We start from the raw sequence: 55,407 nt of genomic DNA, 5'->3' as shown, positions 1-55,407 counted from the left end.
CGTGATGTTCCACGCGATCCCGGCCCTATGGCGGCTGCACCGCATGCACCATGCCGATCTCGATTTCGACGGTGTTGTCACGTTAACCTGTCGGCAATCGGCGAAGGCATCGCGTTAGTGGGATCAAGCGATGTTCGCAGCCGTTTTCCAGACATCAAGTGCCTGCAACCGATGGAAGCGGATGGTTAAGGCTGTGCGGCGGCAGGATGGGACAAAGAAGCAGTTTCGGGTTGCTGAGTGAACAGACACGAAGCGCTGCAAGCCGCCGGGTGATCGGTGTCCTTGCATCACCCGTTCCCGCTTTCGAAACGGCAGGTGGCTGTTCTCTGCGCGATTATTCAGGCCCTTGTGCGACCAATGATCCAAACCGGGCGCTACGTCGCGCTTGGCAGCGCCATAGGATCGCAGCTTGTCCGTTATAATCCGTTTTGGCACGAAGCCATGACGCTTGAGAAGTCTGAGCATCAGACGTTTCGCAGCCGGCTTATTCCGACTGGACTGGAGGATTTCATCCAGCACAACCCCATGTTGATCGACCGCGCGCCAGAGCCAGAATGACCTGTCGGCAATCTTCACGACGACTTCGTCCATATGCCAAACATCACCCGGACGGGCTTGCCTCCGTCGCAGATTCTGGGCGATCTGAGGCCCGAATTTGACCGTCCAGCGCCTGATGGTTTCGTAGGACACATCAATTCCGCGCTCGAGCAACATCTCCTCAACCTCACGCAGGCTTAGGTTGAAGCGCATGTAGAGCCAGACCGCGTGAGCGATAATCTGGGATGGAAAGCGATGGCGCTTGTAGCTGATAGCCGATGTCTGCATTGCAGTCAGATAAGAAGAAATCGCGACGCGAACAACAATAGGGCAGTTAACGTGACATCACCGCCTCAAGGCGTGATGGAGCCGGTCACCGCATCCTCTAGCAATAAATCAAACTGAAATACCACCGTATTTTGCTCTTGAAGCTCTAGCTACTGTAGGGGCTATGTCATGGTAAAGCACCCGAATCCAGAGGTCCATTCATGCCGTCCGACACCCATCGTCACGACCATGATCACGCCGAAGATGCCCAGACAAGCGGCGGCAGCTGCTGCGGGAGCGCCGGAACGTGCGGCGACACCGTTCCGGCGACCCCCGCGCCAGCGGGCGGGCGCAGTTTTCAGGTGTCCGGCCTCGATTGCGCCGAGGAGGTAGCAATCCTGAACAAGGTGGTCGGCCCGAAGATCGGCGGGGCCGAACATCTTGCGTTCGACGTGATCAATGGACGGATGACTATTCTCGACAGCGCCAAGAGTGTATCGGACGGCGAAATTGCAGAACTGGTCGCAAGCACCGGCATGACCGCCAAGCCTTGGGATGCCGAAAACGCGTCGGTCGACCAGGCGGCCCATCTTGCACGCCAGCGGCTGTTTACGGCGCTCAGCGGCGGCTTCTGGGCCGCGGGATTTCTGTGGCACATCATCGAGACCGGCATGGGGGGGGCACTCGGCCTCTTCGCAGGGCACGGCGAAGCGCCGATGCCACTGGTCGAGGCAGGGTTATTCGCGGTTGCGATCCTGTTCGGTGTTTGGCTCGTGGCGCCCAAGGCATGGTCGTCCGCACGGCGGCTGTCGCCCGACATGAACCTGCTCATGGTCGTCGCAGTCGCGGGTGCAATTGGCCTCGGCGAATTTTTCGAGGCGGCGACGGTCGCGTTCTTCTTCTCGCTCTCGCTCTACCTCGAAAGCTGGAGCGTCGGGCGTGCGAGGAATGCGGTTTCAGCTCTGCTCGACCTGGCGCCGCCGACGGCAAGAGTTCTTAATGATGACGGCTCGGAAGCGGACGTTCCGGCTTCTGCGGTTGCTATCAACGCACGTTTCGTCGTGCGCGGCGGAGACCGCATCCCATTGGATGGTGAGGTTGTCGATGGGGCAGGGGCCGTCGATCAGGCGCCAATCACCGGAGAGAGTGCGCTGGTCCCAAAGGAACGGGGCGACGAAGTCTATGCCGGTACGATCAACGGCGAAGGCACACTGATGGTGCGCGCCACGAAGGCCGCCTCGGATACCGTGTTGGCCAAGATCATCCGCATGGTCGGTGACGCCCATGCCCGCCGCGCGCCGGTGGAGCAGTGGGTGGCGAAGTTCGCCCGCATCTACACGCCTATCGTCATGGCGCTCGCCATTGCAATTGCCTTGCTGCCGCCGCTCCTTTTCGGTGGGGTCTGGGATTATTGGTTTTACAACGCACTCGTGCTGCTGGTGATCGCCTGCCCATGTGCTCTGGTTATCTCGACCCCTGTCTCCATCGTCGCCGCACTCACCACTTCGGCACGGGCGGGTGTACTCATCAAGGGTGGTGCCTATGTAGAGGCACCGGGCAAGACCACTGCATTGGCCATGGACAAGACCGGCACGATCACCATGGGCGAGCCCGAGGTGGCGGCGGTGCATCCGCTGGGCAAAGCATCGGCGCAAGATCTGATGACCCTCGCCGCTGGGCTGGAGGCACGTTCCTCGCATCCCTTGGCGCGTGCCATTCTCGCGCGGGCCGAAGCCGACGGCATCAAGGTGTCCGCCGCGGAAGATACCCGAACCGTTCCCGGCAGGGGACTTGAAGGACGCACAGACGGCCGTTCGATCTGGCTGGGGTCGGACCGGTTTGCCGAGGAGAAGGGTTTCGGCGACGCCATTCCGAAGGATTTGCGCGACCGCATCGAAGGGGCTGGCAGCACCCTTGTTGCCGTGGGCGACGACACCGGCGTGACCGGCATCCTGGAATTGCGCGACCGTATCCGCCCCGACGCCAAGGGCATCGTGGCACAGCTCCACGCGCAAGGCGTGAAGACCATCGTCATGTTGACGGGCGACAACGAGCGGACAGCGCGCGCCGTTGCAGCCGAGGTCGGCATCAACGAGGTCCGTGCCGAGCTTCTGCCCGAAGACAAGGTGACTGCCATCGAAGAACTGGTCGAAACGCATGACATGGTGGCCATGATCGGCGACGGGGTGAACGACGCCCCCGCCATGGCGCGTGCGCATTACGCCATCGCGATGGGTGCTGTTGGTTCGGACGCGGCAATCGAGACGGCGGATATTGCCCTTATGACCGACGACCTCGGCAAGGTGCCTTGGCTGATCGGTCATTCGCGCCGGACAATGTCGATTATCCATCAGAACATCGGTATTTCCTTGGCGACCAAGGGCGTTTTCGTCGTCGCTACTGCGTTCGGAGTGGCATCGATGTGGGGCGCTATTGCAGCCGACGTAGGAGTGTCATTGCTGGTGGTGGCCAACGCCCTGCGCCTGCTGAACAGCCGAGAGGCCAAGGCGCCGCCGTCCGGCGGTGAACAGGTTGGTCCACAGATGACAAAAGCCGCGCTTGCCCACGGACATTGATCAGGCAGCATTTGCAAGGTAACGTAATGTCCATATCAGACCTCACGAAAGAGGCATCGAGCAGTGAAAACCATCCGATTTCCCCGCCGCGCCGTCCTGTTGGGCGGGGTGGCACCGTTTTTGTCCGGCTGTGCCAGCAAGTTCCGCAGCTATGGCGGACCCGAGGTGACCCGTGTTCGGCTCTACAAGGGGCAGCGCTTGCTTGTTCTGGACGGAGTTGATCCCGTATTGCAAACCTATCCGGTCGGACTGGGTTTCGCGCCCGAGGGTCACAAGCAATTCGAGGGAGACGGTCGGACTCCGGAGGGCACCTACATAGTCGATAAGCGAAACCCCAACAGCACCTACCATCTTTCGATTGGCATCTCTTATCCGAATGAGGCCGACATCGCTTTTGCCGAGGCGCAGGGCCGATCCCCCGGGGGCGACATCTTCATCCATGGTGGTCCACGACCCGGCATCGACCCAACGGACGTCCGCGACTGGACAGCTGGCTGCATCGCGGTCACAGATCGGCAGATCGAGGACATCTATGCAATGGTGAAGGACGGAACACCTATCCACATCTTTGCATGACGGTGTTTCTCATGCGGCGATAGCGCGCCGTCGCATTGGTCGCCATTGCCCAGCTCCACGAAGCCAAGATGAGCGCCAGCAGCATCCAGTCCCCGAAGCTCGCGTAGAGTGTCGGCGGCCGCGCGGAGGGCAGACTAGCGTCGATGATGCCCGTTTCGCCGGTCTCGAGCCGCGCAACGATCTCTCCGTTCGCGTCGATGACCGCAGAGATGCCTGTATTCGCGGCTCGAATGACAGGAAGGCCTTCCTCTATGGCGCGCATGCGTGCGGAAGCCAGATGCTGCTCAGGTCCGATGCTGCTGCCAAACCAGGCATCGTTTGTCGCGTTGAAGATCCAGTCGGGTCGGAACAGGTCGTCGACTACATGACCTGGGAAGATGATCTCATAGCAGATCGCCACGGCGACCAGCGGCACACCCGGAAGCGCAAGCGTTCGCGGGCCCGGTCCGGGCGTAAAATCGCCCAGACCCGCCGTGAGCCGCTCGATGGGCAACCAGCCACGGAATGGCACATATTCGCCGAAGGGTACGAGATGGTGTTTCGCGTATCCGGTCAGGATTCTGCCGGTCGCGCCAAAAGCCTGGACCGTGTTGAAATATCGGGTGCCATCTTCGCTCGGTACACGGTCCGGCACACCGGTGAGCAGCACCCTGCCGTCTGGTAGCGCAGCGGCAATGCGATCCCGTGCCTCCGTATCCTCATCGAGGAAACCCGGAAAGGCGGTTTCCGGCCAAAGAAGAACGTCGAAATCGCCGGGCTGGGTTGAAAGCTCAAGATAGCGCGCGAAGGTCGCCTCGCGGTTCTCGGGCGCCCATTTCTCCTCTTGTGGAATGTTGCCCTGGACGATGCGCAGGTCGACACCGGGTGGCTGTTGTGCATCCGACTGGAGGCGAAGCGTGCCGACAGCCCACATCGTCGCGATGCCGGCCAGCGCCATGAGCGAAACGGTCAATCGTTGCCGCCCGGACGTCATGACAGCCGCGCCGGGAAGTGCCGCGACGAACACGGTGAGAAAGCTTAGCCCATAGCTTCCGACCCAGGCGGCGGTCTGGCGAAGGGCGGCGTAGTCTACAAGTGCGTAGCCGGCGAGGTTCCAGGGAAACCCCGTCAGAACGTGACCACGCAACCACTCTGCCACGGTCCAGGAGGTCGCGAACACGAGGCAGGCCAAGAGACTGCCCATGGCTCCGCGCCGCGCGATTTCGGCGAAGAGCGCTGCGGCAATGGCTGGGAAAATTGCGAGACCTGCGGACAATCCCGCGACGGCCGGGATCGCCATCGCCCCGAACCGCTCGCCCTCGACGTAGAAACTCTCTGCAATCCACGAAATCCCGAAACCGAACTGGCCAAGACCAAACGCCCAGCCGACGAGGAAAGCGCGCCCGAAGGAGAGACCGCGAAGACCGACAAACAACGCGGAATAGGCAACGGGAACAAGCAGGAGAAGCGAGAAAGGCGGGAAAGTCAGAACGGTCAGCGCCCCGGCGACGAAACCAAGCGTCATCCGCGAAAGCAAACGGTGGAGCAGTGCTATGCGGTTCAGAATTTCCGGCTTCACGATTTGATCGGACGCCGCACGCTGATCCATGGCGCAGCGAGCAAGAGCCCCACGCCACTGACGACAAATACATCGGCCATGTTGAAGGCAGGCCAATGTGTTGTGCCAATATAGAAATCGAGAAAGTCTGTTACGGCCCGATACCGCACACGATCGATGACATTACCCAAAGCTCCGCCAATGATCGCGCCATAGGCAAGTGTTTCGACCACATTGTCGGCGCGAAACAGCATAACCCCTAGCCAAACACAGATGGCAAGAGCGAGAGCGATGAGGCTCCACCACGGCGCGCCGCCCAGCATCCCGAAAGTCACGCCGTCATTACGATAAAAGACGAGGTTGAATCCCGGAAACACCGGGACCCCGGCGCTTAGAGTGGCGGCATTCGCAATGACAATGGCTTTTATGATCTGATCAATCGCGAACGCTGCAAGCGCCGCAAAGACGCCGATCACCGGAGATACTTTGTTTGTTGGCATTGGCTCACCCCAACCAGACATCGAGGAACAGCATCAGAACGAGCCCGACTGCGAGACCGAGCGTTGCCCTGTTCTGATGGCCGCTGCGATGGGTTTCGGGGATGATTTCGTGGCTGATAACGTAGAGCATTGCGCCCGCGGCAAAGGCCAGACCCCATGGAAGCAGCGGTTCCGACAGTGTGATGATCCCGGCCCCGAGCAGGCCGCCAATCGGCTCGACCATGCCCGTCAGCGCCGCGATGCCCCAGGCGCGCAGCTTCAGATATCCCTCGCCCAGCAGAGATACAGCGACGGCCAATCCTTCGGGCGCATTCTGAAGCCCGATTCCGACAGCAAGCGGCAGACCGCCCTCCATACCTCCGGATCCGAAGCCGACCCCAACCGCAAGGCCTTCGGGGAAGTTGTGGATCGTGATCGCGATGATGAACAGCCAGACCCGCCGCAAAGGCGCCGCTTCGGGCCCTTCGCGTCCTGTCTTGAAGTGCTCGTGCGGCAGCTTTTCGTTCATCAGGGCGACAGCCCCCATGCCCAGAAGGATCGAGACGCACACGATGGCCGCAGGCATCGCGCCGTTCTCGAACATTGGCTCTGCCGCATCCAATGCCGGGATGATCAGCGAAAAGAACGAGGCTGACAGCATGACACCGGCAGCGAAGCCGAGCGACAGATCGCGCGTGGCCCGGGACGGGATGCGCCCAAACAGCACGGGAGCTGCTCCGACTGCCGTGAGCGAACCGGCAGCGAGACTTCCGAGAAAGCCGAGCATTATCGGAGACAGATTATCCATGGGCGGGCCAGATTATCCTTCGGCGTAGCTCGAAAAGACTTCCGTCGACCCGTCCTTGCGGATGAGGAAGACATCATAGGCCTCGCGGTCGTCTTCTGGCCCCATGCCGGGCGAGCCATAGGGCATCCCCGGAACGGCGAGGCCGACGGCGTCCGGGCGCTCCTCGAGAATGCGGCGGATGTCAGCGGCCGGGACATGGCCTTCGATCACGTAGCCATCAATGAGCGAGGTGTGGCAGGAGACCATGCGCTGCGGCACGCCGTTGTCGAGCTTGAAGCGAACCAGCGACCCACCGAACATGTTCTCGCCCGTCGGCGCAAACCCGTTTTCTTCGAGATGGTTCATCCAAGACAGGCAACAGCCGCAACCGTTCGTCTTGCGGACCTCGATCGCCGTTGCCTCTGCGAGGACCTGGGCCGCTGGTAACAGGGCGAGGGTGATTGCCAGAGCTTGGGTCATGCGTTTCATGGGTCAGAGCCTTTCGGTTGTCGTTTCGGCAATCTCGCTGCCGAGGTTTTGATTCAGAAGCGCGCGCGCCTCGGCCAGACGCGAGAGCGCGGCGGTATCATCTGCTTCGCTCTCGGCTGCTTCGGCGAGCCGGTCGTCAGAGAGGGGGTCAGTCGGGCGCCCATCCACGAGGACTTCGTAGTGTAGGTTCGGACCTGTCGCCGTGCCAGTCGCGCCGACGCGGCCGATCACATCTCCCGCCGCAACGCGTTGGCCTTGTGCCAGGCCATCCGGCACGGCGCTCAGATGCGCATAGCGCGTCATGGTGTCGGAGCCGTGGGCGATTTCGACCACTCGACCATAGCCGCCTCGCCAGCCGATGAAACTGACCCGCCCCGGTGCCGTCGATTGAACCGGTGTCCCACGTGCCGCTGCGAAATCGACGCCGGTGTGCATCCGGACGTTGCCAAAGACCGGATGCGTGCGGCGTCCGAACACCGAGCTGAGGCGCGCACCCTCGACCGGCTGTGCGAAGACGCGCAGCACCTCGCCATCGACGTAGATCGTCGCCTGACCGCTGCCGTCGTCTGGCCATACGATCTCGTAAAGCGAACCGCCGATCTCCAGTGCGGCGAAGGCGAGATCGGGCTGTCCGATCCTGTCCTCGCCGACCCGCGCCTCGCGCCAGAGAAGCCTTAGTGTTTCGCCGCCGGCCATCTCGCGGCGGAAATCCACGGTCCCACCCAGCATCTGCGCAAGGTCCACGGAAAAACGGGCGGGTATGCCGGCTTCGTCGAGTGCCGCGAAGATCGAGCTGTCGATCACGGCTTCGCCGGCAAGGGTTACGATCTCCGGATCCGGAGCCACGACCTGCGCAGACAACTGCTCGCCGAAAACCACCTCGATCCGCACACCGTCCTCGACGGCGAGTGAGACGGTGCGGGGGCTGCCGTCCACGGTCGAAGCAACAGTGACCGAGTGCCCCGGCCGCAGCCGTCGCAGATCGTATTCCGCGCCAAGCGCGAGGGCAACTTCGGCTCTGTCAGGTGCTGCAAGACCAGCTTCAGACAGCAAGAAATCGAGCGTCTCGCCAGGTGCAATGTCGCGCGACCATGTCGACAGGGGTGGCTCGATCGCCTGCACGGGCCTGTCGGCAAACGCGACCTGCAGAAGGGGCAGGGGGCCGAGGTCGGGTGCATCTTCTGCCCATGCCGTCGCGGGCAGCGTCACGAGGATGTCAACGTTTTGGGGAGCTTCAGGACCTTGGGGCATCCATTTACCTGCCGAGGCAAGTTCCGGCGGCACGGGTTCTTTCGACATGAAATCAGAGAGGGCGATAGCCGCTCCCGAAACCATCCCCGCAATTGCGACACAAGCCGCCATAGTTCTGAGCCTCATGTCGCCCCCTCCGTTTCTTCTTCCAGCGCGCGGCGAATTTTCGGCACCGCGAATTCTCTGGGTTCGTGATAGTCGATCATGATGACAAACCGCCCAGAGGCTGCGAACAGGAAGACGCTCGCGCTGTGGTTCATCGTGTAATCGCCGCTCTCCGTCGGCACCCTTTCGTAGGTGGCGTGGAAGCCGTCCGCGACGCGCGCTATCTGCTCCTCCGGCCCCGTCCAGCCGCGAATCGCCGGATGGAAGTAGCCGACATATTCGGCCATCGTTTCGACAGTGTCGCGCTCGGGATCGACCGTGATGAAAACCACGTTCATCTCGTCGGCCTCGTCTCCCAGATCGTCGAGCCATCCCGAAATGTCCGAGAGCGTGGTCGGGCAGACATCGGGACAGTAGGTGAAGCCGAAGAACGCCATCGTCGGTCGCCCGATCAGGGTTTCCGGCCCGACCGCGTTGCCCTCATGATCCGTCAGACGGAAATCCATCGCGGTCAGAGCCACTGGCCGCTGCCCGATAGGCTCAGGTCCACCGGGGCCATCGACCTGCCACCAACCGACGAAGAGCATCAGGGCGACCGCCCCGACACCAGGCGCACCATACCCCAGGATCGCCCGTCGCCGCATCAGTCCTCTGGCCCCCGCGCGGCGATGCCGAGGATCGGCACCTCGACCGTCACCTCGCCTCCGTCGTCGAAAAGCAGGGTCAGCGGAAAGGTGTCCCCTTCCGTCATCGGTTCTTGTAGCCGCATCAGCATTGCGTGCAGGCCCCCCGATTCGAGCGCGACGCTCTCGCCCGGGGCGATCGCGATCTCCCCCGCCGGGCTCATGGAACTCACACCTTCGGCATTTGTCTTCGTCTCGTGGATTTCGGGCATCATCGCGAGCGGTGTTGTAAGGCCGATCAGCGTCACTGGCTCGTCGCCAGTGTTGCGAATCGTCATGTAAGCGGCCCCGGGACGGTTCATCCCGATGGAGGCGCGGGACCACGCGTTCTCGACGACCACATCCTCGGGTCCGGCCAGCGCGGGCACCGAGAGCCCTCCAAGGGTCAAAAGCGCCGCCAGTGTGCTGGTCAAAATATACTTTTTCATAGTTCTGATCCTGCCCTTTCCATTCAGCTTTGCGCGGCAGCGACTTCGGCGGCCACTAGGCGACGCAATTCTGCCTCTCCGAATGGATCGAGCGGCGTGCCGTTCACGAAGAATGTGGGCGTCTGGCGAATTCCCACGGTCTCGACGTCGGCACGATCCTGGTTCAGAATTGCTACGACATCCGGTGCCAGCATTTGCGTGCGCGCGGCGTCTGCATCGAGCCCGGCCGTGGCGGCGATCTGAAGGATCAGGCCGGGTTCCGGGGCACCGTGCGACGCCCATCTCGGCTGCTCCCGCAGAACGGCCTCAAGCACCGGCTCGTAAACGTCCTGCATGCGCGCCGCCTCGAGCACACGGATGGCTTCCTCGGATGCCGCGCCGTGGAAGGGCGTGTAGCGGATCACGACGCGGACAGCATCCCCATGCTCGGCCATGATGTCCTTCACGATGGGATGAAAGGCGCGACAGGCCTCGCAGGCCGGATCGAAGAATTCGACGATCGTGACGGGCGCATCCGCAGGCCCGAGGATGGGCGAGTAGGGGCGGATCACCGCGTCCGCAAGTTCCGGAGCAACGGGCTCCGCTTCGGCCACCGGGCCGGGGCGGGTTGCAAACCAGGTGGCTCCGCCGAAACCGGCGACGCCGACAGCGAGAACGGACAGGATCAGGCCGCGTCGGTTCATGTTCGTGTGTCCTTCAATGAAAGGGCCGACAGCGCCCCGATCAGCGCGAAGGTGGCGAGCGCCATCAGCGGGATCGGGATGCCGAAGACCAGTTGGTTGTCATCGGTGCAAGAGGGGCCGGTGGCCGTGCAGGGCTGGATGCGTTCGGGAACAAGACCGACGTACAGCCCCATGTGCCAGAGGGCGATTGCGCCGCCGCCAAGCGCCAATGCGATGCCGTAGCGCCCCACGCGGCCGTCCCGCCACCAAAGGCCGAGCCCGAGGACAATGGCCAAGGGGAACATGAAGGCGCGCTGGAACCAGCACAGCACACAGGGCGTCTGCCCCAGCACCTCGCCGATGAAAAGCACGGCAAGCGAGGCGACGAGCGCGATGATCCACGCCAGCCCGAGGGCTGTTTCTCCGGAGATACGGTTCATTTCGGTCAGATCCTCTCTTCCAGGTCGACGAGGATCTCTTCGGCGGAGGTGCCGTAGGGCCACGAGTCGGCGAAGCCTGCCTCGGGGTCGAAGAGGAACAGATGCGACGTGTGGCCCATCGTGTAACCATCCGGCGCTGCGGCCTCTTCGACGCGCTCAAAGAAGATTGGAAACGTCTCGGACGTCGCGGCGATCTGTTCCGGCGTGCCCGTCAGCCCGATGATGCCCGCATCGAACAGCGGGACGTATTCGGCGAGTGCTGGGGGCGTGTCTCGTTCAGGGTCGATTGTTATGAAAATCGGCTGGACCTTGGCGGCATCGTCGCCCAGACCGTCCATCACCGCCGCGACCTCAGATAGGGTCGTCGGGCAGACGTCGGGGCAGTTGGTAAAGCCGAAAAAAACCAGCATCCAGCGCCCCGCAAAGTCCTCCTCGGTTTGAACCATACCCTGGTGGTCCGTCAGTTCGAACTCAGCGAAAAAAGGCGGCTCGGCGTCATTTCGGGCGCTATCGGCACGATAATCGGACCAAAGCAAAAGCCATACGAAGGCAAGCGCTGCCACGCCTGCCAAAACCCAAAGAAACTTCTGTGCCGATGTAAGGGACAATCCTGTTCGCCTGATTTTTATTCTTATTGCCTGTGCGGATACATCCTCTAGCCGCTAGAGGTTCAAGCACGAAATCATGGTATAGCTTGAACTCACGCGTCTGTGAATCCGACACTTGTTTATTCCGACGGCAAAACCTACACAAACTGTATCTTTTTCATGGAGGCGAAAATGCTCACGATCGGTACTCTGTCAAAGAAGACTGGCACAAAAGTGCAGACCATCCGGTACTACGAACAGATCGGACTCATGCCCGAACCTGGCAGGACCGAAGGCGGACAGAGGCGCTACGACAATGCACAGCTTGATCGACTGTCCTTCATCCGCCACTCGCGACAACTCGGTTTCTCGCTTGATGCGATCCGCGAGCTGCTCGACCTCAGCGACCATCCCAACCGGCCCTGTGATGAGGCTGATGCCATCGCGCGTCGCCAGCTCAAACAGGTGGAGCAGCGCATGGCCCGCCTGAAGGCGCTGCGCACGGAACTGAAACGCATGGTTCACGAATGCAGCGGCGGGCGGACGGGAGATTGCAAGGTGCTTGAGGTGTTGCGGGACCATTCGGAATGCTTGACCGAACACGAGGAAATCGGGGCCTGAAGGAGTTCAGCCAACATTCCGGCTGGAACGCAGATCAGCCGCAGAAGTTAATGTGTCGTACAACACAAGCTGGAACCACAAAATGGCCGCTAGACAAGATTTAATGGAGAGACGGACGCTTTGGATCGTTCTGGCGCTCAATATCGGTTTGGCCGTGGCCTTTTTCGCAACAGGCGCCTTCGGCGACTCAAGTGCCCTGATCGCCAACGGGCTCGATAACCTCTCCGACAGCTTCGTCTACGCGATCAGCCTTTTCGCTTTGTCCCGATCCGCCAAATGGAAACGCGGGGCGGCGAACGTTTCCGGCGGGCTGCTGATCCTGTTCGCTGCAGGCATCTTCTACGATGCGTGGCGCCGCTACATCGGTGGGTCAGATCCGCTCGGGACGATCATGATTGCAATGGCCCTGATCGCGGCGGCTATCAACGCAGTCTGCGTTTGGCTGCTCGCTAAGCTCAAAAATCCGGACGTCAACATCCGCGCGGCCAACACCTTCAGTTACAACGATTTCGCCGCGAACCTCGGGATCGTCGTGGCCGGTGGCCTCGTCGCCTGGCTAGGAACCAACTGGCCGGACCTTGTCGTCGGTGTGATCGTCGCCGGGATCGCGGCCTGGGGCGGTATCGACATCCTGCGCGACGCACACGGCGAACACTACAAAGCGGTTCACACGGACAAATAGTTGCGGGAGATTCTTTCTGAAAGAAAGGGTTGAAGCTATAGTGACTATAGCAATTAGTCTTGTTCCAAGACGATTCGAGGAGCGACCCGTTGCAGATGACCGACCCCCTACTTGTACCCACCAAACTACTGGATTTTGATGCCGCGCCTCTTGCGCATCTAATTGAGAACCGCAGCTGGCGCGGCTTATCCGAATACGATCGGATCGGAGCTGCCCATGATTTCGTTCGGAATGAAATCGCGTTCGGATACAATCGTGCTGACGACATCCCCGCATTCGAAGTGCTTTCCGACGGCTACGGGCAGTGCAATACCAAAGGCACGCTCTTGATGGCGCTGCTGCGTGGTGTCGGCATTCGTTGCCGGTTGCATGGGTTTACGATCCACAAAGGCTTGCAGCGCGGTGTTGTCCCTGAGCTGGTGTATCCGCTTGCTCCGCAGGAAATTCTCCACTCATGGGTCGAGATCGAATTTCAAGGTGCCTGGATCAACCTTGAAGGCTTCATCCTGGATGACGCTTTCCTCAAAGTCCTGCAAACGTCTTTCTCGGACACGGACAGTCTCTGCGGTTATGGCGCGGGCACGGATTGCCTTGGCGCGCCTCCCGTCGCCTGGAACGGAGAAGATACCTACATTCAGAAAACCGGCATCGTGCAGGATTTCGGCGTGTTTGATACGCCGGACGCCTTCTATTTGTCCCATGAGCAATCCTTTGGATGGCTGCGTGGTGCCCTTTACCGTCATATCATACGCCACTGGATGAATGCGCGCGTTCGTGGTTTCCGCAGCGACCGCCTCAAGACTGACCGACGCGCGACACACGCGCATGAGGAGCCTGCCAATGCCACATGACCACGGGCACGCGCATATCGATCCGGATTCTGGCGATCGGCGGGTTGCCATCGCGATCTGGGCGAACGGGCTTCTTACCGTTGCGCAAATCGTCGGGGGCATATTGTCGGGCAGCCTGGCACTGATCGCCGATGCGCTGCACAACTTTTCCGATATGGCCTCGCTTGTCATTGCCTTCGCCGCACGCAAGATCGCGCGCCGCCCAGCCGATGAGCGCATGACCTTCGGCTATGGTCGGGTCGAAATCGTCGCAGCCCTGGTTAACTACACCACCCTGATTTTGATCGGCTTCTACCTGATCTACGAAGGTGGCATGCGCATGATTGATCCACCCGAAGTCATGGGTTGGACCGTCGTCATTCTCGGTGGAATTGCGCTTGTGGTCGACACGCTGACCGCAATGCTGACCTATTCGATGCAGAAGGGCAGCGTGAACATCCGCGCGCTTTTCCTGCATAACCTGTCGGACGCGCTTGCTTCGGTCGCGGTTATCGTCGCTGGGTCGCTGATCATCCTTTACGACATGCGTTGGGTCGATCCTGCCATCACCATCGGCATCGCCATCTACATCCTGTATCTGTCTTTCACTGAAATAGGCGGCCCAATCCGAACCCTGATGCTCGGGAGCCCGCCGGACATCGACAACGAGGCCGTCGTCGAAGCGATGCGGAAAGTCGAAGGCGTCGCCGACGTCCACCACGTCCATCTCTGGCAAATGCAAGAGCACGAGGCTGCGCTCGACTGCCATGTCGTCGTGGCAGCCGAGGGGTGGTCGAAGATTGAAGAGATCAAGAGCGCGATCAAGAAGCGGCTGAAGGGAGAATTCGGCATCAGCCATTCCAGCCTCGAATTCGAGCACGAGGATCGCGCTCATCAGAACGCCGATCTCTATGGTCACGGTAATTCGAGAGATGGGGAGGAAACTCATACTCACGAAAAAAGCTGACCGAGCATGAGGATATCATTTCCTCATTTGCGACGGCAAGTTGACGTCGACCAACGTCAAGTGGACTGATGAACCTTTGCATGAGCAACTGGCTGCGAAGGGCAGTAGCGAAGGTCTGAGGCGGATACACTACAGGGGTATCACGTCCAAGTTACAGAATGTCACTTGACCTCCCCTTGCTGGAAGGTTGTAGCAGTAACTGTATGACCTGCGTTTTTCGCCTTGTTTTGATTCTCATGCTGACCTTCGGTGCAGTGACTGCGCCGGATATGTCGTCGGCCAGTATGTCAATCACGGCTATGGCGCAGATGGAACCCACCGAAAGCGCGGATGGCCGTTGCGGCGGGTGCGATCCCACCGGATTTGCTGAGGGCACTGCCTGTGAAGGTGGGTGTCCTGTTCCTTGCGGCTCCAGCGGTACTTCTGGCCTCCTTGCCAAGATGCCGTCAGCGCGGCTCACGAGGCCTTTTGGTACTGCCGTCCGGGGTGCCGAACCTCTGATCTCACTCGGCACGAATCCGTCGCTTGATCCATTCCCTCCCAAACTGCCTGTCTGAACCTGAAACCGGCCTCGCCTGCTGCGAGGCCTGATTCTTGCCTTGGCCGAAGCTGGCTGAGTGCGACCCTTTCAAATCAAGGCAGTTGCGATGATCCTCCACAGACCGATTTCACGAAGGCACGTGCTTCGCACAGGTGCCGCATTCACAGCCCTATCCGCTCTGTCACCTGCACGAATGGCGATGGCCGATCCAACTGGGGACCCATTTGTCCTACGCGCGGCATCCGGACAGGCCGCCCTGCGCCCGTCACCATACGGCCCGACTAATGTCTGGAGCTATGACGGATCCGTCCCCGGTCCTGAAATCAGGGTCCGGCAGGGCGACCGCGTGCGAGTTGTGGCTCAAAATGGGTTGGATGAAGGGACCACAATCCACTGGCATGGCATCCGCACGCCCAATGCGATGGACGGGGTGCCGTTCCTCACGCAGGACCCGATCCCCTTCGATGGCGAATTCCTGTACGAATTCGATGCGCTGGATGCGGGCACGTTCTGGTATCACCCGCACCAGCGCAGTTCGGAACAGGTCGGACGCGGGCTTTACGGGCCGCTGATCGTCGAGGAGGCGGACCCGATCCGCGTCGATCGCGACATGACCTGGATGTTGGACGACTGGCGCATGACCCGGGACGGACAGATTGCGGATGACTTCGGCAACCGCCATGACGCGATGCACGGCGGTCGTATTGGCAATTCCGTGACCATCAACGGTCAGATCCCCGAACGCATCTCGGTGCAATCCGGTGAGCGCATCCGCTTGCGGCTAGTCAACGCGGCGAACGCGCGGATATTCGGGCTGGATTTCGGGGGTCTTGCCCCCGTCGTGGTCGCGCTGGACGGTCAACCCGTGACGCCCCATGCCCCTGACGGCGGGGTCGTGGTGATCGGCCCGGCGATGCGTGTCGATCTGGTCATCGACTTGACCGGCAAGCCCGGAGATGCCGTGACCGTCATCGATGCCTTCTACGAGGGACTTGAATACCGTCTGGTCGATCTTGCCTACGCGCCGGACAGGCTGCGGGACACGGTGCCGGATTGGTCGATGGAGCTGCCGCCCAACCCGCTGGCCGAACCCGATATGCAAGCGGCCACGCGGCACCGGATCGTCTTCAACGGCGGAATGATGGGGCAGATGATGATGGGCGGCGGCATGGGGTCGATGATGGACCAGATGCGCGAGGGCAACATGTGGTTCATCAATGGAGAAGCCGCGACGGGTCATATGATGGACCCCTTGCTGGTCCTGCCGCAGGGCACGTCGCACATGTTCGAGATGGATAATCGCACCGCCTGGCACCATCCGATCCATTTTCATGGGCATTCGTTCCGTGTGATCGCCCGCAACGGACAACCGACTCGGTATCGCGAATGGCAGGACACCGTCCTGATGGCACCCGAAGAACGGGTCGAGATCGCCTTCGCCGCGGACAATCCCGGTGACTGGATGTTCCATTGCCACATTCTGGAACACCAGGCGGCGGGCATGATGGGCGTCATCCGTGTCGAACCCGGCACGATCAAAACCTGAAACTCACACACTTAGAACCATGAAAATGAATGAACCGATGAAGAAGATACTTGGATTTGCCAGCCTCGGCACGGCAGGTACCGTCGCCGTCCTTGCGATGAGCCTGAATGCCGCGCCTGCCGCGGCGCAGGAGGTCACGCTCTACAAGAACCCACAATGCGGATGTTGCGAGAGTTACGCGGACTATCTGCGCGAGAACGGTTTCACGGTGGAGGTGAAGCCGACCCACGATCTGGCGCAGATTAGCCGCGATGCGGGCATCCCGGATGACTTCCAAGGCTGCCATGCAGCCTCTTTGGACGAATACGTTGTCAGCGGCCACGTGCCGATCAATGTCGTCAACAGGCTGCTGGAAGAGCGCCCGGAAATTGCCGGTGTGACTCTTCCCAACATGCCATTGGGGTCGCCGGGTATGGGCGGCGCGAAACAGGAGCCCTTCAAGATTTACACCGTCGAGGAAGGTGTGAGCCCGACCGTATATGCGGTCGAATGATCAATCGCGCGGTCTAGTGCGAACCCGTGTCAGACCGGCTTCAAGGGAAAGCAAAGGATGGAATGCATGATGATGGACGGTGGAATGATGGGCGGCGGCATGATGATTGCGATGGGCCTCGTCTGGTTGCTGATCGTGGGTGTGCTGGTGCTCGCGGCGATCGCCTTGGTCAAATACATCCGCTCGGACAGCGGGAAATAGAAATGTGCCAGAATGCGGACTGAGGGTGCCAGCAGCGGCGACAGCCTGTTGTCGATGGGATTGGCCTGGGCGCTTTGCGTCCTACTTGTCCTGTCGTTGCTCGCGGCACTTTTCATTCTCTGTAGGTGGCTCGCAATAAGAAGGCGGAAACTTAGTGAAAAACACGATTAGGCTCTCGGCTGTCCTGCTCGCCACAACAGTTTTGCCCGTTGCGGCGCAGAGCGACGTGCGCATGGGTGAGCGCCTCTATCAAGAAAATTGTGCCAGTTGCCATGGGGCAAACCTGGAGGGGCAATCAGATTGGCGCACACGATTGCCGAACGGCAGGTTGCCTGCCCCGCCGCACGACGCCTCCGGCCATACCTGGCATCACCCCGACCGCGTATTGCTCGACATCGTGAAACGCGGACCGGCGGCGATTGTCGGGAACGGGTACGAAAGCGACATGCCCGGATATGAGGATGTGCTGACAGACGATGAGATCACGGCGATCATTGACTACATCAAGAGCACATGGCCCAACCGGATCCGCGCGTCGCAGGAAAGCCGATCCCTTGCCGATGAGCAGGCGCAGCCATGACGGAAGAGGTCGAGGGAAATGCCGACCCTGTGTCGCGACGCAGTATCTCCGGGTTCGTGCTGGTGCCGCTGATAGCTTTTGCCCTCATGGTCCTGTTCGGTTGGGGGCTTTTCAGGGGTGGCGACGACTTGCCGTCGGCACTTCTCGGCAATCCCGTGCCCGACTTCGCGCTGCCCCCGGTGCTCGGCCGCGAGGAAGGTCTTTCGACGCAGGACCTGATCGGACACGTGTCACTGGTGAACGCCTTTGCCTCGTGGTGTGTGCCCTGCCGTGCCGAACATCCGCTGTTCATGGAGTTGAACGCAACCGGTGAGGTGCCGCTCTACGGAATCAACTACAAGGACCCGCCCGATCAGGCGCGCGCCTGGCTCGACGAATTGGGCGATCCCTACGCGCGCATCGGGGCCGATATCAACGGACGTGCTGGCATCGAATGGGGCGTTTATGGCGTGCCCGAAACCTACGTCATCGCCGATGGCACCATCGCCTACCGCCATGTCGGTCCGATTACGCGGTCAATCCTGGAAGAAACCCTATTGCCGATCGTCCGTGATCTGAACACCCAATCCGCCAAGGAGACAACGCCATGAAACATCTGAAACCGGCGCTGATCGCTTGGGCACTGTCCGTCGGCACGGCGTTTGCCGGACCGCAGGGGTTCGCCCTGCACGATACCCCGCAGCCCGTCGCCAATGTGCGCTACGAGAAAGAAGACGGCAGCCGTGGGGACATGGAGGACTTTCGCGGCAAGGTGATCCTCGTGAACGTCTGGGCAACCTGGTGCGTCCCCTGCCGCGAAGAGATGCCGACGCTGGATGCGCTTCAGGCGGAACTTGGCGGCGACGACTTCGAAGTGGTTGCCCTTTCCATCGACCGGGCCGGATCACAAATCGTTCGGCGTTTCTACGACGAGATCGGTGTCACCAATCTCAATATGTATGTCGACCAGACCATGCTTTCGATGACCGCGCTGCGCACCGTTGGCCTGCCGACGACGATCCTGATCGACGCGCAGGGGCGGGAGCTCGGGCGACTGGTCGGACCAGCCGAATGGGACGACCCCGAAATGGTGTCCTTTCTGCGCGGATTTATCGAATGAGTTCCCCAGAAGACGTTCCCTCACCCTTGACCTTCCAGTTGCCGGAATGACTATCTCACCAACATCGAAAGGATTTTTCGGATGACCGACGTAATACCGTCCAGCGACGCAGCCACTTCAGGCATTTCCAGTGCTGGCAACAGGCCCCCGTGGTTGGCGCGCAGGCGATTGCTTTTCGTCGGTGCGGCAACGGTCATGGGGGGTGGCATGGCGCTGAACTGGGGATGGCTCACCGCGATCGGGCTCGCGCCTGTTCTGGTCTCGCTGGCCCCCTGCGCTGCGATGTGCGGTCTCGGTTTGTGCATGAAGGGCGGGTCCGGCGGACAATGTAAGGATGCGAAAACAGCCAATCCCATTCAAACTGAAAGAGGCGACACTTGAACAGTTTTCTGACCCGTCGCGCAGCCTTGGCGATACTTGCGACCACGATTTCGTCTCCGGCCTTCGCCAATCATCCGGGTGAAAACCTGGATGCACGTATGTTCGAGATGGAACCCTACTTCCAAGCCATCGATGCAGCGCAGGCTTCGGATTTCGAGTTGCGGGATTCCGAGGGGAATACTGTGCGCTTGTCAGACTTCGGCGACAAGGTGGTCATCCTGCACTTCATCTACGCCAATTGCCCGGATATCTGCCCGCTCCACTCCCAAAAGATCGGGGCCATTCAGGCCTCGATCAACGACGGGCCGATGAAAGATTTGGTACAGTTCATCTCGATCACGACCGATCCGGTGAATGACACGCCGGACCTGCTGCGCGATTACGCGGATCGGCATGGACTCGACACGAGCAACTGGGTCATTTTGACCAAGCAGCCTCATCAATCTGATGACGTAACGCGCCTTCTCGCGCGGGAATATGGGATGGAGTTCACGATGACTGCCGACAGCGACATGATGATGCACGGAGCGGTCACCCATGTCGTGGACATCGGCGGACGGTTCGCCGCAAAATTCCATGGCATGGACTTCAAGAACGTGAACCTGATCCTCTACGTCAGCGAGTTGATCAACAACGACCAACATCGACGCCGGGAGCCCAGCTGGTGGGACCAGCTGACAGGTGTGTTTCAATGAGTGTCGTCGCGACTGGCGTCAGGCTGTCCTCGACAGACGGAATCTCCCTGACAGCTCTGCGTCGGTATTTTTCGGTAATAATCCCGGCCAATCTGATCTGGGAGTTCGCACATATGCCGCTCTACACGATCTGGAAAGAGGGCACTTGGGGGGAGATTGTCTTCGCAGCCGTCCATTGCACGGGTGGCGATATCCTGATCGCCATGAGCACGCTGATGCTTGCGCTCATGCTGTCGGGTCGGGGCTGGCCCCTGGTTGCCTCCACGCGGCGGTCTGTGACTGTCCTTACGGTGGTATTCGGGCTGGGATACACGCTGTTCAGTGAATGGCTCAACATCGTGATCCGCGCGGCCTGGGCCTATTCGGACCTGATGCCGATCATTCCGATCCTTGATGCGGGCCTGTCACCTGTGCTGCAATGGATCGTGATCCCGCTGACCGCGTTCTGGTGGGCCTTGCGGCCCTTCAACGCCGATCGTGAAAAATGACGGATATCTCCGGCATCGGCATTTTCGCGGCCTTTCTGGCGGGGGCCATTTCGTTCCTGTCGCCCTGCGTCCTGCCGCTGGTGCCGGGCTATGTCTCCTATATTGCGGGCCAGCCGGATTTGCGCACGACGCGTTCGGTCGGCCTGCGGGCGCGCGCCGGGGCGCTCGGGTTGAGCGCCTGCTTTGTCTTGGGCTTTTCGACAGTCTTCGTCGCACTCGGGGCTGGGGCCAGTGCGCTTGGATCCCTGCTGCTGACATGGCGCACCGAACTGAACTATCTCGGCGGCGCGATCATCATTCTGTTCGGACTGGTCATGCTGGGTGTCTTTCGTCTCAATGCGTTCTCGCGCGATACCCGTTTCAATCTCGACATTCCCGGCGGTCGCCCGCTCGGGGCCTACGTGCTGGGACTGGCCTTCGCCTTTGGCTGGACACCTTGCATCGGACCGATCCTCGGCGCGATCCTGACACTCAGTTCGACCTCCGGCGGCATGTCGGACGGCATCTGGCTGCTGTCGATCTATTCCGCTGGTCTAGGGGTGCCCTTCCTGCTGGCGGCGCTCTTCACCGACGCCATCGCCGCGCGGGTTAGGCAGATCGGCAAGGCCGGCCGCTGGCTCTACAAGGGCGCGGGTATTGCCATGATCATCATGGGAGTTGCCATCATGACCGGGCAATTGTCACGGTTTGCCTATTGGCTGCTGGGGACGTTTCCTTTTCTCGCGACAATCGGCTGACGAACCTCGAACCAGCTCTTGGCGTGATGGTTGGTAAGTGGGGATCATCTCCACCACTCAAATAGGTCGTACACGCCGCGCCCCTGTAGAGGTCGCGGGGCCGTCAGCCGATCAGGTAGACCCGGATCGGCATCCAGATCCCCATCACCACCATCATGACGTTTTCGGTGAGCGAGACGAACCCCAGCGGCACGTTGCTGTCACCGCCGACGCAGGCGCATTTCAACTCGCGCTTGTCGATGTAGACCGCCTTGAAGACCGATACCGCACCTACGGTGCCGATGAACAAGGCCAGGGGTGCCGAAAGCCAGGTGAGCGCTCCGGCGACCATGAGGATACCCGCGAAGGCCTCTCCGAAGCGATAGATCTTGCCGTAACCTGCGGATTCTCCAAATGGTTGGAGGGGAGTCGGGGCTCAGGCCACAGTTTTCAAAGGATGGAAACGTTGACAGAATGCTTTCCATGATACATTTAACTTACTATGAGGATCGCACTCACCATTTCAAGATTGCGTCAGATGATGCTTGGTATCATCTGTGTGCTTGCTTTGGCTACAGTTCCGTCGTCTGCTCTACATGCTCAGATGGGCGGACATGGCGAGCCGGTTGGCACAGATCATAGCGCCGAAACGATGTCTGAATTAAACGATAGTGGTCACGGCCATTCCGCTGCAACTCATTGCGGGGAAAGCGAACGCGTTGCAAACGCGGATGGCGAACATGACGGCATTCAATGCTGCAACGGCTTCTGCTTTTCGGTTGTTCTCGATGAAAGAAACGTGATCCGGTCGCGCGACGAGCCAAGCGCGCGTCACGTGGCTGTCGACCGCCTGATCGTATCGTTCGAACCGGACAGCCCACAACGCCCACCACGAGTCTGACTTAGCCGCCGATCCGGTATGCGGATCTTCTGAGTGCGCCTGCAAAGCGTTCTCGAGTTTCTCAATAAGTCAGGTCTAAACTAATGAAAATTGCTATACTTCTGGGCGCATCTGCGCTCGTGCTTGGGGCGTGCACGTCAGAGCCCACGCCGCTTCCGAGCGTTGCCAGCCAAGAGGCTACGTTCAATGGTACGGTTTCATCCCCCTTGTCCTACAAAAACCCCCTGGCCGGGTACACGTATCGTGGCCCAACTGGCCCGCGCGACTGGCGCGAGGTCAACGAAGAGCAATCGGAGGCAAACTGATGATTTTGACGAGACCTTTACTTGCGCTTGGTCTGCCAATGACACTGGCAGCATGCGCGACGGCGGTTCCAGATGCCTACACGGACCAGAAAGCCGGGTTTTCGATTGTGTCAACCCAGACCGCGGCGGCCATCGGCAAAAGAACAGCTTTTGCGCAGACCCAAGCCGAGAACGCGGAATTGAAAAAACAAGTTCACGCAATGGTCCATCAACGAACGATCTCGGCAGACACGGCGGTGCAGGTCGCGCTCTTGAACAACAAGGGGCTGCAAGCCTCCTATGCCAATGTCGGACTTTCGGCTGCAGAGGCTTGGCAGGAATCAACGCCGGAGAATCCGATCGTTGCAATCGGAGTGCTTGGCATCGGAGCTGCGGAATTGGGCGCTTACCGGGCGATAGAAGGGTTGTTTCGAGCGAACATCCTTGACGCGCAAACGCGGAAGCAACGTGTTCTGCTGGCAGATGCGAATTTTCGGGCCGCACAGATGAATGCGGTGAATGACACGCTTGCGCTTGCCAACCAGACGCGAATGGCGTGGATCAACGCCGTGGCTGCGTTTGAAACTGTAACGTATCTCAAGCGTGCCAAGGCCACTTCCGACGCCGGGTCAGAACTTGCGGCCCGGCTGGGCGAGACCGGCGCGCTGAACAAGGCCGGTCAGGCGCGGGAACAAGCGTTCAATGCCGAGCTGGCTGGACAGCTGGCACAGGCCCGACTGAATGCAACCCAAGCCAAAGAAGATCTGACGCGGTTAATGGGGCTGTGGGGCACCGAAGTGAATTACTACGTGCCCGATGCTTTGCCAGCGCTCCCGAGGTCGGTTGGGCCAATCACTAACCTGGAAGCTAAAGCCCTTCGAAACCGGTTCGACCTGCGGGTCGCTAAACTCGGGCTTGAAGCGCAGGCGGCTGCATTCGGGCTGACCGATCAAACGCGGCTTGTGACCGATCTCGAGCTCATCGCTGGTTTCGAAGCAGAGCGGGAAAGAGAGGACGGTAACCTTGAAACTGAAACTACCCCGCAGATTGAGCTGGAGTTCGCCATCCCGATTTATGACACCGGCAAGGCGCGGATGCGCAAAGCGGAGCTGATGTATCTTCAGGCAGCAAATGTTCTGGCTGAGCGCGCGGTCAATGTGCGGTCCGAAGCACGTTCTGCTGAGACCGCTTATCACGCATCTTACAAGATTGCGCGTCACTACCGCGACGTTCTTGTGCCGCTGCGCAAGACCATCGAGGAAGAAGGCCTGCTGTCCTACAACGGCATGATTACCAACACCTTCGAATTGCTCACGGATGTGCGCGAAAAACTTGGTTCCTCGCTCGAGGCGGCCAATGCCAAGCGTGACTTCTACTTGGCCCAGGCGAACTTGACTGCCGCCATATACGGCGGTGGCGCAGGCGGAATGGGCGATGGAGAGGGCGTATCACTTGCCGCCGGTGGCGGCGCAGGACACTGAAAGGAATATGACATGCTGAATAGACGTCAATTACTCGGAGCCGGCGCCGCAGGTGCAACGCTGGTCTCTTCAAAAGCCTGGGGTCAAACCCTGAACATGGGGTTGCCAGAGGCTGCGCAGATGGACAGTGCGGCAACGGCGATCACGGCGCGTCCCAATTCTGGGCCGGACTACACGCCTGTGGTCACGCTGAACGGGTGGACCCTGCCGCACCGGATGAACAACGGGGTGAAGGAATTCCACCTCGTCGCCGAACCGGTCGAGCGCGAACTCGCTGATGGAATGATCGCGCATTTGTGGGGCTATAACGGCCAGTCCACGGGTCCAACGATCGAAGCGGTCGAAGGTGACCGGGTCCGCATCTACGTCACCAACAAGCTCCCCGAGGCGACGACGATTCATTGGCACGGGATGATCCTGCCTTCCGGCATGGACGGGGTCAGCGGACTGAGCCATCCCGGCATCCCGGCGGGCAAGACCTACGTCTACGAGTTTGACCTGATCAAATCCGGCACCTTCATGTATCACCCGCATGGCGATGAAATGGTGCAGATGGCGATGGGGATGATGGGCATGTTCGTGGTCCATCCCAAGGACCCAACGTTCATGCCGGTGGATCGTGACTTCCTGATCATGCTCAACGCCTTTGACATTGATCCCGGCACCTACGTGCCGCGCATCATGACCATGACCGACTTCAACTTGTGGACCTGGAACAGCCGGATCTTCCCCGACATCGATCCTCTGGTAGTCAACAAGGGAGACCGGGTGCGTGTGCGCGTCGGCAACCTGACGATGACAAACCATCCCATCCACATGCACGGCTATGACTTTAAGGTCACCTGCACGGATGGCGGCTGGGTGTCGCCTGAAGCGCAATGGCCAGAGGTGAGCATCGACATCCCCGTGGGCGCGATGCGCGCCTATGAGTTCGTCGCGGACCATCTGGGTGACTGGGCGATCCACTGTCACAAGTCACACCACACGATGAACGCCATGGGCCATGACGTGCCGACGTTCATCGGGGTCAACAAGAAGCCGCTGACGCAGAAGATCCGTCAGTTCCAGCCGGAATACATGCCTATGGGCACGAACGGGATGGGCGAGATGGCGAAAATGGAAATGCCGCTGCCCGACAATACCATCCCGATGATGACGGGTTGGGGCCCTTACGGCCCCATCGAGATGGGCGGCATGTTTTCGGTCGTAAAGGTGCGGGACGGCATCGACGCGGACGATTACTCCGATCCCGGCTGGTACGAGAACCCCCCGGGCGAGATGGCCTACGAATGGACCGGCGAGTTGCCTGAATTCGCCTCCAACAACAGCCCCAGGACCATTCTCACACAGAAACCAGCCTCGAAGGGCTGAGCAGCCCGTCGTCATCTCTAACCAAACCAACCTACAGGAAAATGAAATGAAAAACCTTCTTCTGACAACAAGCCTCGCGATCGCGCTTTCCACACAGGCCTATGCTACAGGCACGCACGGCGGTGGACATGATGAAAACCAGCCTACCGAACAGACAGAAATGATGGTCGGCATGCCGGGTGACCCCGCCAAGGTGGATCGCACAATCGACGTCACTTTGCTCGAAAACGATGAGGGCCAGATGCTGATCGAGAGCGAGCCGATGGATATCAAGGAGGGCGAAACCATTCGCTTCAACATCACCAACAAGGGTGAGTTGGAGCATGAGTTCGTACTCGACACGGTCGAGCGCAATGCCGAGCACAAGATCGAAATGGCCAAGATGGACATGGAACACGACGATCCGAACCGTATCCGTCTCGATGCGGGCGCGTCGGGTGAGGTTGTCTGGACTTTCGCGAATTCCGGTACGTTCGAAGCAGCATGCCTGATCCCGGGCCACTACGAAGCCGGCATGCACCGTGAGGTCGCGGTCGGTGACCAGATAGCTCAGGCTGACGTGGAGTACACGAGCGGGACCATCAAGAAAATCGACGCGGAGGCCGGCAAAGTCACAATCATTCACGGCCCTCTCGTCAACCTTGATATGCCCGCGATGACCATGGTGTTCCGCGCTGACGAAGCAATGATGGCCAAGATGGCGGAGGGTCAGGAAATCGAGTTCGTTGCCGACCGGGTTGAGGGAAAGCTTACTGTCACGCAGATGAAATAATCACTTAGATGTTCGGGTGGCGCGGTTGCCACCCGAACACTACTACCATCCGAGCGCGAACACTTTAATTGGCATCCAGATGCCCATGAGCATCATCATCAGGTTTTCAGTCAGAGAGATGAAACCCAGTGGCACATTGCTGTCACCGCCCACACAGGCACATTTAAGCTCGCGTTTATCGACATAGACCGCCTTAAAAACGCTTATAGCTCCCACCGTTCCAATGAACAGCGCAACCGGCGCCGACAGCCAAGTGAGAGCGCCAGTAACCATAAGGATACCAGCGAAAGCTTCCCCAAATGGATAGAGGTAGCCGTATCGGACCCAACGGCGAGCCAGTAGATCGTAATTCAGGAACATTGTAGAGAAGCTCTCGACATCCTGCAGCTTCTGCACGGCGAGAAAGCACATGGAAATGGCGATGAACCATTCCGCCGCGCGCAGCGTGAAGATGCTACCGAAGCTTGCCCAGCTGAGGCCGAGCGCTAAGAAAAACGCGACCGAGAAGATCGCAATGACTGGCCGATAACTGGTTTCGTCGCCTTCCGTATTGTCGTTGCCGAAGTGCACTCGCAAAGCCTCGTAACCACCGATCCGCTCACCGTCGATGAAAGTCTGTGGCGTGGTCTCGACGCTGTGCTGTTCCATGAAGGCATCGGTGTCCTCCCGGGTGGTGAGATGGTGGTCCTCGACCTCATACCCCTCCCTTTCAAGAAGATCCTTCGACTTCAGGCCATAGGGACAGAGATGACCCGGCATCACCATGCGATAGAGCTTCGCCGTGCTCGGAGTTGCCTGCTGGTCCATGTCAGCCCCCGCAGCTGTAGAAGCCGCGGTAGCCGGCGTAGAGACCGGCGTCGAGCTCCAGCGTCATCGTCGCCTCGACCGGCTTGCTGCCCACCGAGTCAAGCGCCGCTCCGTCCTCGGCGGCGGTGAGAAGGATCGCCAGACCCTCGGTGCCTAGTTCCCCGGCCGCACCTTGGTCGATCCGCACGAGGTCGCCGCTCAGCTTGACCAGCCCGACGGCCTCACCATTCACTTCGCCAAGTGCCAGAGAAGCCGGACTGCCAGTGGTGTAGTTGAAGGTGCAGGCCGCGCCATTGGGCAGAAGCTGAGCGATCTCCTCCTCGGTCAGGAAACCGGGATCGAGCACGGCTATGTTCGCGGTAGAAAGGGCTTCGTCGAGGTTCACGATGCGAGGGCTCACGGGTTTCTCAGGCTCGGATACGTCACCCGAGGCCTCCATCTCGTTGATGAGATAGCGCATTTCAGCGATTTCCTTGTCCTGCGCATAGATAATCTCGTCCGCCAGCTTGCGCACCCGGGGATCGGAGATGTTGGCCCTGCTCGACGTCATGATCGCGATCGAATGGTGCGGGATCATCGCGCGCATGAAACTGGTATCGCCAACCGTCGCCTGGCTGCGCACGAGCCAGAGCGACCCGGCGAAAGCGATGGCAGCTCCCGCGAAAATCGCCGTATTGATCGCCTTGCGTGAATACATCGAGAGCATGAAGGCCAGCATAATGAACGCCATCGTCGCGCCCATCAGCAGTGCCATGTAAGCCCGGGTTTCGGACCAGAAAACGTGGGAAATGAGGTAAGTATTCAAATACATAAGTCCGAACATTACAACCGTGGAGGTCGCAATCATGGCTGCAAATCTCCAATATGACATGTTGTACTCCTTCTGCTTTCACTGTCGTCGCGGACATAGCAACAACAACCATCCAGCGCTGGAGGGTTCCAGATTTTCCGGGCATTAAAGCGTTTCGAGATTAGTTTGAGACATATCCGGCGGCCTTGAAGTAGTTCCAGCACTCTTCTGGGTCGTAGAGATCGCAGATTTCTCGGATCGCCTCGAAGAGTTCGGTGAAGGTTCTTGCTCCGATCCGTCGCAAGTGGGCTTTCAGTTTCAAGAAGGCTTGTTCTATGGGATTCAAGTCGGGCGAGTATGGCGGCAGGTATAGAAACCAGCAGCCATGGTCGCGCAGGGCTTGTGCCGCCTCTTTGTTGCGATGTGTGGCCAGGTTGTCGAGGATGACCACGGTGCCGGGTGCGATTTCCTTGACGAGGACTTCTCGGATGTAGGCAGCGAAGGCCGGACCGTCCATTGCGCCCCTGATGACCCATGGCGCGATCAGCGCGTCGCTGGTCAGCCCCGCGATCAATGTTTGTGTTCCCCAATTTCCAAAAGGCGCGTCCATGGTCAGGCGTTCCCCTTGGGGTGCCCAGCCTCGGAGCCGGGTGAGGTTCGTCTTCACCGCTGTTTCGTCAATGAAAACCACGTGGTCTGGCATACGGGTGATGGCCGGAGAACGATAGGCGGCCCAGTCGTCGCGCCGGCGTCTTACCTTGGCGCGGCGGCGTTCGGTGGCCACCAGCGACTTTTTTTGTGCGTGAAGCCAAGGCGCTTCAGCAAACTGGCAACGGCTGAATGATGAACCGTGATCCCCTCGGCATCGGCAAGCGCATCGCGCAGCTCGAACAGGGTTATGTCAGGGTCTTGCGCCACCAACTCTCGGAAGAACTCAACATGGGGCGCCAACTTTCCGCCGCCACGTGGACGCCCCATCCGCGCAATGTGGACCGCGCCGGAGGCATGTATTTGCCGCCTCCAGCGTGCGCCAGTTGCCGCAGAAACCTGAAGACGGCGTGACGCCTCCCTGCCTGACAGCCCTTCTTCGATCAATCGCAAGAAACGATCTCGGAGTTCCTTTGGCAACGGTGCTGGCATGGTCCTGATCCTCCCACAAAGGGTGAATCACAAATCCGACCTCAGGGGAATCCCTCCGATTCAAACTTTGATCGAAAAGCTTTAAGTCATCTGAGGCTTCTAGTCCTTCCCTCTCGTAACCACGAGAAAGATGGTGGAGGCCGAGCAACTAATTAGGAGAAAGCCATTCAGGGCCTCGGCACCGGCCAGAAAACGCAGATGGTCCGTGGGATAGATATCGCCGAGGCCGAGGGACGAATAGTTGACCAGGGAAAAGTAGAAAACGTCCATAAACGTGTCGATGTTCTCCTGTTCAAAGCCGCCGATACCGATGAGTTCACCGAAACTGAAGCCGAGGGCATAAAGTCCGGCTTCAATGATGTGGGCAAGCGCAAGCGTATAAAGAGCAAAAAGGAGACGTGCGGACTGTGTGGACGGCGTCCCACGCGCCCGGTTCATCACAAGGGTCATCGCACGGACGTGCACCAGCCCGCTCGACCCGAATAGAACGACAACCAGAAGGATGGCCCAAACCACGTCTTCGGACCCAACTAAGTTGATTTGCGCCGGTCGTCCTCGTCGCGCCGTTTCATGGCCAGATCGGCCAGGATCGGGCAGTCCGGGCGATGATCTCCGGCACACTCCTCGACGAGATGCGCGAGTGTCGCTCGCATTTCCTTTAACTCGGCGATCTTGCCGTCGATTCGCTCAAGATGTTGCTTGGCGATCTCCTTCACCTCGGCGCTGGCACGTTTTTCGTCTTCGTAGAGCGCAAGAAGATTACGGCAATCTTCAATTGTGAAACCGAGCGCACGGGCGCGTCCCAGAAACGCCAGCTTGTGCGCGTCACTTTCACGGAACGTGCGATAACCGTTCGAACTGCGCAAGGGCTTGACCAGTCCGATATCTTCGTAATAGCGGATCGTCTTGGCGGGCAGCCCGGAAAGGTCGGCGACATCTCCGATATTCATTCCATGATCCTCCTTATTGAGCGGCGACAGGGGCAGGGGAAAGAGAATTCGCCCCTTCAGATTTCAAGCTGCTGGCTTCATCCATGGCCGGGCGGATCCGGCGCAAGCGCAGCGCGTTCGTCAGTACGAAGACCGAGCTCAGCGCCATTGCCCCGGCGGCCAGCACCGGCGACAGCAAAAGCCCGAAGGCCGGGTAGAGCACACCTGCCGCCACCGGGATCAGCGCGACATTGTAGCCGAAGGCCCAGAACAGGTTCTGGCGGATGTTGCGCATGGTCCGCCCGGACACATTGAGCGCGTTCACTACGCCGCGCAAATCACCCGACATCAGCACGACATCGGCAGATTCGATGGCAACATCGGTGCCGGTGCCAATGGCGATGCCTACATCCGCATGCGCCAGCGCGGGCGCGTCGTTGATGCCGTCCCCAACGAAGGCGATCTGTTGGCCGCCTTGCCGCAGTTCATCCAGCGCCGCCACCTTGCCATCGGGCAGGACGCCCGCGATCACGTGGTCGATGTCGATCTCCCGCGCGATGGCCTCGGCCGTTTCGCGCTTGTCGCCGGTGATCATCGCGACCTTCAGCCCGAGACCATGCAGCGCCTCGATGGCGGCGGCGCTGGCGGGCTTCACCGGGTCGGCCACGCCGATGACCGCCGCGACCTTTCCATCCACGGCCGCGAAAAGGGCCGTCCGGCCCTGCTCCGCGAGCCGGCGCTCGGTATCGGCCAGCGCCTCGATGCTCAGTTCCTCGCGGGTCATCAGGCGATCCGCGCCGACAAGCACGTCGTGCCCCGCGACCTTGGCGCGCACGCCGTAGCCGGTGATCGAGTCGCAGCTTTCGACGTCACGCCGTGCCGCGCCCTCGGCCTGAGCCGCGCGCATGATCGCCTCGGCAATGGGATGTTCGGACTGCGCCTCGACAGCCGCGACTAGCGCCAGAACCTCGGCCCGCTCAAATCCGTCGGCCAGAACGAGGTCGGTTAGTTCGGGGCGGCCCTCGGTCACGGTGCCGGTCTTGTCGAGCGCGACCATGTCCACGCCAGTCAGCTGTTGCAAAGCGTCGCCCTTGCGGAAGAGCACGCCCATTTCTGCGGCGCGCCCGGTGCCGACCATGATCGAAGTGGGCGTGGCCAGCCCCATCGCGCAGGGGCAGGCGATGATCAGCACCGACACGCCCGCCACCAGAGCGTAAGACAGCGCAGGCGACGGCCCCAACAGCAGCCAGACCAGCACAGCCAAGGCCGCCAAAGCCATGACCGCCGGCACGAACCAGAGCGTGATCCGGTCCACCATGCCCTGGATCGGCAGCTTGGCGCCCTGGGCTTGCTCGACCATGCGGATGATCTGCGCCAGCGTTGTGTCCGCCCCCACGCGGGTCGCGCGGAACCGGAAACTGCCCGTACCGTTGACGGTGCCGCCGGTCACCGGATCGCCCTCAGCCTTGACCACGGGGACCGGCTCACCGGTGATCATGCTCTCGTCGACATGCGCGCGGCCTTGCGTCACTTCGCCATCCACCGCGATGCGCTCACCCGGCCGCACGACGAGGGTGTCGCCCACGCGGATGCGCTCAATGGCCACGTCCTGCGCCTCGCCGTCCACCAGAACCCGCGCCGTGCGGGCCTGAAGGCCCAACAGCTTCTGGATCGCGGCCCCTGTACGCCCCTTGGCGCGCGCTTCCATCCAGCGGCCCAGCAGGATCAGCACCACAATGACCGCAGCAGCCTCGAAGTAAACGGCGCGAGCCGCCTCGGGCAGCACGGACGGCGCGAAAAGCGCGGTGATAGAATAGACATACGCGGCCCCGGTCCCCACCGCGACAAGGCTGTTCATGTCGGGCGCGCCTTTCACCAGAGCGGGGAACCCCTTGGTGTAAAATTGGAGACCGGGCCAGAAAAGCACGATGGTCGTCAGCACGAACTGGATCATCCAGCTGGCCTGATGGCCGATCGTGCGGCCGATCATCTCGTGCATGCCCGGCACGAGATGCGCCCCCATCTCAAGCAGGAACACGGGCAAGGCCAGCGCCGCTGCGAAAGCGGTCCGGCGGGCGAGCGCACGGGCCTCGCCTTCCTTGCGCGCGCCGCGATCCTCCGCAGTGCCGTCGTCGGCCAATTCGGCCGAATAGCCCGCCGCCTCGGCGGCCTTCAGAAGTTCGACCGGGTCGGTCGCGCCCTCGACATAGGTGACGGTCGCGGTTTCTGACGCGAGGTTGACATTGACCCCGCTCACCCCTGCCACTGCCGCGAGCGCCTTGTCGACGCGACCAACGCAGGAGGCGCAGGACATGGAAGAGACGTTCAGGCGCGCCGTTTGCGTTCGGGCGGGATAGCCGGCATGCTCCAGCGCCCCGATCACCTCGGGGATCCGGGCATCCGAGTTGATCCGGGCCTGCGCCGTTTCGGCGGCGAGGTTCACGTTCACCTCGTCGACCCCGGGTAATGCTAAAAGCGCACGCTCGACCCGACCGACGCAGGACGCGCAAGACATGTTTTGAACAGAAAAACGCAAATCTCTTGAGCCCGGCATGAACGTCTCCTTCATCTACTGAAAGATATCTAAGGCTTCCCCCCGCTGGAAGGTCAACAATGTCGGGATATTTTTTCGCCCTTGACCTTCCCATGCAGGAAGCAGGCATCTAATGCCGAGAACTGGAGAAAACAGATATGCGCAGCTTCAAGGTTCCGGATATGAGTTGCGGCCATTGCACCGCAACGATCGAAAAGGCGATCAAGGCGATAGACCCAACATCGTCCGTGACCTGCGATACGGGTACGCGGCAAGTCGAGGTTGATAGCGTGCTGAACGAGCACGTCCTGACGGAGGCGATCCGAAATGCCGGTTACGGTGTCACGGCTGCTTCGACGACCTGAAGATCACCGGTGCCGGGCAATTCTGGCGCCAGTTCTCCATCGTCGCATGAGGTTCATTCCCTTTCGCGGGCCTCATCGACCAAGGCTTCCAGTTGGTCTTGTTCGATCAAACCGGGAACCAGGTTGTCGCCGATCACGAAGGACGGTGTGCCGTTGAAACCCAACGCCTGCGCCAGCCGCATCGATTCGTCGATGTGCGCCTGGACTTCCGGCGCCTCCATGTCCGAACGCAGCTGGTCCACGTCAAGGCCGATTTCTTCGGCGATCCGCAGGACAGACGCCTCTTGCGCACGTTCCGCCATGCCCATCAACGCCCAGTGGAATTCCTCATACTTGTTCTGATTGCGTGCCGCCAAGGCCGCCTTCGCCGCAAAGACCGACCCGTCGCCGAGTATCGGCCATTCGCGAAAGACGAACCGCACATTCAGGTCCGCCTCGATCAAACCTTCAACCTCCGACATGGCCCTGCGGCAATAGGGACAGTTGTAGTCGAAAAACTCCACAACAGTGACGTCCCCGTCAGGATTGCCCAGCACCGGTGCGTTCGGATCCTGTTCCAAGAGCTGGCGTTGTTCCTTGAGCACGTCGGTCGTGGCCTCTGCCTGCGCGGTCGCTTCCTGCTGTTCGAGAAGCTGCACCGCTTCCATGATGATCTGGGGGTTTTCCAGAATCGCTTCCAAGGCCAGTTCCTTGACGCGTTCCTCGCTCAGCTCCTGTGCGAACGCGGAAAGCGGCAACAGGATGCTAATGGCGAGCACTGCCAGTCGAAGCGATTTCATTTTCAGTCTCCTCTTTTTTGCTGTTCCGCTTCGCTGCGGGCGGCCTGGACCTCCCGCTGACGGTCGGGCCATGTGGATTTGATGAAGGCGAGGATGTTCCAGATCTGCGCATCGGTCAGCTCATTGCCAAAACCGGGCATGCCGCTTTGGAAATCCACACCCTGCTTCGCGAGGGTCTTCTTTCCGCCGAGCTTGGTATAGTCGAACAGAATACTATCAGGATGATGCCAGGTGTGACCGGTTTCGTCATGCGGGGGTGCGGGCAGGATGCCATCCTCTCCGGCCGAGCGCCATCCGGCCTGTCCCTCGAGATCGGCGCCGTGGCAAGAGGCGCAATACTCCTGATAGAATTCTGCGCCCTCGGCGAGATCGACAGACTGCGGCGGTTCCGGCGTGGCGGAGGTGCCGGATGTCCCTCCCGCCATCATCCAGGCGCCGACTCCAGCCGCGCCGGCCATGAGCAGAAAGAGGATCAGCCAACGTCGCATCATGTCACCTTCATCCAGGTCATCATGCCCGAGGCCGCGTGGCTGAGCATGTGGCAGTGAAACAGCCAGTCGCCGGGATTGTCGGCCACGAAACCGATCGTGTGGGTCTGGCCGCCGAACATCAGGATCGTGTCGCGCAAGGGACCGAGCCCGCCATCCTCGCCGATCTCGCGGAAATGCAGCCCATGCAGGTGCATCGCGTGGGGAAAGGACGTGTCGTTGTAGATCTGCAGCTTGACCGTTTCGCCCTTCGCGACATCTACGAGCGGCGCATCGGTCATGCCGATCGTTCCATTGAACGACCAGAACTGGTTGGCGACCACCAACTCGCGAAAGCTTTTCTTCTCGCCATTCAGAAACGCGCTGTCGAGCGTGCCCATTGCGCCGCCCTGCATGTCGAGCCGCACGGTCCTGGCGTCATCGAGGCCGATCACCTCCATCCCCGGATTGGGTCGCAGCGCGTCCGGTGCATCCCGGGAGCGTGGTCGAGGCCTTTCCAGTCACGGTGAAAGCCACCTGCGAGGCCGCCTCCTGATCGTCGAGGCGAACGAGATGGGCGGTTTCCTCGGGCGCGGCGGTCACGTCGACGATCAGATCGGCCCGCTGACCGGGGCCGAGGATCAGCGCCTCAGCGAGCGGCTCGGGCCGGGGCAGTGGCATGCCGTCCAGTGCAACCGTCCAGCCCTCCATGCCATGAAGCGACAGCACGAAAATCCTGGCGTTGGCCGCGTTGACGAGGCGCAGGCGCAGACGTTCGTGTTGGCGCACCTCCAGGGAAAGGTCGTGCCGGCCGTTGGTGGCGATGAAATTGCCGCGCCGCCCGGCATGGCCGCGGTCATGGCGCGAGGTGAAGTCCGGGACGATCTGCGCCATTTCGGGGTCGAGCAGCCAGTCATCAAGGATCAGTACCTCTTCCCGATCCAGGTCCGGCGGCTCGGATTCCTCGACGATCAACGCGCCATAGAGCCCGCGCGCCACCTGTTCGGTCGAGCGGTTATGAGCGTGATACCAGTAGGTTCCGGCATCCGGCGCGATGAAATCATAATCAAAGCTCTGCCCCGGCTCGACCGCGGGCTGGGTCAGCCCGGCAACACCATCCATCGCATTGTCTATGCGAACCCCGTGCCAATGCACCGTGCTTGCCTGGGGCAGTGCGTTCATGAAGCGGCGTTGCAGCCGCGCACCCTGCTGAAGACGCATTTGAGGGCCGGGCATCGCGCCGCCATAGCCCCAGATTTCGGTCTTGGGATAGCCTTCCGGCGCCAATTGAACGCTGGCCGTGCGGGCGTCCAGGGATTGAAACTCTGACGTTGCGGCATAAAGCCGCTTTGGAAGGGCAAGCGCCGCGGTGATAGCCGCCCCCTGCATGAGAAAATCGCGTCGCGTCGGCATGGAGAATCCTGTGTTTCAATCGCGGCAATTATGGCGCCGGCAATCAGATCTGAAAATCGGAAGATCAGGCCGGATAGTGAGAGTGGGCACCCGGAACCTGCCCAAGGCTCAGTTGATCCCGTTCTCCCTTTGCAATTCACGTACATAGCGTGCGATCAACTTGACGTCGCCATCGGTCAAACCTTCGACCGGTGGCATGTTTCCGAATTTCCAGTGATGCGCGCGCACACCGTTTTTCGCGGCCATCACGAACGCCATGTCGGAATGGTGGTTCGGTTCGTAGATCTTGTGCACGAGTGGTGGTGCGACCCCGTTCTGGCCTGCGGCGTTCTTGCCGTGACATTCCGCACATGTCGCCTCGTAGGCCCGCTTGCCCATCTGCGCCTGGTCCGAAAGCTCCGCCGGCAGCGAAACTTCGACCATGGGGGCGCCCGATTCCAGATCACTGGTGTCGGGAGGTACCATCGAATGGCCCATCCCCTGCTGGGGTTGCTGCGCGATTTTCCAGTAGACTACCGCGCCGCCCAACACGAAGAAGGCCAGAATGGCTAGAACTGTCTTGTTCATTTGATCCTTACTTCAGATAAGTTTGACTTGGGTGCCGATTGGAGTCCTGTCGAACACTTCGATGATATCTTCGTTGTGGAGACCGATGCAGCCGCTGGAGGATTTGCGACCGATCTTGCGCGTGTCGCCGGTCCCATGGATGCGGTAGTACTGCCAGGTCAGATGCATGGCGCGCACGCCCAGCGGGTTCTCGGGGCCGGGGGCGACATATGCCGGCAAAGACGGATCGCGCTCGCGCATCGACGGGGTGGGCACCAAATCCGGCGCATCGTCCTTGTAGACGATTCGCTATAGCCACGCCGCGTGAGTTCGTCGCCCTTAGGAACCGATGTGGGGTAGATGCGCATCTCCCCATCCGCGGTCCAGTGCTGAAGAACTCTGGTGTTGGTATCGGAAAGCAGAATTCCTTTGCCGAGCGCGTCAAAGTGATCCTGCCAGCGATGCAACCGGAATGACGAAATATTCCGGCGAACTGAGTCCGAACTCTTGGGCACGCAACACCGATGGTGCCGCAAGAGCAACGAGCCCTCCAACCGAAAAGAATAGAAAGCCTCGGCGTCTTATTGCCCTGGGGGTCTTGTCTTCCATCGTCCGTCTCCGCGCATTCGATCCTTGAATGGGACTCTTGAACCGCCTTCCCGCACTGGAAGATCAAGAATGGTCGGGATGAAAACTCCGTGAAATACGTAACGGTTTGTATCGCTCACCTCCCTGCAGGATAAGCCTTTAGCAGGGTTTCGAATTACGGGGTCTCGACATTATGAAAATGGCCAAATCACGAGTAGAGCTTTCCAATTCAAGTAACATGATGAACTTTGGGATATGAGTCTGCTGTGCGGTCACACTTGCGCCGGTTTTGTTTTATGCTGTGGCAGGTCGCGTATCTGTTGGTTTCTCGAGCAACACGTTCATACTCGCGCCTTTGGCATGATGTCTGGGAGGTCATTTCGGCGAAGCGGGAAAGGGCATGATGGCTTAGCCTTGGAGTTCTTGCTTGCGGCGCCGAAACTCATCTTGGACCTGTCCCGGAATTGTTCCGCTCCTTTGACTTGGTAATTTGCCACAAAGGAGAGACATCATGGCACAAAAAACCAACCCCGGAATTCCGCGCCGAGGCAGTGGGGATAGCTTTGACCAGCGGACTGCCGCGTAAACAAGTGGCCGCCGATTTTGGCGTAGGCTTCTCCACGTTGAGCCGCTGGATTCAGAAGGATCGGCGCAATCCAGAGAAACCAACGGTCCAGTCTGATCTCGAACGCGAGATCACGGAGCTGCGGAAAGAGAACCGCATGCTCCGGGAGGAGAGGGAGGTGTTAAAAAAGGCCACGGTGTTCTTTGCGGAGAGAAGCAAATGAGGTTTGCCTTCGTTGAAGAACACCGAAACGACATCCCGGTGAACCGCTTGTGTGAGATTATGGACGTCAGCCCGCGAGGCTACCGCGCCTGGCTGTCCCGCCCTGCCAGTCGGCAGCAACGCACCGACATGGTGTTGCTCGCCCACATCCGCGAACAGTTCCGCTTGTCTCTGGGCAGCTACGGCAGGCCCCGCATGACCGAAGAGCTGAAGGAGCTGGGGTTTGATGTCGGGCATCGCCGCATTGGCCGTTTGATGCGACAGAACCGCATTACGGTGAAGAGGAACAAGAAGTTCAAGGCTACGACCGACAGCAATCACAGCTTCAACATCACGCCGAACCTGCTGAACCGGGACTTCTATGCGGATCGCCCCAACCAGAAATGGGCGGGCGACATCAGCTATGTCTGGACGCAGGAGGGGTGGCTCTATCTGGCTGTCATCCTCGACCTGCATTCTCGACGTGTCATTGGTAGGGCCGTCAGCAGCCGGATGAAACGCGATCTGGCGATCCGGGCACTGAACATGGCGATTGCGATGCGGCGGCCACACAAGGGCTGCATCCACCATACGGATCGCGGCTGCCAATACTGCTCTCACGACTACCAGAAAATCCTGCGCCAGGACGGCTTCAAGGCATCTATGAGTGGGACCGGGAACTGCTACGACAACGCTGCCGTCGAAACCTTTTTCAAGACCATCAAGGCGGAACTGCTGTGGCAGCGGTCTTGGCGGACACGTCGCGATGCTGAGATGGCCATCTTCGAATACATCAACGGCTTCTACAATCCGCCTCGAAGGCACTCAGCATTGGGCTGGAAAAGCCCCTTGGCCTTCGAAGCAAAGGCTGCATAAGTGAGCAATCGGAGCGGCACGAAAGCGTGACAGGTCCATCTTCGTCGATCTCACCGCGTGCATAGCGTTCCTTGAGGATCTCCATCGCATCGCGAGTTTCGCCCAAACGGTTGCTGGTGAGCATACGGAAGAAGAATACGGTAACCGCGATAATCACCCCCCAGAAAAGGATCATGCCGAAACCTCCCAACCAACCATGACCATCTCCCCACATCATGTGTCCAAAAGTGTTATCAGCAATGCCGCCTGGATCCGCGAGGGCCGAGACTGTGCCCGCAAACAGAGCGATTACGCTGGATTTGACCGTCAAATAGGCATTCATGATATTGTCTTTTCTTGCTGGTTGGAACTTTGTGAAAACGGCAAATCGAGTCGCGCAAGAAGCCCGCCGTCCGGGTGGTTCTGCAAAATTATATCGCCGCCATGCGAGCGCAGGATGGTGCGTGCGATTGACAGGCCGAGACCGGTGCCACCCGTCTCGCGTGAGCGTGACGTCTCGACCCGAAAAAATGGTTCGAAAACCTCTTCTAGCTGCGTCTCCGGGATGCCGGGACCATGATCACGAACCCAGATCGATGCCCTGTCATACTCGCGGCTATACGTGACCTCGACATCGTCGCCGTAACGTACTGCATTTTCTATGACGTTCCGCAAAGCTCGGCGCATGGATTGAGGCCGAAGCCTCACCCGAAGCGGTGTGTCCGTTTCGAGTCGGAATGCGTTGAGCATGTCACACTTCAGCTCAGTGAGAAATTCCCCCAATTCTATTGTTTCAGGAGGTTCACTTATTGCCATGCCTCGAGCAAAAGCCAGTGTGCGCTCGACCATATCCTGCATTTCCTCGATGGATTTCACCAAGGCGTCACGCGTCTCTTCCTCATCCACCATCTCTGCGTGAACCCGCAAAGCGGTCAGTGGCGAACGCAAATCGTGACCCAGAGCGGCCATTATACGCGTCTTGTCAGCGACCGTGCGCACCAGTCTCTCCTGCATGTGATTGAAGGTATCCGTCAGTTCTCTGACTTCGCTTGGTCCCGCGACTGGGAGTGGCTTGTTTTCCTCTCCCCTGCCAAGCCTGTCTGCGGCTTGCGCCAAGCGCCTTAACGGCCAGGTCAGGCGAGCAAGCAAGTACCAAAAAGCAACACCAATCAGGAACGCCGCCGTGAAACCAAAGCTCACCGCAGAAAAGATTGGCCACTGTAGCGGCGGTCGCTGAAAGCGCGTATCGACATTCAGCCATGTGCCATCTTCAAGCGCGATAGACAGTGTCAATTCAAGCCCCGAGATCTTGTCATGCATCATCTGCTTGTGCTCTGCGGCCATCTCCGGCGGCACTGACCTCATTGGCGGGAATGCGCGCTCAACCTCATGCAATTCTACTCGGATTTCGCGACTGTCTTCAGCGCCGAACAATGACCTGACGCGCGCTTCGACAGCTCCTCCCGCGCGGTGATCAAGATGATCCACAGCCGCCTGCGGGTCGGTCCGAAACCGTGCCAGCGGCGAATCTGCGGCGCGAAGAATCGAGGCTCGCAAGTCCGTTGGGGCCTGTTCTAGTAGCATGGCCACATTCGCCGCGCGCCCAGCCGCCTCGGCTCCTATTGCAGCACGTATCGCGAGACTGCGCTCGTCCACAAACAGCCAAATGCTAATCGCCTGAGCCACGGCGAGGCTACCAATGATGAGCAACAGAAGCTGGACGCGTAAACTATCCAGACGCTTGCGGATCACTGCTGCACCTCGACATCCGTTGCAAGGCAATAGCCCCCGTTTCGAACCGTTGTGATGATCTTCGGACGACCCGGGTTGTACTCGATCTTCCGCCTGAGGCGGCTGATCTGGTTGTCAATTGTCCGGTCGAAAGCGGCCGGTGTTCGTCCGACTGCCAGGTCTAAAAGCTGTTCTCGGCTAATCACGATACGCGGGCGTTCGAGCAGGATCGTAAGAAGTTTGAACTCTGATGTCGTCAGTACGTCCTCGCGGCCGTCCTCTGCGAAAAGGCGGCGCGTATCGGTTTCGAGCGTCCAGTCCGCGAACCTAACCCTGCTCCCCGTAAGACTCCCGGCAAGTGCTTCCGGTTTCTGCGCGCGGCGCAGAATTGCCTTTATCCGCGCCAGTAGCTCGCGAGGATTGAAGGGCTTGGGCAAATAGTCATCCGCACCGACTTCGAGGCCGATGATGCGGTCCATTTCCTCGCCAAGCGCTGTCAACATGAGGATGGGGGCCAGCCCTTTGGTGGACAGACGACGACAGACCGATATCCCGTCTTCGCCCGGCATCATCACGTCAAGGACAATAAGGTCATAGCGGCCAATCTTGAGTAGACTATCCATCTGGGAAGCGTCGACCGCCGTCGTCACGCGCATGTCATTCTTTTCCAGGTATCGCGCAACCGCTTTGCGAATTTCGGCGCTGTCGTCGACCAGAAGTATGTGCGGAGAGTTTGTCATCTTTTGTAACTAAGCGATGAAAGGATCGCTGCCGAGAAAATTTGTCGCGAAACGTAACAAAGCCGCACTTTGCGACAGATTGATACACACGTGCCGTCAGCAGCGTTCCAAAACCAAGTCATACTTCATCGGCAAACAATGCATGTAGGACAAAAGGAAAAAGTGAATGGGACGTAAACTGGCACTGATTTTTTGTACAACTGTCGCGGTGTCTGCTGGTGGTATTGTCTTGGCAGACAACGGCTACGGTACCGGGCATCACGAACTGCCCAAGCGAGGTGATGCCACCCATTCGGGAGATACAATGAAAGGCCACTTTCGGCACATAGACCGCAATCAGGACGGCATGGTGTCGCGCGAGGAGGTTGAAGCCCACGATGAACGTGACAAATGGTTCAAGCGAAACGCCCTGCTCGGGGAGTTTGCTGATCCAGGATTTTAGTTGTGAAGAACTCTCACAAAAGGGCAGGGTGGCTTGCTGAACAAGAGCGTGATCGAATTCTGCTCTCGCAGGCTTAGCTTTTGATTGAAGGAAGCTATCTCAAGCAGCTGAGCCGCTACAAGTTTTTCAGAGTTGACTAAATTGGCCACGTCGTGACGGCCCTTATTTCCGGAGCGGCGTGGTGATTTGCTTCAGCCTAGACTGCCAGCAGGGCCGTTGTACATACCGCAGCGTTGCTTATGCTGATTTGGCACTAACTAATCAGCTCAACTGCTTTGTCAGTAATCTTGCATAGCGGTGGACCTAAAACTGCAGTGTCCGATTGGGCTGAAATCGCCAGAACCTATGGTATTTGAACGAATTGATTCCCACGCGCCCACCTGTTGCGCGGTCAATGCGTACCACAAGGTTACGCTCGCGTGCACTCGACCAGATTGCATCTTTATCCGCTGCAACGCCGTGCAGGTTTCCTCCAAGTTCAAACGAATCAAGAGTTTCACCACTGTCGGCATTTTCAATTGAAACCTTGCCGACGTCAGACTCGCTGATAATCAATTGACGGGCCTCGGCATCCAGCATCATGTGCTTGGGTGGACCTTGCAGTTTGAAGTTGCGCGTAACTATCCCGTCTTCAGGATCGAGTTCGCTGATCGCGTCATTCCCGGCGTTGGAAACGAAGAAATAGCCCTTCTTTGGCTAGGCGATTACATATTCCGGGATCGGACCCGTGGCGACGATCGCAGTAACCTCACCGTGTTCCAGGTCGATCAGCGAAACAGCATCGAGTCCAGGATGCGTCACCGCGGCGAAGCGTTCATCCGACGAAACCCCGACATGGTGTATTATGCCGGGAACTTCGACGCGACGCAGGATTTCATGACTGTCCGCGTCGACCAAGGTGATCAGGCTCGAAGTGGTCGGGCCGGCATCTTCTCTGCCTCCATGGTGAGCTACGTGATCCTCCTCAGAAACTTCGGAAGGCTTGGGCACCATGCCGACTTCGGTTTCCGTAAGACTACCGGCAACCAGGATGCCGCGGTTTGTTGCGCCTGCCAGTTCGTGAACGTTGTCGAGACCCTCGATGCGGCCAACAGCCTCAAAGGCTTCATTCAGATGAAGTACTGTTCCGAGTTCTCCTTCCGGAATTTACACATCGGCTATTGCAGCGCTGCTAGTGAGTACTGTTGCACCGATTGCCAGTAACGGCATTCTCATAGGGTCGCTCCTTGTTTGCGCATAGCTTTCCGTGTTGATTTCCGAAGCTACCCGAAACGGGAATCGATGAACTGCGTCGACTGTGCGTTCTCTACCGCGAGGCGAAGCACGGATGAAAGGAAAGCCATAGCCGTTGACGAAACTTAAGCTGACTGCGGCGCATATTGAGCGCCACAGTCGTGATCAAGCTACAGAGAATTTGACTTTCCTTTGTCAGCAACAGCGCCTGCTGTATAGCCTCATTGGCCTCGCTGCGGATTGTCAAAGCGCTCTTCGAACATGCTCTTGAATTCTGATGCAGCCTGCATATGGGCCTCCATCTCCGCGCGCGTGACCTTGCCGTCCTTGTTTTGATCGGCGTGATCGAAATGGCCGCGCATCGTATCGTTCATGTGGATATTGTTATCGCGGTCGGGCAGATCATGATGCCCGGTTATATATCCCGTGTCCGCGAGCGCTGCGCCGCCGAGAGCCGTAGCAAATGCGGTTGCGAGAATGAGCGTGGTGTTACGTTTCATTGAAAGCCTCCATTTTGGCGTGTTGCAGGACCAAAGTGGCAAATGCGACGTGTCTTGCAACAGGCTCCGGGCGCTGTCGTGTAACGGTCTGTCGCAAAAGCCGACCTGGTTACATTTGGTGACAGATTCCCTCGGTATCTGACGCTTGATCCTGTCGATCCTAGACAGGATGAACGTGAGCCGGTTCGATGAAAGGACTGCCTATGACACCAGTAGCGGCCCTGAAGGTTGTGCTTGCGATGGTGCTCTGGGTCTTGTGCTTTCCGGTCATCGTGGTCGGGCTCAAATACTCGCCTCATCTCACTTTTGCCGCCATGAGGGCGCTCCTCGCAGGCGGCGTGCTTACAGTTTTGGCGCTGATGTTAGGGCGACCATTTCCGCGAGGGCACCGGGTTTGGTTGACGCTAGCGGGAGCTGGCTTCGGTGCGACGAGTCTTGGCTTTCTTGGGATGTTTCATGCGGCAGAGTTTGCCTCACCGGGCTTTGCGACAGTAATAGCGAATACGCAACCTCTTCTGGCCGCTGTCCTCGCGGCGTTCTGGCTCGGGGAAAAGCTGTCCTTGATTGGTAGCATAGGCTTGTTTGCCGGATTTGCAGGGATCGTGCTAATTGCTCTGCCCGATTTTCTGGCTGATGGAAACGAGAGTTATGTTATAGGCGTTCTGTAAATCATTCTTGCAGCCGCTGGCGTTATGCTTAGCAACGTCCTGATAAAATCCATTGCAGGAAAGGTGGACACCCTTTCGGCAATGGGCGTGCAGATGCTGTTAGGTAGCGTACCACTCGTCATTGCGGCGATATCCATGGAGGAGCCAACTACAATTAACTGGGCGCCCGCATTCATCGCGTCGCTTCTCGTCCTGGCGATGGCAGGATCGGCACTTGTCTATTGGCTGTGGTTCTCAGCGCTTGAAACAGTTCCATTGAATCGGGCCATTGCCTTCAGTTTTCTCATTCCGGTTTTTGGACTGACCTTGGGTATCGTTGTCTATGGCGAGTGACTCTCTGTCTTACAAATTGTAGGCATCGTTATGATATTTTTGGGAATAGGGATGGTTCAGCGCGGAAAGGAAAGGACACTCAATGAGGTTTGAATACGCATTCTTCCGAAACAACCGAGAACCGGTCGTTCATCCGTCACCTTCGATGAACGAACTTGAGTGCCACGTTATGTTGAACTTAATGCAATTTGCTCGCATCTAAATGAAATGGAGGGATGAGATATGACGGAGCCAGACACAAAAACACGGGAACCTGCCCACGACCGCGACCCGGCCGAGATCGCGCTTGCAGAGGGTCGGCAAGCCTTTCTGGGATTTCTGGTGCGCCGTTTGGGCAACAAGGCGGATGCGGACGATGTTTTGCAGGAATTCTGCGTTCGGGTGCTGACGCGCAAAGACCAGCTGCGAGACGTGGAGCGAATGGATTCCTGGCTCTATGCCATCTTGCGATCGACGATGAACGATCATTTCCGTAAGTTGGCTCGCCGGGGGCGCCTCGCCGAAGCGTATGGCAGCGAACCCGAGGCATTGGCTGATGATGCCCCCGCACAGATGGCGCAATTTTGCCGTTGCCTGGATGGTCTGGTTCCGGCGCAGCGGGCAGCAGATGCAGAATTGATTCGTCGGGTCGACTTCGGAGAGGAGGACCGTGCCGCGGTCGCCTTCGACATGGGCCTGACCCGCAACGCGCTTGGCGTGCGTCTGCATCGTGCCCGCGCGGCCTTGCGCGATGCGCTGACGGGTCAATGTGGCAAGTGCTGCAAGACAGGTTGGGATGACTGCTACTGCACTCCGATCGGCTGCGAAAACCCCGAAGATGAGACCCACTGTGCTCCCAAGGACGCATCGAACTGATGCTAGGTGAATAGGCCCAGCTTGTAATGGATTCCGCCAGGAAGCGTCGACTTACGGGAAAGCCCAGGTCCGGGCGTCATGGCAGGGACACCAAAATGATCAGCGGAAAAAAATATATCGGATCAGGCAATCCATGAGCGCCTCGCCTCCTCAACGGAGTTGTTTAGTCTCGTTCACCGGATAGGCTGCGCTTGCGCGTCGCATTCGCACCATGCCGATGCTCCGGTTTCCCAAGAACTCTTTCGGAGGATCGAAAGTGACGGCCAGAGTCTGGTTGAAGCGGCCAGAATTTTGGGTCTCGGACCCAAGGACTGCGCCTACCTCCTTGCCGGATTACGTCGCGATATGGCGACCGAACTCGTGGTTCTGCTGCTAGATACCGAAAGACCGTCTCCTGTTGTCTCAAATGAGACCAACAATTCAAAGCTACGGAAGTAGCGGCCTGATAGCAGCAAAAACCAAACGAACAGTGCTGCGGCTAATGGCCGTCGTGAACTCGACCAACAGCAAGCGACGGGGAGCAAGATGTCCGATTTAAAAACAGGCAATTGATGTCCCAGACGCAAACGCTCGCGAGACTTTCTCTACTGTGCCACTGGCGCCACCGGAGTAGTGGCAACGGGCCCCGCCGTCTGGCATTGATCAATTCCGTGAATTCTTCGGCCGATATCATCAGCCAATCGACTAGTGTCGTCGATTTAACGGACGCTACTACAAGACCCGGGAGCGCGTTTGACTGGGCGGGAGATCCTGTCTTTATATAGCGGCGTTAGCCCGCGATGATCGCTAAGGCGCGAGCGGCAGTTTTGGATCAGCTCGTTGACCCGATTGACGACGTGAAGGACCCCCCACCGTCGACTAGGAGTTGACAGCGATTGATCAGAACAGATCGGCTCTGGAGGGCGGTCAAGGGTTAATCGTGGTTCGAACGTGCACCACCTATTTGGGGGTCTGCCGGTGGGTCAGCGTTGGAGAGTTCGGCGAGTGGTTTTGCGCGTGCCACTGATAGCAGTGCGATCAGTCGGGCTGAATTGGAAAAGGTCCCGTACCCCGAAATCTCGGCATTACGCCCTATAGCCTCGAGTCCGATTTGTTGCTGTTGATCGGAGCGACGTGACTGGCGGATGGGTCGCGGAATTCACCGAATTTCCTGTAATGGAATGTAGTAGTGGGCGTCTCCAATATGAAACCATGATTGAAGGAGACCAAGATGGCTCAGAAATCCATCCAAAACGATGAATCTCAAACCAAAACCGCAAAGTCCGGTGGGTGCTGTGGCGGCAGTTCCGTCAACACAGCTACCGAAGTCCAACCCAAGGCCAGATCGTCTGCTGCACCGTTGGGGAAATGCTGCTGCAGCAAAAATTGAGATCAGTTGCGACACGGCCTCGCTTAGCGAGAAGGACAGATCAGTAGCTGTTCAACATACGTCAAGAGAAAGGTTTCATAGCCATGATTATAATAAGCGTTTTTGCGGGTTCCTGTGCCCTGCTTTTCGTCCATTCGTACTACTCATGGCGAAATCGCGCGGTAGCTATCCCGGTTGTCCTCGAACGAGATCACACATCGGACGCCATTTTTGGGCGCACATTGTGACAAAACGATACAGGAAGCTTCGTGACAGCCCTTCGGCTGTGGGTGCAGTCATCGCCACAACGAGGCAGCTCTGAAAGGTTTGGAAGGAGAAATCATGTCAGATTTTAAATCGGTTCGTATCTATCCCCTAGGGATGGCCCTTGGGACTCTGCTGGCGATCAGCTTCGTGCTGTGCGTTATCTCCGGCCTGACATTCCCGACCGCCACCATGTATCAGGCCTGGCTACCACTTCTGCCCGGCGTGACTTGGATCAGCTGGCCAAGCGTCTTTCTGGGGCTGATCGAGAGCTTCGCCTATGGCTGGTAAATTGCCGTGATTTTCGTACCGGCGTTCAACTTCTTTTCGCGCAAGGCGAAGGCATGACAAACCAACAAGAGTACCCCCAAAAACCACCTTGTGGCCATCGTCCCTGCGCGTTGGGGGCGTCGGTTACATCGATCCAATAGTGACGAGCCAATTGCGAACAGGAAAGGAAGCAGGATGAACGTGACGAAATGCCGGGGCGGCAGGCAAAGAGAGGGTGACGAGAGCTATGACATGGTACCAGACGGCTATACCGGCACGGTCTATACCTGCTCGATGCACCCCGAAGTGCGTAGCGCCGAGGAAGGGAAATGTCCCAAATGCGGCATGTTCCTAGTGCCCGAAGGTGACGTTGGGCAGCAATGGCATCATGACCATTCTGGGCACGCCCATGCGCATGGCGCTGCAACTGTCGGGGTGAAGAACGGCGACTATGACACCGTGCCGGAGGGCTTCAACGGCACTGTCTATACGTGCCCGATGCATGCGCAGGTACGCCATCCTGGCCCCGGATCCTGTCCGATCTGCGGCATGGGGTTGGAGCCTGAAACAGTCAGCCTTGAGGATGATGGTCCGAATCCCGAGCTGGTCGACTTTACCCGTCGATTCTGGGCTGGTGTCGTGCTGACAATGCCCGTTCTCGTTTTAGCGATGGGTCCTTTCGTAGGTTTCACATATTTCATGGAGCAACTGGGCGAACGCCCTTCGCTCTGGCTGGAGTTGGCGCTCTCGACGCCCGTGATCCTTTGGTCGGGTTGGCCATTCTTTGTGCGCGGCTATCAGTCGTTCCGGACGATGAATCTCAACATGTTCAGCCTGATTTCGATGGGTGTAGGTGCGGCGTATATCTTCAGTATCGTTGCGGTCATCGCGCCGCAGATTTTCCCGACCGGGTTCCGCGATGAGAACGGCAATGTCGGCGTCTATTTCGAGGCCGCCGCCGTGATCGTAACGCTGGTTCTGCTGGGCCAGGTGATGGAATTGCGCGCCCGCGAAGGCACCGGCAAGGCGATCCGGGCCTTGCTGGACATGGCAGCCAAGACAGCGCTCGTGATCCGCCCTGACGGCACCGAAGAGGAAATCGAGCTGGACCAGGTGCAGCTGGGCGATCACATTCGCGTGCGCCCCGGCGACAAGGTTCCGGTCGATGGTGTGGTGGTCGAAGGCCGCTCCTCGGTGGACGAGTCGATGATTTCCGGAGAACCCGTCCCCGTCGAGAAGGTCGCGGGCGAACCCGTTACCGGGGCCACGATCAACGGCACCGGCAGCCTGGTCATCGAGGCCACGCGCATCGGGGCGGATACAATGCTTTCCCAGATCGTGCAGATGGTTGCCAACGCACAGCGCAGCCGTGCGCCGATCCAGAAATACGCCGATCAGGTCGCGGGGATGTTCGTGCCAGCGGTGATCGCCGTCGCAATCGTGTCATTCATCGTCTGGTCGATCTGGGGGCCTGATCCCGCAATGGCCTATGGCCTCGTCTCGGCTGTGGCGGTGCTGATCATCGCCTGTCCCTGTGCGCTTGGTCTTGCCACGCCGATGTCGATCATGACCGCCACGGGCACAGGTGCGCAGATGGGCGTACTGATCAAGAACGCCGAAGCGCTGGAGCGGTTTGAAAAGATCGACACGCTGATAGTGGACAAGACTGGTACGCTGACCGAAGGGAAGCCCAAACTGGTCGCGGTGCTGACCGAGGAAGGACATGACGAGGCCGAAGTCTTGCGCTTGGCCGCATCGCTGGAGCGCGGCTCAGAACACCCGTTGGCCGAGGCCATCGTGCGCGGGGCAGAGGAGCGCGGTGTCGATTTCACCAAGACCGAGGACTTCGAGGCGGTGACCGGCAAGGGCGTCAAAGGCCGCGTCGACGGCAAGTCGGTTGCGCTTGGCAATGCAGCACTGATCCACGACATGGGACTGGACAGCGGCGCGCTGGTCGACACCGCCAACGCGCGGCGCGACGAAGGCGAGACCGTAATGTTCATCGTACTGGATGGCACGATTGCCGGATTGGTCAGCGTCGCTGACCCGGTCAAGGAAACTACTCCCGCGGCCCTCAAGGCGCTACATGAACAAGGATTTCGGATCATCATGGCGACCGGCGACAACGAGCGCACCGCGCAGGCCGTCGCTAGCCGCCTCGGCATTGATGAGATTCGCGCTGATGTACTGCCCGAGGACAAAGCGCATATTATCCGCGAGCTGCAAAAACAGAGCCGAAAGGTCGCCATGGCCGGCGATGGGGTCAATGACGCCCCCGCACTTGCCCAGGCAGATGTCGGCATCGCGATGGGCACGGGAGCGGATGTGGCCATCGAAAGCGCGGGGTTCACATTGGTTAAGGGCAATCTCGACGGCATCGTGCGAGCCCGCAAACTGAGCCACGCCACGATGCGCAATATCCGCCAGAACCTGTTCTTCGCGCTGATCTACAACGCGTCGGGTGTGCCTATAGCAGCCGGTATCCTCTATCCGTTCTTTGGTATCCTGATCGGCCCAATTTTTGCCGCCTTCGCCATGAGCGCATCTTCGCTGTCGGTGGTGTTGAATGCTCTTCGGCTGCGGCGACTGAAGTTCTGAACCAATAATGGCAGACGATTTCTCCATTCAACAGTAACAGGATCAAAGCAGATGACTGAGCATGATGATAATCACGACAATCACGAAAACGGCTTTTGGAAATCTCGCACAGGCGTCTTTCTTCTGATTGCTCTCGGGATTGGTGCGTTCCTCCTCGCATTCGAACATCGCGTCCACATTTTTGGCGGTAATGGGTTTCTCGCGCTGCTTCTTCTCGGATGCGTCGTGATGCATCTCTTCATGCATGCTGGGCACGGGGGTCATGGCGGAGGCGATAAGTCATGATGCACGATCCCGGTTATGGGCTGTGGTTCTTTACCCTGCTGAATGCCGCCATTTTCATCATGTTTGCATTCAGCTTCTTCAAGCCGCAAACGGCGCGAGACTGGCGTAGTTTCGGAGCCTTCAGCGCATTTTTAGTGGCCCTGTTCACCGAAATGTATGGCTTTCCTCTCACGATTTATCTGCTGTCCGGTTGGTTGCAGAGCACTTACCCAGGGATTGACTGGTTTTCGCACGATGCCGGCCACCTTCCGGAAATGCTCTTCGGCTGGCAAGCCAACCCGCATTTCGGCCCTTTCCACATCCTAAGCTTCGTTCTGATCGGACTTGGGTTCTGGATGATCTCGGCCGCATGGCGAGTGCTTTACCAAGCCCAACGGAACGGCACGCTGGCTACCAGTGGTCCCTATGCGCGTGTCCGACATCCGCAATACGTGGGTTTCATCCTCGTTTTGACCGGCTTTCTGGTCCAGTGGCCAACATTGCTGACACTGGCGATGTATCCGGCGTTGTTCTGGATGTACGTGCGGCTTGCTCGCGCAGAGGAGCGGGAAACCCGGGCCGCGTTCGGAGACAGGTTCGACGCGTATGCCGCGCGAGTTCCCGCCTTCTTGCCAAACTTCACGCAGGCACATGACGCAACTCAATGACAAGACGGTAGTGGATCCCTGAACGACAATCCAACCGATAGGGAAGCACACAGTAATGGCGTGTCGTCATGGTTTCCAACCGCGTACACGATCCTTTTTCCTTAATCATCATTGTCGCAGGCCTGACCTGGATCATCCCCGCAGGACAATATGATCGTGCGATGAACGAAGAGGTCGGGCGTGAAGTTGCCGTGCCGGGAACCTACCAGACCGTCGATCCCAATCCGCAGGGCTTTGTCGAAGTCATGCTAGCTCCCGTGGCAGGATTCTATGACCCGGACAGTTATGCGGCGAACGCAATTGATGTAGCGCTGTTTGTGCTCCTGCTGGATGGGTTTCTTGGCGTAGTCAACGCCACCAAAGCCATCGATACTGGCATCCAGACGGGCGATGGGCTGCATGAAAGGGCGCGAGATCTGGATGATACCGATCCTGATGTCGCTGTTCGCCTTGGGCGGCACGACCTACGGCATGGCATAGGAAAAACCGGCCTTTTATGCACTGCTGATCCCGGTTGTTGTCGCCGCGGGGTTTGATGCGGTCACCGGCGTCGCCATCATCCTGATCGGAGCTGGCATCGGCACCCTCGGCTCCACGATCACCCCTTTTACAACCGTCATCGCATCAAACGCGGCGGGGATACCCCTTACCCAGGGTATGGCATTGCGGCTAGTCATCCTGACCGGCAGACTCTTGACATGCATCGCCTACGTGATGCGCTACGCCGCTAAAGTAAAGGCCGATCCATCCCACTCGGTGGTCGCCAAGCAGCGCGATGCACATCGCCGGATATTCTTAAGCGCTGACGATGGCGAATTCACCGAACCGGAGCTGACCGGAACCCAGAAGCTGGTGCTGGTCCTGTTCTTCGCCACCTTCGCGGTGGTCAGGGCTTTGCTCAGGATCCGCGTGGATATTTCCGAGCTGACACCTGGCACGCAACTCACTGTCAAGTAGCGGGGAAAACCGGTGTTCATCCGCTATCGAACTGAAGAGGAAATTTCTGCGGCACGTTCCGAAAGTGTCGCCGACCTACCTGATGCGATCGCAAGAAACCCCAACTTCGACGGGGACGTGCCTGCGACCGATGAGCACCGGGCAGTTCCCGGCCGCGAAGAGTATTTGATCATGATTGGCGTTTGCACTCACTTGGGATGCGTTCCGCTTGGAAAAGGCTCCGGCGATTTTGGAGGTTGGTTTTGCCCTTGCCACGGCTCGCATTATGACCCCGCCGGGCGCATCAGAAAGGGACTCGCACCAGAGAACCTTCACATTCCGGACCTTTCGCTGTCGGATGACTTGATTCTCGTTTTGGGATAAACGGCGCGCAGCGTTTCATTGCATAGGTTCGAGCGGATCGAAACTTACACAGTCTCGGTTGTCTTCTGGTCGCGATCTCGCTGTTGCATGCGAAAAGCCCAACAGATCAATGCCAGTCCGGCAAAGATCATTGGAAGCGACAACGCCTGCCCCATCGTTAGTCCCCAGGTTCCGAAATGCAGGGCGTGTCCGATTGGGTTATCCTCACTCACGAATTGCAAATCCGGCTGCCTGAAGAACTCGACTAAGGCCCTGGACATGCCATAGCCCGCAAGAAACACTCCTGTCAGGGCACCGGGCCTTTTCAGCCATCCCTTTCGCCATGCCAGAACCAGCATAAGGATGCCCAGCACCACTCCTTCAAGCAACGCTTCGTAAAGCTGCGACGGGTGCCGCGCACATAGCCCCACCACGCCTGGGCAGGCTTGCGCGGCCTCTCCGGGGAAGATCACCGCCCATGGAACATCAGTCGGCCGTCCCCAGAGCTCGTTATTGGTGAAATTGGCGAGACGTCCGAGTAACAACCCGGGTGGCGTGGCCAGAGCCAAGATGTCCGCAGTTCCAAGAAACGACGCGCGCTGGCGGATACAGAAGACAAGCCCAGCGACCGTCACCCCGAGAAACCCACCATGGAAGGACATGCCGCCCTGCCAGACCATCAGGATTTCCAAAGGGTTTTTCAGGTAGTATTGCGGCTCGTAGAACAGGACAAAACCAAGACGCCCACCGATGATGACGCCGAGAATAATCCACGTGAGCAGTTCATCCAACTGCGCGGGTTTCATAGGTGGCCCAGCATCCGACCAGAGCGCAGGACGCCCGAAGGTCCGAACGCAAATTCGCCAACCTGTTACGATGCCGACGATGTACGCGAGCGCGTACCATCGGAGCGCGAGGTGAAAACCCCAAATATCAATCGAAAAGACTTCGTGGCCGATGTCTGGAAACGGAAGGGCGGCAGTTAGCATTGTCTATCGTCCTACATATGCGAGTGAGGCTCGGATTTATCCTCTTGTGGTGGACGATGGCGCAAGAATAGACCCACGAAGGCAAAGACAGCGACCATCATCCCGATCGAGACCAGCACGATCAACGGATCGCTCTGCCATTTCAGCGCGGTGAACGCCGCCAGCACGATGATGTCGAGCGCGATCGCGCCGAGCAGAATAGCCCCCACGGCACCAATCTCCTGTCGCAGGTGCCGAAACACGCCCCAGTGGATGATGATGTCCATCACCAGATAGAAGAACGCACCGAGCGAGGCGATCCGGCTGAGATCGAAGAACACCGCTAGGAAACTGGCGATTACCACGGTGTAGACCAAAGTATGGTCTCGGATCGCACCCGGCATGCCGAAGTGGCTGTGGGGGATCAGTTTCATGTCGGTCAGCATGGCAAGCATTCTAGAGACCGCGAAAATGCTCGCGATCAGTCCTGATGACGTGGCGACGATGGCCAATAGGACAGTCAGGTAGAAGCCCGTGCGGCCCAAGGTCGGCCCCGCGGCTTCAGCAAGGGCATAGTCTTTTGCAGCGATGATCTCTTCAAGGTTAAGACTGGAACCGACGGCGAAGGCGACGAGAAGATAAACGATAACGCAGATGCCGATGGACGCAACGATGGCCCGACCGATATTACGGTTCGGATTGTTCACTTCGGCACCGCTATTGGTGATCGTGGTGAACCCTTTGAAAGCCAGGATCGTAAGCGCAACGGAGGCCACGAAGCCGGTGATTTGCGTCGATTGCCCGTCCGTCGCCGCCTCGAACGAGATACCGCCTGCCCAGAGCGCCGCCGCCCCGAAAAGCGCGATACCTCCCACCTTTAGGATAGCCATGACGATCGAGAACAAGCCAACCGACCGGTTGCCGGCAGCGTTGATGAGATAGGCAAACACAATCAGACCCACACCGAGGGTAGAAACCAACCAGTTGGTCCGCTCGACGCCTAATCCCTCCAAAGAATATGTGGCGAAAGTCCGCGCAACGAGGCTTTCGTTGATGACCATCGATAGGGCCATGAGCAGCGCGGCCCCCGCGGCGACGGTCGTCGGGCCATAGGCCTTTTGCAGGATCACCGCGATGCCTCCCGCAGACGGGTAGGCGTTGGACATCTTGACGTAGGTATAGGCGCTGAACGCGGTGACGAGCGCGCCGGCGATGAAGGACAACGGGAAGAGTGGTCCGGCAAGCTGCGCGATCTGCCCGGTCAGTGCGAAGATACCGGCGCCGATCATCACGCCTGTCCCCATCGCAATCGCACCGGCGAGGCTGATGCTGTTCGCCTTGTATTCCGATTTCATCTAGACATTTTCCTTTCCGAATGCGCGTGCCTTCCCGGCAGAGAGCGTCTGCGGTCTGCGGTAATGGCCCCGCTTGCCATCCCCGGCGATGAGATTGGCGCCGGGCCAGTCGTAGAGGCACCAACTTTGGCGAAAGGCTTCCAGCAGTTCGGGCTCTGCGCGATGCCTCGCGACCGCCCGGGCGAATGTTTGCGGCGGACGATGTGTGAAATGCGTTTGCGGGTCGTCACCATCGCGAAAGACGCGCGCGGCATAGCCCGGGGCGCCGACCGGGTAGAAGAGAAACACTAGCAGTGCCCGGATCGTCCAGCGCAGCCTGCGCCCGGGATAGCGGCTGATGAGCCGCGCGGACAGCGACGACAGGCGCAGCATCCGGCGGTAGAGGTCCCAACCGACATCGGTGACGACCGCGTGCGCGCACCCCGTCTCGACCCCTGGGCGCCGCAGAGCGGTATCGGCGGCGACGGTGTAGATGTCAAGCTCCACCATCAGCCGGCTGCCGCCATCGGGCAGGGTCTGCAAACCGACAATCTCCCGCGTTTCTTCCGCTGCACGATCGAGCGTGACGAGAAAACGCTCGATGTCTTCAGGCGGCCAGCGCACCTCTTCGCCATCCGCAAGGTGCAATGCCCGATTGCCCAGTTGCCGGCGGCAAGTCCGCAACATCTCGCGGCGGATCAGCGCGCGAACGGCTCTCCAGTCCGGGGACGGGCGCGCGTCGGGCCTGGGGGTCGCGGTCATGAGCGTGCCTTCCTCCCGCGCTGCTCGCGGATCGCCACGGCGATAATGGGGGCCAGCGTCAGTGCCCCCAGCCCGACAGCGGCCCAGGCGGCTCGCCCGGGCTCCCCGCTCATCGCCTCGTTACCGAAATGCGCGAGAACGAAACTGGCGGGGATGATGCCGGCAAGCGTCGCTACAGCGAAACGCCAGAAATGCAGGCAGCTGAGACCGGCAGCGTAGCTGACGATGTCGAACGAGATAAACGGCATCAGCCGGCTGGCGAACACGGTCAGGGTCAGCGCGTTTTGCGATCCGAGCCAGCCCTTGTCCACCGTCTCGCCGAACCATCTGGTCAGCACATCGCGCCCTAGGAACCGTGCCAGAGCGAAGGCCGCCAGGGCGCCGAATTCGGCGCCGATGACGATGTAAATGGTGCCGATCGTATGTCCGTATGCGGCACCTGCCGCCAAGGCGATAGGTGCGCTTGGGATCGGCGTGGCGACGATGGCGATCGTCATGAGGGCGATGATGACGATCGGCCCCCATGCGCCGGCAGCGCTCACCCAGGCCGATATCCGCTCGCCGCTGAGGTCTTCCACGAAGCCTGACAAGGGCCCAAGGAACAGCGCCGCCGCAGCGGCCACGAGCGCGACCGCGAGGACGATTTTTGCGCCTGTTCCAACCGTGATGCCCTGTGCCACCTGACCGCCCTCACGGTAGATAAAGGATGAGGAGAAAACCGGCGGTCAGCAGATCGAAGACCACGCAGTAGGGAATGTACCATTTCGGCACCGGTGCACCGAAGGCGCCAATACGGTGCAGCAGGTCCCAGGCCGCATGCGCCGCCAGTCCCAGCGGCAACGCGAGCGGCGACCAGAGCAGACCAACAAGCGCCACAAACGCGTAGAAGGCAGCGGCCCCGAATTCCAACCAGAACAGCCGGGCCAAGCCAGAGGAGGCGCCGAAACCGATATAGGCGCCCCCTATCACGGCCAGTGTCAGGGCCGCGATTGCGACCGAGACCTGTTCGGGCACCCAAAGGTGAACGGGCGCAAATACGAGGAACAGCCCCGAACCGATGGCACTTGGACCCAGCGTATCTGTAGTGATCCAGCCGACT

The 55,407-nt window shown here is 59.3% G+C and carries 63 protein-coding genes and 5 pseudogenes (2 of these 68 only partly in view); 34 read left to right on the top strand and 34 right to left on the bottom strand.

Annotated elements, in window-relative coordinates:
- A pseudogene (locus FIU86_RS20880) lies at positions 1-70 on the top strand (sterol desaturase family protein); its annotated part reaches 320 nt to the left of the window's first position; the annotation flags it as partial.
- Between the two features lie 53 nt (positions 71-123).
- Here the strand turns inward: FIU86_RS20880 and FIU86_RS20875 are convergent.
- Positions 124-825: an IS6 family transposase gene (locus tag FIU86_RS20875; RefSeq protein ID WP_057796910.1), complete on the bottom strand. Its 702-nt coding sequence runs from the start codon at positions 823-825 to the stop codon at positions 124-126.
- 200 nt (positions 826-1,025) lie between these two features.
- Between FIU86_RS20875 and FIU86_RS20870 the strand changes: the two genes are divergently transcribed.
- Positions 1,026-3,380: a cation-translocating P-type ATPase gene (locus FIU86_RS20870; protein ID WP_057796911.1), complete on the top strand. Its 2,355-nt coding sequence runs from the start codon at positions 1,026-1,028 to the stop codon at positions 3,378-3,380.
- A gap of 63 nt (positions 3,381-3,443) precedes the next feature.
- Positions 3,444-3,956 carry a murein L,D-transpeptidase family protein gene (locus FIU86_RS20865; protein ID WP_057796912.1) on the top strand — a complete coding sequence of 171 codons (513 nt, stop codon included), beginning with the start codon at positions 3,444-3,446 and terminating at the stop codon, positions 3,954-3,956.
- Here the strand turns inward: FIU86_RS20865 and lnt are convergent.
- Genes lnt through FIU86_RS20815 form a run of 10 tightly spaced genes read right to left on the bottom strand, consistent with a single transcriptional unit; the run spans position 3,937 to position 11,425 of the window.
- Positions 3,937-5,544, bottom strand: coding sequence for an apolipoprotein N-acyltransferase (lnt, locus tag FIU86_RS20860; protein ID WP_057796913.1), 1,608 nt, complete (start codon positions 5,542-5,544; stop codon positions 3,937-3,939). The genes FIU86_RS20865 and lnt overlap by 20 nt on opposite strands.
- Positions 5,511-5,969, bottom strand: coding sequence for a signal peptidase II (gene lspA, locus FIU86_RS20855; protein ID WP_057796914.1), 459 nt, complete (start codon positions 5,967-5,969; stop codon positions 5,511-5,513). Before lspA ends, lnt begins: the two co-directional genes overlap by 34 nt.
- 28 nt (positions 5,970-5,997) lie before the next feature.
- Complete coding sequence (locus tag FIU86_RS20850; protein WP_057796915.1) at positions 5,998-6,780, bottom strand: ZIP family metal transporter; 783 nt, start codon at positions 6,778-6,780, stop codon at positions 5,998-6,000.
- A 12-nt stretch (positions 6,781-6,792) separates the two neighbouring features.
- Complete coding sequence (locus FIU86_RS20845) at positions 6,793-7,248, bottom strand: DUF411 domain-containing protein (RefSeq protein ID WP_057796916.1); 456 nt, start codon at positions 7,246-7,248, stop codon at positions 6,793-6,795.
- A gap of 3 nt (positions 7,249-7,251) precedes the next feature.
- Complete coding sequence (locus FIU86_RS20840) at positions 7,252-8,625, bottom strand: M23 family metallopeptidase (protein WP_057796917.1); 1,374 nt, start codon at positions 8,623-8,625, stop codon at positions 7,252-7,254.
- A complete protein-coding gene (locus FIU86_RS20835; RefSeq protein ID WP_057796918.1) occupies positions 8,622-9,248 on the bottom strand; it encodes an SCO family protein in 627 nt (208 codons plus the stop codon). The genes FIU86_RS20840 and FIU86_RS20835 overlap by 4 nt, the downstream gene beginning before the upstream one ends.
- Positions 9,248-9,715: a copper chaperone PCu(A)C gene (locus tag FIU86_RS20830; protein ID WP_057796919.1), complete on the bottom strand. Its 468-nt coding sequence runs from the start codon at positions 9,713-9,715 to the stop codon at positions 9,248-9,250. Before FIU86_RS20830 ends, FIU86_RS20835 begins: the two co-directional genes overlap by 1 nt.
- A gap of 23 nt (positions 9,716-9,738) precedes the next feature.
- Positions 9,739-10,398 (bottom strand): thioredoxin domain-containing protein, encoded by a 660-nt coding sequence (locus FIU86_RS20825; RefSeq protein ID WP_057796920.1) that lies wholly within the window; start codon positions 10,396-10,398, stop codon positions 9,739-9,741.
- Positions 10,395-10,817: a disulfide bond formation protein B gene (locus FIU86_RS20820; protein WP_057796921.1), complete on the bottom strand. Its 423-nt coding sequence runs from the start codon at positions 10,815-10,817 to the stop codon at positions 10,395-10,397. The genes FIU86_RS20825 and FIU86_RS20820 overlap by 4 nt, the downstream gene beginning before the upstream one ends.
- A gap of 5 nt (positions 10,818-10,822) precedes the next feature.
- Positions 10,823-11,425: an SCO family protein gene (locus FIU86_RS20815; protein ID WP_254704039.1), complete on the bottom strand. Its 603-nt coding sequence runs from the start codon at positions 11,423-11,425 to the stop codon at positions 10,823-10,825.
- Positions 11,426-11,596: 171 nt separating this feature from the next.
- On the opposite strand from FIU86_RS20815, the gene FIU86_RS20810 reads away from it, so the two are divergent.
- The 14 genes from FIU86_RS20810 (at position 11,597) to FIU86_RS20745 (ending at position 21,265) form a co-directional block, all read left to right on the top strand.
- Positions 11,597-12,025, top strand: coding sequence for a helix-turn-helix domain-containing protein (locus FIU86_RS20810; protein ID WP_013959865.1), 429 nt, complete (start codon positions 11,597-11,599; stop codon positions 12,023-12,025).
- Positions 12,026-12,128: 103 nt separating this feature from the next.
- Positions 12,129-12,707 carry a cation transporter gene (locus FIU86_RS20805; protein WP_057796923.1) on the top strand — a complete coding sequence of 193 codons (579 nt, stop codon included), beginning with the start codon at positions 12,129-12,131 and terminating at the stop codon, positions 12,705-12,707.
- Positions 12,708-12,802: 95 nt separating this feature from the next.
- Positions 12,803-13,558: a transglutaminase family protein gene (locus FIU86_RS20800; RefSeq protein WP_057796937.1), complete on the top strand. Its 756-nt coding sequence runs from the start codon at positions 12,803-12,805 to the stop codon at positions 13,556-13,558.
- The gene (locus tag FIU86_RS20795; protein ID WP_057796924.1) at positions 13,548-14,504 is read left to right on the top strand and encodes a cation diffusion facilitator family transporter; all 957 of its coding nucleotides are present in this window, start codon (positions 13,548-13,550) and stop codon (positions 14,502-14,504) included. Before FIU86_RS20800 ends, FIU86_RS20795 begins: the two co-directional genes overlap by 11 nt.
- A 647-nt stretch (positions 14,505-15,151) precedes the next feature.
- Positions 15,152-16,591 (top strand): multicopper oxidase family protein, encoded by a 1,440-nt coding sequence (locus tag FIU86_RS20785; protein ID WP_152477321.1) that lies wholly within the window; start codon positions 15,152-15,154, stop codon positions 16,589-16,591.
- Positions 16,592-16,628: 37 nt separating this feature from the next.
- Positions 16,629-17,084 (top strand): DUF411 domain-containing protein, encoded by a 456-nt coding sequence (locus FIU86_RS20780; protein ID WP_057796925.1) that lies wholly within the window; start codon positions 16,629-16,631, stop codon positions 17,082-17,084.
- Between the two features lie 66 nt (positions 17,085-17,150).
- Complete coding sequence (locus tag FIU86_RS23065; protein ID WP_009503829.1) at positions 17,151-17,285, top strand: hypothetical protein; 135 nt, start codon at positions 17,151-17,153, stop codon at positions 17,283-17,285.
- A 184-nt stretch (positions 17,286-17,469) separates the two neighbouring features.
- Entirely contained in the window at positions 17,470-17,865 is a 396-nt protein-coding gene (locus tag FIU86_RS20775; protein ID WP_236544612.1) for a cytochrome c, read from the top strand.
- The gene (locus FIU86_RS20770; protein WP_057796927.1) at positions 17,862-18,455 is read left to right on the top strand and encodes a DsbE family thiol:disulfide interchange protein; all 594 of its coding nucleotides are present in this window, start codon (positions 17,862-17,864) and stop codon (positions 18,453-18,455) included. The genes FIU86_RS20775 and FIU86_RS20770 overlap by 4 nt, the downstream gene beginning before the upstream one ends.
- Entirely contained in the window at positions 18,452-18,964 is a 513-nt protein-coding gene (locus FIU86_RS20765; protein WP_057796928.1) for a TlpA disulfide reductase family protein, read from the top strand. Before FIU86_RS20770 ends, FIU86_RS20765 begins: the two co-directional genes overlap by 4 nt.
- Before the next feature lie 81 nt (positions 18,965-19,045).
- On the top strand, positions 19,046-19,345 hold the full coding sequence (locus tag FIU86_RS20760; protein WP_057796929.1) for a hypothetical protein: 300 nt from the start codon (positions 19,046-19,048) through the stop codon (positions 19,343-19,345).
- Positions 19,342-20,040, top strand: a complete 699-nt coding sequence (locus FIU86_RS20755; RefSeq protein WP_057796930.1) for an SCO family protein — start codon at positions 19,342-19,344, stop codon at positions 20,038-20,040. Before FIU86_RS20760 ends, FIU86_RS20755 begins: the two co-directional genes overlap by 4 nt.
- On the top strand, positions 20,037-20,528 hold the full coding sequence (locus FIU86_RS20750; protein ID WP_057796931.1) for a hypothetical protein: 492 nt from the start codon (positions 20,037-20,039) through the stop codon (positions 20,526-20,528). The genes FIU86_RS20755 and FIU86_RS20750 overlap by 4 nt, the downstream gene beginning before the upstream one ends.
- On the top strand, positions 20,525-21,265 hold the full coding sequence (locus FIU86_RS20745; protein WP_057796932.1) for a cytochrome c biogenesis CcdA family protein: 741 nt from the start codon (positions 20,525-20,527) through the stop codon (positions 21,263-21,265). Before FIU86_RS20750 ends, FIU86_RS20745 begins: the two co-directional genes overlap by 4 nt.
- 103 nt (positions 21,266-21,368) lie before the next feature.
- Here FIU86_RS20745 and FIU86_RS20740 read toward each other — a convergent pair.
- Positions 21,369-21,641 (bottom strand): annotated as a pseudogene (locus tag FIU86_RS20740) (glutaredoxin); the annotation flags it as partial.
- 141 nt (positions 21,642-21,782) lie between these two features.
- Here FIU86_RS20740 and FIU86_RS20735 point away from each other — a divergent pair.
- The 4 genes from FIU86_RS20735 to FIU86_RS20715 all read left to right on the top strand — a co-directional run bounded on the left by FIU86_RS20735 (position 21,783) and on the right by FIU86_RS20715 (position 26,053).
- Complete coding sequence (locus tag FIU86_RS20735) at positions 21,783-22,145, top strand: hypothetical protein (protein WP_152498344.1); 363 nt, start codon at positions 21,783-21,785, stop codon at positions 22,143-22,145.
- 304 nt (positions 22,146-22,449) lie between these two features.
- Positions 22,450-23,910 (top strand): TolC family protein, encoded by a 1,461-nt coding sequence (locus tag FIU86_RS20725; RefSeq protein WP_057796934.1) that lies wholly within the window; start codon positions 22,450-22,452, stop codon positions 23,908-23,910.
- A gap of 12 nt (positions 23,911-23,922) precedes the next feature.
- Positions 23,923-25,281 (top strand): multicopper oxidase family protein, encoded by a 1,359-nt coding sequence (locus FIU86_RS20720; RefSeq protein ID WP_152477320.1) that lies wholly within the window; start codon positions 23,923-23,925, stop codon positions 25,279-25,281.
- 46 nt (positions 25,282-25,327) lie between these two features.
- The gene (locus FIU86_RS20715; RefSeq protein WP_152477319.1) at positions 25,328-26,053 is read left to right on the top strand and encodes a copper-binding protein; all 726 of its coding nucleotides are present in this window, start codon (positions 25,328-25,330) and stop codon (positions 26,051-26,053) included.
- 42 nt (positions 26,054-26,095) lie between these two features.
- Here the strand turns inward: FIU86_RS20715 and FIU86_RS20710 are convergent, their stop codons facing one another.
- From FIU86_RS20710 to FIU86_RS20685, 6 genes are all read right to left on the bottom strand, one after another.
- The gene (locus FIU86_RS20710) at positions 26,096-26,860 is read right to left on the bottom strand and encodes a MauE/DoxX family redox-associated membrane protein (RefSeq protein ID WP_057796881.1); all 765 of its coding nucleotides are present in this window, start codon (positions 26,858-26,860) and stop codon (positions 26,096-26,098) included.
- Position 26,861: 1 nt separating this feature from the next.
- Positions 26,862-27,731 (bottom strand): DUF305 domain-containing protein, encoded by an 870-nt coding sequence (locus FIU86_RS20705; RefSeq protein WP_152477318.1) that lies wholly within the window; start codon positions 27,729-27,731, stop codon positions 26,862-26,864.
- A 100-nt stretch (positions 27,732-27,831) separates the two neighbouring features.
- A protein-coding gene (locus FIU86_RS20700) for an IS630 family transposase (protein WP_152477317.1) occupies positions 27,832-28,790 on the bottom strand; the annotation gives its coding sequence in 2 pieces (ribosomal slippage) (positions 27,832-28,446 and positions 28,449-28,790; 957 coding nt in all).
- Positions 28,791-28,889: 99 nt separating this feature from the next.
- Positions 28,890-29,240, bottom strand: a complete 351-nt coding sequence (locus FIU86_RS20695) for an ion channel (RefSeq protein WP_172977598.1) — start codon at positions 29,238-29,240, stop codon at positions 28,890-28,892.
- Positions 29,241-29,320: 80 nt separating this feature from the next.
- Complete coding sequence (gene cueR / locus FIU86_RS20690) at positions 29,321-29,740, bottom strand: Cu(I)-responsive transcriptional regulator (RefSeq protein WP_057796884.1); 420 nt, start codon at positions 29,738-29,740, stop codon at positions 29,321-29,323.
- Positions 29,741-29,753: 13 nt separating this feature from the next.
- Entirely contained in the window at positions 29,754-32,273 is a 2,520-nt protein-coding gene (locus tag FIU86_RS20685) for a heavy metal translocating P-type ATPase (protein ID WP_172977594.1), read from the bottom strand.
- A 137-nt stretch (positions 32,274-32,410) separates the two neighbouring features.
- Here FIU86_RS20685 and FIU86_RS20680 point away from each other — a divergent pair, with 137 nt between their 5' ends.
- Complete coding sequence (locus FIU86_RS20680) at positions 32,411-32,617, top strand: heavy-metal-associated domain-containing protein (RefSeq protein WP_057796886.1); 207 nt, start codon at positions 32,411-32,413, stop codon at positions 32,615-32,617.
- Between the two features lie 53 nt (positions 32,618-32,670).
- Here the strand turns inward: FIU86_RS20680 and FIU86_RS20675 are convergent, their stop codons facing one another.
- The 6 genes and pseudogenes from FIU86_RS20675 to FIU86_RS20655 all read right to left on the bottom strand — a co-directional run bounded on the left by FIU86_RS20675 (position 32,671) and on the right by FIU86_RS20655 (position 36,431).
- Complete coding sequence (locus FIU86_RS20675) at positions 32,671-33,396, bottom strand: DsbA family protein (protein ID WP_057796887.1); 726 nt, start codon at positions 33,394-33,396, stop codon at positions 32,671-32,673.
- A 2-nt stretch (positions 33,397-33,398) separates the two neighbouring features.
- The gene (locus tag FIU86_RS20670; protein WP_057796903.1) at positions 33,399-33,824 is read right to left on the bottom strand and encodes a c-type cytochrome; all 426 of its coding nucleotides are present in this window, start codon (positions 33,822-33,824) and stop codon (positions 33,399-33,401) included.
- Positions 33,825-33,883: 59 nt separating this feature from the next.
- Positions 33,884-34,318: a multicopper oxidase domain-containing protein gene (locus FIU86_RS23145; RefSeq protein WP_328586706.1), complete on the bottom strand. Its 435-nt coding sequence runs from the start codon at positions 34,316-34,318 to the stop codon at positions 33,884-33,886.
- Complete coding sequence (locus FIU86_RS20665; protein WP_328586707.1) at positions 34,302-35,276, bottom strand: multicopper oxidase family protein; 975 nt, start codon at positions 35,274-35,276, stop codon at positions 34,302-34,304. The genes FIU86_RS23145 and FIU86_RS20665 overlap by 17 nt, the downstream gene beginning before the upstream one ends.
- Positions 35,277-35,384: 108 nt before the next feature.
- A complete protein-coding gene (locus FIU86_RS20660; protein ID WP_057796888.1) occupies positions 35,385-35,843 on the bottom strand; it encodes a cytochrome c in 459 nt (152 codons plus the stop codon).
- A gap of 12 nt (positions 35,844-35,855) precedes the next feature.
- Positions 35,856-36,431 (bottom strand): annotated as a pseudogene (locus tag FIU86_RS20655) (L,D-transpeptidase).
- Positions 36,432-36,898: 467 nt separating this feature from the next.
- Here FIU86_RS20655 and FIU86_RS20650 point away from each other — a divergent pair.
- Positions 36,899-38,052 (top strand): IS3 family transposase gene (locus FIU86_RS20650; protein ID WP_201455468.1). Its coding sequence is split into 2 segments (ribosomal slippage): positions 36,899-37,166 and positions 37,166-38,052, totalling 1,155 coding nucleotides; the frame shifts between segments, so codons are not numbered across the junction.
- Here the strand turns inward: FIU86_RS20650 and FIU86_RS22940 are convergent.
- Genes FIU86_RS22940 through FIU86_RS20635 form a run of 3 tightly spaced genes read right to left on the bottom strand, consistent with a single transcriptional unit; the run spans position 37,970 to position 40,502 of the window.
- Positions 37,970-38,374, bottom strand: a complete 405-nt coding sequence (locus FIU86_RS22940; protein WP_160321424.1) for an SHOCT domain-containing protein — start codon at positions 38,372-38,374, stop codon at positions 37,970-37,972. The genes FIU86_RS20650 and FIU86_RS22940 overlap by 83 nt on opposite strands.
- A complete protein-coding gene (locus FIU86_RS20640) occupies positions 38,371-39,783 on the bottom strand; it encodes an ATP-binding protein (RefSeq protein WP_057796890.1) in 1,413 nt (470 codons plus the stop codon). Before FIU86_RS20640 ends, FIU86_RS22940 begins: the two co-directional genes overlap by 4 nt.
- On the bottom strand, positions 39,780-40,502 hold the full coding sequence (locus tag FIU86_RS20635) for a response regulator (RefSeq protein WP_057796891.1): 723 nt from the start codon (positions 40,500-40,502) through the stop codon (positions 39,780-39,782). Before FIU86_RS20635 ends, FIU86_RS20640 begins: the two co-directional genes overlap by 4 nt.
- A gap of 166 nt (positions 40,503-40,668) precedes the next feature.
- Between FIU86_RS20635 and FIU86_RS20630 the strand changes: the two genes are divergently transcribed.
- The gene (locus tag FIU86_RS20630) at positions 40,669-40,944 is read left to right on the top strand and encodes a hypothetical protein (protein WP_057796892.1); all 276 of its coding nucleotides are present in this window, start codon (positions 40,669-40,671) and stop codon (positions 40,942-40,944) included.
- A 303-nt stretch (positions 40,945-41,247) separates the two neighbouring features.
- Here FIU86_RS20630 and FIU86_RS20625 read toward each other — a convergent pair whose 3' ends face one another.
- Positions 41,248-41,526 (bottom strand): YncE family protein, encoded by a 279-nt coding sequence (locus tag FIU86_RS20625; protein WP_144435650.1) that lies wholly within the window; start codon positions 41,524-41,526, stop codon positions 41,248-41,250.
- Between the two features lie 15 nt (positions 41,527-41,541).
- Between FIU86_RS20625 and FIU86_RS20620 the strand changes: the two genes are divergently transcribed.
- Positions 41,542-42,147 (top strand): hypothetical protein, encoded by a 606-nt coding sequence (locus FIU86_RS20620; RefSeq protein WP_152477315.1) that lies wholly within the window; start codon positions 41,542-41,544, stop codon positions 42,145-42,147.
- Between the two features lie 251 nt (positions 42,148-42,398).
- Here FIU86_RS20620 and FIU86_RS20615 read toward each other — a convergent pair whose 3' ends face one another.
- The gene (locus FIU86_RS20615; RefSeq protein WP_057796894.1) at positions 42,399-42,677 is read right to left on the bottom strand and encodes a hypothetical protein; all 279 of its coding nucleotides are present in this window, start codon (positions 42,675-42,677) and stop codon (positions 42,399-42,401) included.
- A gap of 203 nt (positions 42,678-42,880) precedes the next feature.
- Between FIU86_RS20615 and FIU86_RS22935 the strand changes: the two genes are divergently transcribed.
- From FIU86_RS22935 to petA, 9 genes and pseudogenes are all read left to right on the top strand, one after another.
- Complete coding sequence (locus FIU86_RS22935; RefSeq protein ID WP_236544606.1) at positions 42,881-43,345, top strand: DMT family transporter; 465 nt, start codon at positions 42,881-42,883, stop codon at positions 43,343-43,345.
- A complete protein-coding gene (locus FIU86_RS22930) occupies positions 43,346-43,678 on the top strand; it encodes an EamA family transporter (RefSeq protein ID WP_368373170.1) in 333 nt (110 codons plus the stop codon).
- 222 nt (positions 43,679-43,900) lie between these two features.
- Entirely contained in the window at positions 43,901-44,533 is a 633-nt protein-coding gene (locus tag FIU86_RS20605) for an RNA polymerase sigma factor (RefSeq protein WP_057796895.1), read from the top strand.
- 1,690 nt (positions 44,534-46,223) lie between these two features.
- Entirely contained in the window at positions 46,224-46,436 is a 213-nt protein-coding gene (locus tag FIU86_RS20590; RefSeq protein WP_057796896.1) for a DUF5676 family membrane protein, read from the top strand.
- A gap of 231 nt (positions 46,437-46,667) precedes the next feature.
- Positions 46,668-49,013, top strand: a complete 2,346-nt coding sequence (locus tag FIU86_RS20585) for a copper-translocating P-type ATPase (RefSeq protein ID WP_268873937.1) — start codon at positions 46,668-46,670, stop codon at positions 49,011-49,013.
- A 51-nt stretch (positions 49,014-49,064) separates the two neighbouring features.
- Positions 49,065-49,298, top strand: a complete 234-nt coding sequence (locus tag FIU86_RS20580; RefSeq protein WP_082631175.1) for a DUF2933 domain-containing protein — start codon at positions 49,065-49,067, stop codon at positions 49,296-49,298.
- Positions 49,295-49,945, top strand: a complete 651-nt coding sequence (locus FIU86_RS20575) for an isoprenylcysteine carboxylmethyltransferase family protein (RefSeq protein WP_201455466.1) — start codon at positions 49,295-49,297, stop codon at positions 49,943-49,945. Before FIU86_RS20580 ends, FIU86_RS20575 begins: the two co-directional genes overlap by 4 nt.
- Positions 49,946-50,005: 60 nt before the next feature.
- Positions 50,006-50,833: pseudogene (locus FIU86_RS20570) on the top strand (YfcC family protein); the annotation flags it as partial.
- Positions 50,825-51,265: pseudogene (gene petA, locus FIU86_RS22660) on the top strand (ubiquinol-cytochrome c reductase iron-sulfur subunit); the annotation flags it as partial. The pseudogenes FIU86_RS20570 and petA, both read left to right, overlap by 9 nt.
- Before the next feature lie 44 nt (positions 51,266-51,309).
- On the opposite strand, the gene lgt reads toward petA, so the two are convergent.
- The 5 genes from lgt to FIU86_RS20545 all read right to left on the bottom strand — a co-directional run.
- The gene (gene lgt, locus FIU86_RS20565) at positions 51,310-52,233 is read right to left on the bottom strand and encodes a prolipoprotein diacylglyceryl transferase (RefSeq protein ID WP_057796898.1); all 924 of its coding nucleotides are present in this window, start codon (positions 52,231-52,233) and stop codon (positions 51,310-51,312) included.
- A gap of 11 nt (positions 52,234-52,244) precedes the next feature.
- Positions 52,245-53,567 (bottom strand): APC family permease, encoded by a 1,323-nt coding sequence (locus FIU86_RS20560; protein ID WP_057796899.1) that lies wholly within the window; start codon positions 53,565-53,567, stop codon positions 52,245-52,247.
- The gene (locus FIU86_RS20555; RefSeq protein ID WP_152477314.1) at positions 53,568-54,308 is read right to left on the bottom strand and encodes a hypothetical protein; all 741 of its coding nucleotides are present in this window, start codon (positions 54,306-54,308) and stop codon (positions 53,568-53,570) included.
- Positions 54,305-54,898, bottom strand: a complete 594-nt coding sequence (locus FIU86_RS20550) for a TVP38/TMEM64 family protein (RefSeq protein WP_254701911.1) — start codon at positions 54,896-54,898, stop codon at positions 54,305-54,307. The genes FIU86_RS20555 and FIU86_RS20550 overlap by 4 nt, the downstream gene beginning before the upstream one ends.
- A 100-nt stretch (positions 54,899-54,998) precedes the next feature.
- Positions 54,999-55,407, bottom strand: the 3' portion of a protein-coding gene (locus FIU86_RS20545) for a DUF6010 family protein (protein WP_057796901.1). 20 nt of this gene lie beyond the right edge of the window; the window shows 409 of its 429 coding nt (coding positions 21-429); the start codon falls outside the window, past its right edge; it ends in the stop codon at positions 54,999-55,001.

Source organism: Roseovarius sp. THAF9, from assembly GCF_009363715.1.
In the GTDB taxonomy this organism is placed as follows: Bacteria; Pseudomonadota; Alphaproteobacteria; order Rhodobacterales; family Rhodobacteraceae; genus Roseovarius.
Note: the sequence above shows the minus strand (reverse complement) of the source record. Positions and strands in the feature narration are given on the sequence as shown.

Bases quoted from the DNA above. Each gene is read 5' to 3' on its own strand.
- FIU86_RS20875 (WP_057796910.1), bottom strand. From the start codon at position 825: ATGCAGACATCGGCTATCAGCTACAAGCGCCATCGCTTTCCATCCCAG.
- FIU86_RS20870 (WP_057796911.1), top strand. From the start codon at position 1,026: ATGCCGTCCGACACCCATCGTCACGACCATGATCACGCCGAAGATGCC.
- lnt (WP_057796913.1), bottom strand. From the start codon at position 5,544: ATGGATCAGCGTGCGGCGTCCGATCAAATCGTGAAGCCGGAAATTCTG.
- FIU86_RS20850 (WP_057796915.1), bottom strand. From the start codon at position 6,780: ATGGATAATCTGTCTCCGATAATGCTCGGCTTTCTCGGAAGTCTCGCT.
- FIU86_RS20845 (WP_057796916.1), bottom strand. From the start codon at position 7,248: ATGAAACGCATGACCCAAGCTCTGGCAATCACCCTCGCCCTGTTACCA.
- FIU86_RS20840 (WP_057796917.1), bottom strand. From the start codon at position 8,625: ATGAGGCTCAGAACTATGGCGGCTTGTGTCGCAATTGCGGGGATGGTT.
- FIU86_RS20835 (WP_057796918.1), bottom strand. From the start codon at position 9,248: ATGCGGCGACGGGCGATCCTGGGGTATGGTGCGCCTGGTGTCGGGGCG.
- FIU86_RS20830 (WP_057796919.1), bottom strand. From the start codon at position 9,715: ATGAAAAAGTATATTTTGACCAGCACACTGGCGGCGCTTTTGACCCTT.
- FIU86_RS20825 (WP_057796920.1), bottom strand. From the start codon at position 10,398: ATGAACCGACGCGGCCTGATCCTGTCCGTTCTCGCTGTCGGCGTCGCC.
- FIU86_RS20820 (WP_057796921.1), bottom strand. From the start codon at position 10,817: ATGAACCGTATCTCCGGAGAAACAGCCCTCGGGCTGGCGTGGATCATC.
- FIU86_RS20810 (WP_013959865.1), top strand. From the start codon at position 11,597: ATGCTCACGATCGGTACTCTGTCAAAGAAGACTGGCACAAAAGTGCAG.
- FIU86_RS20805 (WP_057796923.1), top strand. From the start codon at position 12,129: ATGGAGAGACGGACGCTTTGGATCGTTCTGGCGCTCAATATCGGTTTG.
- FIU86_RS20800 (WP_057796937.1), top strand. From the start codon at position 12,803: ATGACCGACCCCCTACTTGTACCCACCAAACTACTGGATTTTGATGCC.
- FIU86_RS20795 (WP_057796924.1), top strand. From the start codon at position 13,548: ATGCCACATGACCACGGGCACGCGCATATCGATCCGGATTCTGGCGAT.
- FIU86_RS20785 (WP_152477321.1), top strand. From the start codon at position 15,152: ATGATCCTCCACAGACCGATTTCACGAAGGCACGTGCTTCGCACAGGT.
- FIU86_RS20780 (WP_057796925.1), top strand. From the start codon at position 16,629: ATGAAGAAGATACTTGGATTTGCCAGCCTCGGCACGGCAGGTACCGTC.
- FIU86_RS23065 (WP_009503829.1), top strand. From the start codon at position 17,151: ATGATGATGGACGGTGGAATGATGGGCGGCGGCATGATGATTGCGATG.
- FIU86_RS20770 (WP_057796927.1), top strand. From the start codon at position 17,862: ATGACGGAAGAGGTCGAGGGAAATGCCGACCCTGTGTCGCGACGCAGT.
- FIU86_RS20765 (WP_057796928.1), top strand. From the start codon at position 18,452: ATGAAACATCTGAAACCGGCGCTGATCGCTTGGGCACTGTCCGTCGGC.
- FIU86_RS20760 (WP_057796929.1), top strand. From the start codon at position 19,046: ATGACCGACGTAATACCGTCCAGCGACGCAGCCACTTCAGGCATTTCC.
- FIU86_RS20750 (WP_057796931.1), top strand. From the start codon at position 20,037: ATGAGTGTCGTCGCGACTGGCGTCAGGCTGTCCTCGACAGACGGAATC.
- FIU86_RS20745 (WP_057796932.1), top strand. From the start codon at position 20,525: ATGACGGATATCTCCGGCATCGGCATTTTCGCGGCCTTTCTGGCGGGG.
- FIU86_RS20735 (WP_152498344.1), top strand. From the start codon at position 21,783: ATGATGCTTGGTATCATCTGTGTGCTTGCTTTGGCTACAGTTCCGTCG.
- FIU86_RS20725 (WP_057796934.1), top strand. From the start codon at position 22,450: ATGATTTTGACGAGACCTTTACTTGCGCTTGGTCTGCCAATGACACTG.
- FIU86_RS20720 (WP_152477320.1), top strand. From the start codon at position 23,923: ATGCTGAATAGACGTCAATTACTCGGAGCCGGCGCCGCAGGTGCAACG.
- FIU86_RS20715 (WP_152477319.1), top strand. From the start codon at position 25,328: ATGAAAAACCTTCTTCTGACAACAAGCCTCGCGATCGCGCTTTCCACA.
- FIU86_RS20710 (WP_057796881.1), bottom strand. From the start codon at position 26,860: ATGGACCAGCAGGCAACTCCGAGCACGGCGAAGCTCTATCGCATGGTG.
- FIU86_RS20705 (WP_152477318.1), bottom strand. From the start codon at position 27,731: ATGTCATATTGGAGATTTGCAGCCATGATTGCGACCTCCACGGTTGTA.
- FIU86_RS20695 (WP_172977598.1), bottom strand. From the start codon at position 29,240: ATGACCCTTGTGATGAACCGGGCGCGTGGGACGCCGTCCACACAGTCC.
- cueR (WP_057796884.1), bottom strand. From the start codon at position 29,740: ATGAATATCGGAGATGTCGCCGACCTTTCCGGGCTGCCCGCCAAGACG.
- FIU86_RS20685 (WP_172977594.1), bottom strand. From the start codon at position 32,273: ATGCCGGGCTCAAGAGATTTGCGTTTTTCTGTTCAAAACATGTCTTGC.
- FIU86_RS20680 (WP_057796886.1), top strand. From the start codon at position 32,411: ATGCGCAGCTTCAAGGTTCCGGATATGAGTTGCGGCCATTGCACCGCA.
- FIU86_RS20675 (WP_057796887.1), bottom strand. From the start codon at position 33,396: ATGAAATCGCTTCGACTGGCAGTGCTCGCCATTAGCATCCTGTTGCCG.
- FIU86_RS20670 (WP_057796903.1), bottom strand. From the start codon at position 33,824: ATGATGGCGGGAGGGACATCCGGCACCTCCGCCACGCCGGAACCGCCG.
- FIU86_RS20665 (WP_328586707.1), bottom strand. From the start codon at position 35,276: ATGCCGACGCGACGCGATTTTCTCATGCAGGGGGCGGCTATCACCGCG.
- FIU86_RS20660 (WP_057796888.1), bottom strand. From the start codon at position 35,843: ATGAACAAGACAGTTCTAGCCATTCTGGCCTTCTTCGTGTTGGGCGGC.
- FIU86_RS22940 (WP_160321424.1), bottom strand. From the start codon at position 38,374: ATGAATGCCTATTTGACGGTCAAATCCAGCGTAATCGCTCTGTTTGCG.
- FIU86_RS20635 (WP_057796891.1), bottom strand. From the start codon at position 40,502: ATGACAAACTCTCCGCACATACTTCTGGTCGACGACAGCGCCGAAATT.
- FIU86_RS20630 (WP_057796892.1), top strand. From the start codon at position 40,669: ATGGGACGTAAACTGGCACTGATTTTTTGTACAACTGTCGCGGTGTCT.
- FIU86_RS20625 (WP_144435650.1), bottom strand. From the start codon at position 41,526: ATGATGCTGGATGCCGAGGCCCGTCAATTGATTATCAGCGAGTCTGAC.
- FIU86_RS20615 (WP_057796894.1), bottom strand. From the start codon at position 42,677: ATGAAACGTAACACCACGCTCATTCTCGCAACCGCATTTGCTACGGCT.
- FIU86_RS22935 (WP_236544606.1), top strand. From the start codon at position 42,881: ATGACACCAGTAGCGGCCCTGAAGGTTGTGCTTGCGATGGTGCTCTGG.
- FIU86_RS20605 (WP_057796895.1), top strand. From the start codon at position 43,901: ATGACGGAGCCAGACACAAAAACACGGGAACCTGCCCACGACCGCGAC.
- FIU86_RS20590 (WP_057796896.1), top strand. From the start codon at position 46,224: ATGTCAGATTTTAAATCGGTTCGTATCTATCCCCTAGGGATGGCCCTT.
- FIU86_RS20585 (WP_268873937.1), top strand. From the start codon at position 46,668: ATGGTACCAGACGGCTATACCGGCACGGTCTATACCTGCTCGATGCAC.
- FIU86_RS20580 (WP_082631175.1), top strand. From the start codon at position 49,065: ATGACTGAGCATGATGATAATCACGACAATCACGAAAACGGCTTTTGG.
- FIU86_RS20575 (WP_201455466.1), top strand. From the start codon at position 49,295: ATGATGCACGATCCCGGTTATGGGCTGTGGTTCTTTACCCTGCTGAAT.
- lgt (WP_057796898.1), bottom strand. From the start codon at position 52,233: ATGCTAACTGCCGCCCTTCCGTTTCCAGACATCGGCCACGAAGTCTTT.
- FIU86_RS20560 (WP_057796899.1), bottom strand. From the start codon at position 53,567: ATGAAATCGGAATACAAGGCGAACAGCATCAGCCTCGCCGGTGCGATT.
- FIU86_RS20555 (WP_152477314.1), bottom strand. From the start codon at position 54,308: ATGACCGCGACCCCCAGGCCCGACGCGCGCCCGTCCCCGGACTGGAGA.